The 52,915-nt window shown below is 55.0% G+C and carries 45 protein-coding genes and 4 pseudogenes; 35 read left to right on the top strand and 14 right to left on the bottom strand.

Translation table 11 applies throughout. From position 1 onward, the window contains the following. Positions 1-177 precede the first annotated feature (177 nt). The 9 genes and pseudogenes from C451_RS04630 to C451_RS04670 all read left to right on the top strand — a co-directional run bounded on the left by C451_RS04630 (position 178) and on the right by C451_RS04670 (position 9,950). The gene (locus C451_RS04630; RefSeq protein WP_049912931.1) at positions 178-1,395 is read left to right on the top strand and encodes an ABC transporter substrate-binding protein; all 1,218 of its coding nucleotides are present in this window, start codon (positions 178-180) and stop codon (positions 1,393-1,395) included. An 8-nt stretch (positions 1,396-1,403) separates the two neighbouring features. Further along, complete coding sequence (locus C451_RS04635) at positions 1,404-2,156, top strand: NAD(P)/FAD-dependent oxidoreductase (protein ID WP_007738249.1); 753 nt, start codon at positions 1,404-1,406, stop codon at positions 2,154-2,156. A gap of 108 nt (positions 2,157-2,264) precedes the next feature. Beyond that, positions 2,265-3,197: a DUF7551 domain-containing protein gene (locus tag C451_RS04640; protein WP_007738250.1), complete on the top strand. Its 933-nt coding sequence runs from the start codon at positions 2,265-2,267 to the stop codon at positions 3,195-3,197. Beyond that, the gene (locus tag C451_RS04645) at positions 3,194-4,009 is read left to right on the top strand and encodes a DUF7260 family protein (RefSeq protein WP_007738251.1); all 816 of its coding nucleotides are present in this window, start codon (positions 3,194-3,196) and stop codon (positions 4,007-4,009) included. The genes C451_RS04640 and C451_RS04645 overlap by 4 nt, the downstream gene beginning before the upstream one ends. A gap of 306 nt (positions 4,010-4,315) precedes the next feature. Beyond that, on the top strand, positions 4,316-4,774 hold the full coding sequence (locus C451_RS04650; RefSeq protein WP_049912956.1) for a metal-dependent transcriptional regulator: 459 nt from the start codon (positions 4,316-4,318) through the stop codon (positions 4,772-4,774). A 195-nt stretch (positions 4,775-4,969) separates the two neighbouring features. Next, positions 4,970-6,166, top strand: a complete 1,197-nt coding sequence (locus C451_RS04655; protein WP_049912933.1) for an ArsB/NhaD family transporter — start codon at positions 4,970-4,972, stop codon at positions 6,164-6,166. 165 nt (positions 6,167-6,331) lie between these two features. After that, positions 6,332-7,636 (top strand): ABC transporter substrate-binding protein, encoded by a 1,305-nt coding sequence (locus C451_RS04660; protein WP_049912935.1) that lies wholly within the window; start codon positions 6,332-6,334, stop codon positions 7,634-7,636. 131 nt (positions 7,637-7,767) lie between these two features. After that, positions 7,768-8,097, top strand: a pseudogene (locus C451_RS21840) (TATA-box-binding protein); the annotation flags it as partial. 290 nt (positions 8,098-8,387) lie between these two features. Beyond that, entirely contained in the window at positions 8,388-9,950 is a 1,563-nt protein-coding gene (locus tag C451_RS04670) for a 2-oxo acid dehydrogenase subunit E2 (protein ID WP_007738257.1), read from the top strand. A 39-nt stretch (positions 9,951-9,989) separates the two neighbouring features. On the opposite strand, the gene C451_RS04675 is transcribed toward C451_RS04670, so the two are convergent. The 4 genes from C451_RS04675 to C451_RS04690 all read right to left on the bottom strand — a co-directional run bounded on the left by C451_RS04675 (position 9,990) and on the right by C451_RS04690 (position 13,648). After that, on the bottom strand, positions 9,990-10,499 hold the full coding sequence (locus tag C451_RS04675; RefSeq protein ID WP_007738259.1) for a VOC family protein: 510 nt from the start codon (positions 10,497-10,499) through the stop codon (positions 9,990-9,992). A gap of 84 nt (positions 10,500-10,583) precedes the next feature. Continuing rightward, on the bottom strand, positions 10,584-11,585 hold the full coding sequence (locus tag C451_RS20870; protein ID WP_007738266.1) for an NAD(+)/NADH kinase: 1,002 nt from the start codon (positions 11,583-11,585) through the stop codon (positions 10,584-10,586). 12 nt (positions 11,586-11,597) lie between these two features. Next, a complete protein-coding gene (locus tag C451_RS04685) occupies positions 11,598-12,599 on the bottom strand; it encodes an alpha-ketoacid dehydrogenase subunit beta (RefSeq protein ID WP_007738268.1) in 1,002 nt (333 codons plus the stop codon). Then, positions 12,599-13,648 carry a thiamine pyrophosphate-dependent dehydrogenase E1 component subunit alpha gene (locus C451_RS04690; protein ID WP_049912940.1) on the bottom strand — a complete coding sequence of 350 codons (1,050 nt, stop codon included), beginning with the start codon at positions 13,646-13,648 and terminating at the stop codon, positions 12,599-12,601. Before C451_RS04690 ends, C451_RS04685 begins: the two co-directional genes overlap by 1 nt. A gap of 251 nt (positions 13,649-13,899) precedes the next feature. Between C451_RS04690 and C451_RS04695 the strand changes: the two are divergent. The 7 genes and pseudogenes from C451_RS04695 (at position 13,900) to C451_RS21845 (ending at position 18,896) form a co-directional block, all read left to right on the top strand. Next, positions 13,900-14,765: pseudogene (locus C451_RS04695) on the top strand (IS1595 family transposase). After that, complete coding sequence (locus C451_RS04700; RefSeq protein ID WP_049912941.1) at positions 14,738-15,487, top strand: SDR family oxidoreductase; 750 nt, start codon at positions 14,738-14,740, stop codon at positions 15,485-15,487. Before C451_RS04695 ends, C451_RS04700 begins: the two are co-directional and overlap by 28 nt. Before the next feature lie 420 nt (positions 15,488-15,907). Beyond that, positions 15,908-16,093, top strand: a complete 186-nt coding sequence (locus tag C451_RS24335; RefSeq protein WP_007738273.1) for a toxin-antitoxin system TumE family protein — start codon at positions 15,908-15,910, stop codon at positions 16,091-16,093. Further along, the gene (locus tag C451_RS04705; protein WP_007738274.1) at positions 16,077-16,556 is read left to right on the top strand and encodes an HVO_A0114 family putative DNA-binding protein; all 480 of its coding nucleotides are present in this window, start codon (positions 16,077-16,079) and stop codon (positions 16,554-16,556) included. The genes C451_RS24335 and C451_RS04705 overlap by 17 nt, the downstream gene beginning before the upstream one ends. 460 nt (positions 16,557-17,016) lie before the next feature. Continuing rightward, a complete protein-coding gene (locus C451_RS04710; RefSeq protein ID WP_007738275.1) occupies positions 17,017-17,547 on the top strand; it encodes a hypothetical protein in 531 nt (176 codons plus the stop codon). A 99-nt stretch (positions 17,548-17,646) separates the two neighbouring features. Continuing rightward, positions 17,647-18,207: a signal peptidase I gene (locus C451_RS04715; RefSeq protein WP_007738276.1), complete on the top strand. Its 561-nt coding sequence runs from the start codon at positions 17,647-17,649 to the stop codon at positions 18,205-18,207. Next, complete coding sequence (locus tag C451_RS21845; protein ID WP_152420411.1) at positions 18,207-18,896, top strand: hypothetical protein; 690 nt, start codon at positions 18,207-18,209, stop codon at positions 18,894-18,896. Before C451_RS04715 ends, C451_RS21845 begins: the two co-directional genes overlap by 1 nt. Positions 18,897-19,024: 128 nt before the next feature. Here C451_RS21845 and C451_RS04725 read toward each other — a convergent pair whose 3' ends face one another. From C451_RS04725 to C451_RS04735, 3 genes are all read right to left on the bottom strand, one after another. Further along, entirely contained in the window at positions 19,025-20,713 is a 1,689-nt protein-coding gene (locus tag C451_RS04725) for a helix-turn-helix domain-containing protein (RefSeq protein ID WP_007738280.1), read from the bottom strand. A 64-nt stretch (positions 20,714-20,777) separates the two neighbouring features. Further along, positions 20,778-27,860, bottom strand: coding sequence for a CARDB domain-containing protein (locus C451_RS04730; protein ID WP_007738281.1), 7,083 nt, complete (start codon positions 27,858-27,860; stop codon positions 20,778-20,780). A gap of 482 nt (positions 27,861-28,342) precedes the next feature. Then, on the bottom strand, positions 28,343-30,235 hold the full coding sequence (locus C451_RS04735; protein WP_080503494.1) for a histidine kinase N-terminal 7TM domain-containing protein: 1,893 nt from the start codon (positions 30,233-30,235) through the stop codon (positions 28,343-28,345). A gap of 931 nt (positions 30,236-31,166) precedes the next feature. Here C451_RS04735 and C451_RS04740 point away from each other — a divergent pair. Then, positions 31,167-31,475 (top strand): hypothetical protein, encoded by a 309-nt coding sequence (locus tag C451_RS04740; RefSeq protein WP_241431188.1) that lies wholly within the window; start codon positions 31,167-31,169, stop codon positions 31,473-31,475. Positions 31,476-31,591: 116 nt separating this feature from the next. Here C451_RS04740 and C451_RS04745 read toward each other — a convergent pair whose 3' ends face one another. Continuing rightward, positions 31,592-31,897, bottom strand: a complete 306-nt coding sequence (locus C451_RS04745) for a hypothetical protein (protein WP_007738292.1) — start codon at positions 31,895-31,897, stop codon at positions 31,592-31,594. 160 nt (positions 31,898-32,057) lie between these two features. Between C451_RS04745 and C451_RS04750 the strand changes: the two genes are divergently transcribed. After that, complete coding sequence (locus C451_RS04750; RefSeq protein WP_007738294.1) at positions 32,058-32,339, top strand: helix-turn-helix transcriptional regulator; 282 nt, start codon at positions 32,058-32,060, stop codon at positions 32,337-32,339. A 79-nt stretch (positions 32,340-32,418) separates the two neighbouring features. On the opposite strand, the gene C451_RS22530 is transcribed toward C451_RS04750, so the two are convergent. Continuing rightward, complete coding sequence (locus C451_RS22530; protein WP_161605839.1) at positions 32,419-32,571, bottom strand: hypothetical protein; 153 nt, start codon at positions 32,569-32,571, stop codon at positions 32,419-32,421. Positions 32,572-32,815: 244 nt separating this feature from the next. On the opposite strand from C451_RS22530, the gene C451_RS04755 reads away from it, so the two are divergent. After that, positions 32,816-33,742: a hypothetical protein gene (locus tag C451_RS04755; RefSeq protein WP_007738297.1), complete on the top strand. Its 927-nt coding sequence runs from the start codon at positions 32,816-32,818 to the stop codon at positions 33,740-33,742. Then, positions 33,743-34,072: pseudogene (locus C451_RS24565) on the top strand (RPA family protein); the annotation flags it as partial. A gap of 1,572 nt (positions 34,073-35,644) precedes the next feature. Here the strand turns inward: C451_RS24565 and C451_RS04770 are convergent. Further along, positions 35,645-35,863 carry a hypothetical protein gene (locus C451_RS04770; protein ID WP_007738301.1) on the bottom strand — a complete coding sequence of 73 codons (219 nt, stop codon included), beginning with the start codon at positions 35,861-35,863 and terminating at the stop codon, positions 35,645-35,647. A 173-nt stretch (positions 35,864-36,036) separates the two neighbouring features. On the opposite strand from C451_RS04770, the gene C451_RS22535 reads away from it, so the two are divergent. The 9 genes from C451_RS22535 (at position 36,037) to C451_RS04810 (ending at position 42,455) form a co-directional block, all read left to right on the top strand. Further along, positions 36,037-36,207, top strand: coding sequence for a hypothetical protein (locus C451_RS22535; protein ID WP_161605840.1), 171 nt, complete (start codon positions 36,037-36,039; stop codon positions 36,205-36,207). A 114-nt stretch (positions 36,208-36,321) separates the two neighbouring features. Beyond that, on the top strand, positions 36,322-37,197 hold the full coding sequence (locus C451_RS04775) for a ParA family protein (RefSeq protein ID WP_007738303.1): 876 nt from the start codon (positions 36,322-36,324) through the stop codon (positions 37,195-37,197). Continuing rightward, positions 37,194-37,601, top strand: a complete 408-nt coding sequence (locus tag C451_RS04780; protein ID WP_007738305.1) for a hypothetical protein — start codon at positions 37,194-37,196, stop codon at positions 37,599-37,601. The genes C451_RS04775 and C451_RS04780 overlap by 4 nt, the downstream gene beginning before the upstream one ends. A gap of 83 nt (positions 37,602-37,684) precedes the next feature. Continuing rightward, positions 37,685-38,401 carry a ParB/RepB/Spo0J family partition protein gene (locus tag C451_RS04785; protein WP_007738307.1) on the top strand — a complete coding sequence of 239 codons (717 nt, stop codon included), beginning with the start codon at positions 37,685-37,687 and terminating at the stop codon, positions 38,399-38,401. A gap of 337 nt (positions 38,402-38,738) precedes the next feature. Continuing rightward, on the top strand, positions 38,739-39,584 hold the full coding sequence (locus tag C451_RS04790) for a transcriptional regulator TbsP domain-containing protein (RefSeq protein WP_007738308.1): 846 nt from the start codon (positions 38,739-38,741) through the stop codon (positions 39,582-39,584). A 78-nt stretch (positions 39,585-39,662) separates the two neighbouring features. Continuing rightward, complete coding sequence (locus C451_RS04795; protein ID WP_007738309.1) at positions 39,663-39,986, top strand: pro-sigmaK processing inhibitor BofA family protein; 324 nt, start codon at positions 39,663-39,665, stop codon at positions 39,984-39,986. A gap of 98 nt (positions 39,987-40,084) precedes the next feature. After that, complete coding sequence (locus C451_RS04800; RefSeq protein ID WP_007738310.1) at positions 40,085-40,252, top strand: hypothetical protein; 168 nt, start codon at positions 40,085-40,087, stop codon at positions 40,250-40,252. Between the two features lie 99 nt (positions 40,253-40,351). Continuing rightward, entirely contained in the window at positions 40,352-40,642 is a 291-nt protein-coding gene (locus C451_RS04805) for a PadR family transcriptional regulator (protein WP_049912959.1), read from the top strand. Between the two features lie 112 nt (positions 40,643-40,754). Continuing rightward, the gene (locus tag C451_RS04810) at positions 40,755-42,455 is read left to right on the top strand and encodes a COG1470 family protein (RefSeq protein ID WP_007738312.1); all 1,701 of its coding nucleotides are present in this window, start codon (positions 40,755-40,757) and stop codon (positions 42,453-42,455) included. 24 nt (positions 42,456-42,479) lie between these two features. On the opposite strand, the gene C451_RS04815 is transcribed toward C451_RS04810, so the two are convergent. Then, a complete protein-coding gene (locus C451_RS04815; RefSeq protein ID WP_007738313.1) occupies positions 42,480-43,031 on the bottom strand; it encodes a metal-dependent hydrolase in 552 nt (183 codons plus the stop codon). Between the two features lie 106 nt (positions 43,032-43,137). Between C451_RS04815 and C451_RS23635 the strand changes: the two genes are divergently transcribed. Beyond that, positions 43,138-43,629 carry a hypothetical protein gene (locus C451_RS23635; RefSeq protein ID WP_241431189.1) on the top strand — a complete coding sequence of 164 codons (492 nt, stop codon included), beginning with the start codon at positions 43,138-43,140 and terminating at the stop codon, positions 43,627-43,629. A 311-nt stretch (positions 43,630-43,940) separates the two neighbouring features. Further along, on the top strand, positions 43,941-44,945 hold the full coding sequence (locus C451_RS04825) for a transcription initiation factor IIB (protein ID WP_049912949.1): 1,005 nt from the start codon (positions 43,941-43,943) through the stop codon (positions 44,943-44,945). Between the two features lie 146 nt (positions 44,946-45,091). On the opposite strand, the gene C451_RS04830 is transcribed toward C451_RS04825, so the two are convergent. Then, entirely contained in the window at positions 45,092-46,390 is a 1,299-nt protein-coding gene (locus C451_RS04830) for an IS4 family transposase (RefSeq protein ID WP_007738329.1), read from the bottom strand. A gap of 304 nt (positions 46,391-46,694) precedes the next feature. Here C451_RS04830 and C451_RS04835 point away from each other — a divergent pair, with 304 nt between their 5' ends. From C451_RS04835 to C451_RS21860, 3 genes and pseudogenes are all read left to right on the top strand, one after another. Beyond that, positions 46,695-46,877 carry a hypothetical protein gene (locus C451_RS04835; protein WP_007738331.1) on the top strand — a complete coding sequence of 61 codons (183 nt, stop codon included), beginning with the start codon at positions 46,695-46,697 and terminating at the stop codon, positions 46,875-46,877. 12 nt (positions 46,878-46,889) lie between these two features. Further along, positions 46,890-47,889 (top strand): annotated as a pseudogene (locus C451_RS23640) (transposase). A 1,122-nt stretch (positions 47,890-49,011) separates the two neighbouring features. Next, entirely contained in the window at positions 49,012-49,332 is a 321-nt protein-coding gene (locus C451_RS21860; protein WP_152420414.1) for a hypothetical protein, read from the top strand. Between the two features lie 295 nt (positions 49,333-49,627). Here the strand turns inward: C451_RS21860 and C451_RS04850 are convergent, their stop codons facing one another. Together C451_RS04850 and C451_RS04855 are read right to left on the bottom strand one after the other, a co-directional pair. Beyond that, positions 49,628-50,626 (bottom strand): IS110 family transposase, encoded by a 999-nt coding sequence (locus C451_RS04850; RefSeq protein WP_049912954.1) that lies wholly within the window; start codon positions 50,624-50,626, stop codon positions 49,628-49,630. Between the two features lie 1,007 nt (positions 50,627-51,633). Beyond that, entirely contained in the window at positions 51,634-51,939 is a 306-nt protein-coding gene (locus C451_RS04855) for a DUF3784 domain-containing protein (RefSeq protein WP_007738341.1), read from the bottom strand. A gap of 251 nt (positions 51,940-52,190) precedes the next feature. On the opposite strand from C451_RS04855, the gene C451_RS04860 reads away from it, so the two are divergent. Continuing rightward, positions 52,191-52,625, top strand: coding sequence for a DUF3267 domain-containing protein (locus C451_RS04860; RefSeq protein WP_241431190.1), 435 nt, complete (start codon positions 52,191-52,193; stop codon positions 52,623-52,625). Positions 52,626-52,915: the final 290 nt, after the last annotated feature.

Genomic DNA, 52,915 nt, shown 5'->3' on the forward strand with positions numbered 1-52,915 from the left:
AGGAACTTCAGCGGGTCGTCCGAAACAACGAGATGATCTCACCCGATCAGGCAGTTCCTGAAGTTGCGTCGGGGTAAACACATACTCGACCGCGTCTCAAATCTTCATTTATTTGTCCAATAGTTTTGGTTGGCCTAAAATAAGAACATTTTTATGTTTTAGGTGTGCCTAAACGATATGGCGCGAAGACGACAACTACTCGCATCAAGCGCAAGCCTCCTGGCCGTTGGTCTCGGCGGATGTCTAGGGAGCGGTAGTAGTAATAGTACCAGCGACAACGAAAGCACCGAGGCGAATCGGATGAACAGCACCGGCGGAAATTCGGGAGCCAAAACGGCCGGAGGGACGACAGCGACGGGTTCAGGGTCGTACTCGGTCAGGGTCAAACCCAACCCATCGCAGACGTTCGAGTCGGTGCCGGAGACGTACGCGATCATCCCGAGCGCGTGGCTCGACATCGGGATGGCGCTCGGGAAACAGCCCGCGGCCGCCGCGAGCTTCAAGCGCGCCCCGTTGAAATACTACGACCAGCTCCCAAACGTTGCCTTCGACAAGGAGTCGGTCACCCTGCTCGCGGGCGATGCGGAATCGAGCTACGACAAAGAGAACTTCTATACCGCCAACGTCGACGTCCACATCATCGATCCGCGGCTCCTGAAGTCCTACGCGAACTGGAAGGATGCGGACATCGAGGAGATTGCCAAAAACGTCGGGCCGTTCGCCGGGTCGACCATTCGGTTTGCGATGGATGGCACCGATCCGTTCTACGACCTCTACGGCGCGTTCGAGAAAGCCGCGAAAATCTTCCAGCGCCAGCGGCAGTTCCGCGAGTGGCAGTCGTTCTACGACGAGTTTCACAGTCGGATCACGTCGAAACTCCCGCCGAAGGCAGAACGGCCGTCAGTCGCGGCAATCTGGCGCGGCATCAACCCCGATTCGGGCGAGTTCCGCATCTCGGCGGTGTATAAAAAGCAGAACAACACCCGGAGCTTCCGCACGCTTGGTCTCAAGGATGCTTTCGGGAAGCAAACCCCGGATGCGGCAGTGGGTTATGAGGAACTCCTCGATGTCGATCCCGACTATATCGGCGGCGTCGGTTTGCTCACATCGATGAACCACGACGAGTTCACCTCACAGGTTGTCGAGCCGCTCGAAGCAAACGCCAACGGACAGAGTCTGAACGCCGTCAAAAATGGGAACGTCGTCCGCACCGGCGGTCAGTATATGGGACCGATCGTCGACCTGTTTTCGACGGAGGCGCTGGCGAAGCAGGTCTTTCCCGACCAATTCGGCGAATGGCCCGGATCGATCGGCGACATCCCGAAAAACGAGCGGCTATTCGACCGCAAACGCCTCTCAGAGATAATCAACAGCAACGGAAACGATTCGACGTGACCACCACCATGACGAACGACCAAGAAGAGATAGGTGACGAGTACGACGTAATCATCGTTGGTGCGGGCGTGGCTGGCCTCTCGGCGAGTATCTACATCGCTCGGAATGATCTCAAAACGCTTGTTATCGACGCTGGCGACTCGATCATGCGACGGAACGCTCATCTCGAAAATTACCCGGGCTTTCCCGCTGGCATTAACGCCCGCCTACTGTTGGAGATGATGCACGACCAGGCGGATCGCGCTGGCTGTAACTGGCGTCGGACGGAGGCAACAGCCATCGCGTCAATGTCTGATGGGTTCGTCGTCGAAACAGCAGCCGAGGGCCGCTACCACACCGAATATGTGATCGCTGCGACGAAGAACACCACAGACTACCTCACGAACGTTGATGGTGTTGGAACCATCGACCGCGGGAAGGCGTATATCGATACGGACGAGCGTGGGCGAACCGGCGTCGAGGGGCTCTACGCCGCCGGACGGCTCGCAGAAAAGCCGCATCAAGCCATTGTGAGCGCCGGTCACGGCGCTGAGGTCGCTGTCACGCTTCTTGAAGACGATGACCGGCCGTTCTACCACGACTGGGTTACACCCGACGGGTACTTCACTGACCGCGGACGGGGCCTGCCGCCCGGCTGTGAGGAAATCGGTGAGCAAGAGCGCCACAATCGGGAGAACGAGTCGCGGGAAACGATGCGAGGGTACGTCGCCGAACCACACCCGGACGAGCAACGAACACATCCGAGCCTACGAGACGACTAGCTCCATGTCCCCCGATCCACCATCTCTCATGATAGAAACCACTGCACAGCCAGAGAGACGACGACGGATACCAGTTGGCGGGTCGGTGGAAATCCCCAATAAATGACTATGATTGGGACTACGCTCGGTGATATTCGCGACCATATCGAAGCACTCGCCAACGAGGAGGGCGACTATTCCCTCATCTGTGGTCGCTACGGTGAACGACCTATCCCGGCCGCAGGTCTTCGCTTCGAGAGCCGTCCGACCGCACGTGCGGCTGCCCAAGCGACCGAGCAGTATCGAGCCGCCCTGCGCCGGTACGACCCACGGCTTCCCCAATACGACGTGATCGCCCAGCAAGCAAAGCAGCCACACGGTGTGACAGAACTGGATCAACATTCTTCAGATACTAACGTAGACCACCAGAGCCTCCCTGACCTGGATCCCGCAACGGAGCGGCAGCATCCCGAACAACGTGAACTCGTCGAGTTCTGTCATCGTGTTGCAGCCACAGTTTTCGAGGCACTCTCCAAGCAGGAATACGAGGCGCTCGAAACCGTGGTCATGGACTCATACTTCGACCTCGCCGAGACCGTGACCGATCCCAACGACCTCTGCCTGTGTCTGCTCGAAAGCATGGCGACGGAGCTTGCGACGCGTCTCGATCCTGCCGAGCAAGCTAACGTGCTCTCGTGTGCGTCGACGCTACTCACCCCGCTTGCGTCGGTCGAGAAGCCGGTGAGCACGACGTTCACCCGACTCCAACAACTGGGTTTTGTAGGGGCATATACCCAGGAACCATGGTCGCTCGGTCTCGACGACGGCACGCGGTCGGTCGTCATCCACCTTTCCGAATACGCGCTCTCGCCCCAGTGTGGTCGACTGCCCGTGCTGCCGATCGTCCTCGACCTCTATCGTCGAGATCCCGACTGGCTGCCGTCGGTGGTTCGCGTGGTCGATGGTGGCGACGGGTGGCGAGTCACACTCGTGCTCGCACGCGAGGCCGACCCCGAGGGACTAACGAGCGTCCCGATCCAGCCGGAGAAAGCATACCCATGACTGTCGAAACACACGTCCAGCAGGCACTCGATCGTGTGTGCGAAGAGCAGGGAGCCATCGAAGAGAAACAACGGGCGTACAAGCGCTTCGTCAACGGTGTTGAGAAGATTCCAGTCAAAACGCCCTCGATCAACCAGCCGACCACCCAGCGAGGTGGGCTCCAGACAACGACCGGCCCTATCGCCACGATATCTTCGACATCTTCGGATGGGTCCAAGGGTCAAACGCAGATTCGAGGGCTGTTCGCTGAGACAGTGCGCCCGCGCAGCACCGCGGACGTCGAAGACTCAGAGACCCTGCTCGAAACGATCGGGGCCGAACTCTCCGATCAGATCGCGATGGCCCTCACACCGCAGAACACTACCACGGGATTTACCAACGGACTCAAGCAAGGCGTGCTGTCCGAGGCAGCACAACGTCGCCAGGAACTTCGCGCGATGAAGCGTGCGCTCGACCGCGAAGAGGCGTCGCTCGTCGAGGCGAAGGACACCATTGACGAGGTGCTGGAGTGGATCACTGAGGCGAGCGAGACGGCGCTTACCGAGTTCGAGTTCGCGGCACTTCGGGCACGACACGAACGGTTGGGGGAGTTCCGTGACCAGTGTGAGACGGCCGCTCAGGAGCGGCAATCGCTGCTTCACGCGACCACCAGTGCCGACGCGCAGGCTGGCATCGCTCACCATGAACTCATGCGGTGTCTCTACGTCGCGTTCCCGGTGACGTATCCCGTTCTCTTGACGGTCGTCCGAGTCGAACAGGTCTGTGATGAGTGCCAGCGCGCGATCCGAGGGCATCTGATTCGCCGGGTGTGAAAGTGATGAAGCGAGAGACACCGATACGAAAAAGGGACCACGACGAACGTGGGTCCAGGCGTGGGCGGCCGTGTACCGCCGCCTGTTCGGTCCCGGTGACGCTGCCAACGACGACGGTGAGGAGGACCCAAATGAGCGTAAACATGAGAACGAGGCCGATACCGATGAGAATCATGCGTAGAGGTCAGTTTTATGCCGGGACAGATCCGATGAGAGGTATGTGCGGTGTCTCCGTGGTGTTTCGACCGTTTCAGAGACCTCTTAGACGGCGTGTAACGGTCTGCACTCACTGGAGGGATGGCTGAGATGAATAGAGCCGACCAGTATCTCAAGACAATTTACGTGCTCGAAGAGATGAGCGACGCGCCCGCCTCGACAGGAGACATCGCTGATCGACTTGAGGTGAGTCCTGCGAGTGCAAACGAGATGATCGGCAAACTCGCCGACCGGGGCCTCGTCGAGCACGAAAAGTATGAAGGGACGGTCGTGACTGACAAGGGCGAACAGCGAGCGCGCACCGCCGTCGAGAGCTACTGCGTGGTCCAGCGCTTCTTGCACATGGTGCTGGAAGTCGACGATTACAAACGCGAAGCCCGCACGATCGAACCGGTTCTCGACCCGACAGTCGTCGAGCGCCTCGATACGCTGATCGACCGTCCAACAGAGTGCCCGGAGTGCTTCGACGGGGCTATCGACCAGTGTGACTGTCTTGACCTTCCGGAGACAGCGAACGCATCCGAGAGCGTTCCGTCACCCACCGAATGATCACCCAACAGGTGAGTCCATGTCGACAGCAGTAATGTGCGAGTGGGTTCGGCACGGCACGGTCGAGATGCGTCCAGAGAGCGACGATTGTACAGTAGTTCTCTGGCGAGATCGCGGGCAACAAACTGTTGGGAGTGAGAACCCCGCCGGTCTGAATCCGGAATCGATCCACACTCACAGTGTGATCGGGTGAGTATGCCGTCGGAACCGCTGGTGACAGCGATTGTTCTCGGAACCTTCGGACTACTGTTCGTCCGTAAAATCGGACTGTACCCGCTTTCACGTTCGATCACCGCCGCGGTCGGTGCAGTCGTGGTGATCCTCATCGGAGCGATCTCGCCATCGAAGGCGCTCGCAAGTATCGACGCAGGGACGATTCTCCTGCTGTTTGGGATGCTCGCCCACGTCGAAGCGTTGGCCCAAAGCGGGTTCTACGGCTGGGCAGCCACACAGCTCGTCCAACGGACGGGAACCCCGCGACGACTCACCCTCGGCGCGCTCGGGCTTTCAGCAGCGATGAGTGCTGTCGCTCTCAACGATGCGACAGTGATTTTGCTGACACCAGTCCTGATTCAGGCGGTTCGGGGAGCGGACCTCGATCCAGTCCCGCCGCTGGTGGCAGTCGTCCTCGGTGCGAATATCGGCAGCCTCGCAACACCGCTCGGGAACCCACAGAATGCGTATATCCTGAGCCACAGCCCGCTGACGACTGTCAAGTTCGTGCGTGTGCTTGCGCCGGTGGCTGTTCTTGGGCTCGGGATTGCCGGTGTGATGATGTTCCCGCTGACTGATGGCCGTTCGTTCAGTATCGAGCTCTCCGCACCTGATCTTGACCGGGCGTGGGCGGTATCGAGTGGTGGATTTCTTCTGCTCACGGTCGTGTTGCTCGCGGCGCTACCTGGTGTGAACCCGGGCGTGATTGCTGCCTCGATAGGCGTTCTCCATATCGCATGGGTACAGCTATTCCGACGGGTGCCGGGAAACGAGATCCTTGGGCATATCGACTGGGACATCATCGTGTTGTTCGTCGGGATCTTCGTGCTCGTAGGCGGGCTTGAGGGAACAGTGCTGGTCCGAACACTCGAAACATTTACACAGGGATGGCCGCTCGCGGGAGCGACGTTCGTGCTTTCGAATCTCATGAGTAATGTCCCGGCGGTCGTCCTACTTTCGACGGCGATCACTGACCAGCAGGGTTGGTACATACTCGCCGCAGTGAGTACGCTCGCAGGGAATGCAACGCCGATCGCAAGTGCGGCGACATTGATCGTCCTCGATCAGACCTCACGGAATGGGGTGACTATCTCGGTACGCCGGCTCATCCGAATTGGGCTGCCGGTTGCAGTGGTCACGAGTGTGGCAGCGGTCATCGTGATTCAGTATCTGATGTGAATTGTGGTGTTGTATGTTGCGTTCGCCGTTCAATTGTGGTCATCATCTTTGGAACGGGCCAGATCGAGCTGACGCCAAGTGAGTACGCAACGATCGATGATACATCTCTCTCTTCGCATGATGGGAGACCGAAACGGACTTAACGTTTTAGGCGGGCCTAATATCATGGCAAACGATTCCAGGGCGGACGGAGCGATGTCGCGGCGGAACTGGTTGCGGTCCGGCGCAGTCGTGCTCGGGAGTGGACTGCTTGCCGGTTGTAGTGGTGGGTCTGCTGGCAGTGGCGGCAACTCAACGGATAGTGGGTCGGGAATGGACACTGCTGGTTCCACTGAGTCGACGGCCACTTCGGAACCAACCGGAGAGACGACCGAGACAGAGGGATCTGCGACTGCGATGGGTTCGTCGTATACTGTGACGATGTCGCCCGTGGGCGAAGTCCAATTTGACAGTGTTCCGAAGAATGTGATGGTCTACAGCATGTTATACTCCGACATGGCGGTCGCGTACGGCCACGGTGACGCCGTGAACTCCCTCGGATTCAGGTCGGACGCCGCCGCAACGCTCGACGCTCTCTATTCCAGACTCGACGGTGTTTCGTTCGACCGGAGTGGCCTCACCCAACTCAACTCCGGGAATTCGAGTGGAGGAGGGGGAATCCAGGTCGACAAGGAGGTGTTCTATAACCTCGATTCGGACCTCCATCTCGTTGATCCCGCGTTGATGGTCTCGTTCGATGGCTGGAAAATGGCCGATATCAAGGAGATCCGGGAGAACATCGCGCCGTGGTTCGGCAACCTCTTCAGCCGAAACAACGAACAGCCACCGAGACCCTATCGCGGCAACTACCAGTACTACACACTCTGGGAGCTCTCGGGGAAGGTCGCTAAAGTGTTCCAGAATCAACAGCGCTTCCAACAGCTCTCGAGGATCCACGACGACCTCGTCTCACGGATCCAATCTAATCTTCCACCCAAAAACGAACGACCAACGGTAGGGTCGGTGCTGTTCATCGAGGAATCGTTCTATCCCTCAAAGATCAATACTTCTGGCTTTGGGAACGCCCACATCCGTCCGCTTAACGCATCCGATGCGTTCACTCAGGACGATGTGACGTACGAAACAACCTACAGCATGGAACGGATGCTCGAGATCGATCCCGACGTCATCCTCCACCGTTACGGCATCACGACCTACGACGTGAACAACGTCCGACAGACACTGGAAGACGACCCCGTGGGAAGTCAGCTTTCCGCCGTCCAGAACGACCGTGTATATGCCGGGGCGTACCCAGTGCAGGGACCGCTGATGAACCTCTTCCAGTTGGAGATGACCGCGAAGCAGCTCTACCCCAACCAGTTCGGGGAGTGGCCCGATTTCACCAGCAGCGATCCCTATCCGGAGATTCCGCAGGATCAACAGCTGTTCGACCGTCAAAAGGTGGCCGATATTGTTACCGGAAACAGTTAATCAGGCCGTCAATAACCCGGACCGACCTGAAGTCAGGCAGGTGGATTGCTCATGCACGGCTTGGCTCGAAATCCACACCGATAGTCTAAATTTTGCAGACATCTGTGCATGACGAATCTATCTAGCCGACCTCTGTTGAAATTGTCTTTGAGACACTCTCGGACCTTGGAATCGAGGTGAGCGACAATCCGAACATCGAAGTGCAGAACATCGTGACGAGTGGCGATCTCGGTGAGGCTCTGAACCTGAATGCGATTGCGATTGGACTTGGTCTCGAAGACGTCGAATACGAACCAGAGCAGTTCCCCGGACTCGTCTACCGGCTTGACGAACCCGATGTCGTCGCGTTGCTCTTTAGCTCGGGCAAGACAGTAATCACGGGCGGTAAGGAACCTGAAGACGCGGAAGCGGCGACAGAAGTGATTATCTCCAAACTTACGGACCTCGGTCTCCTTCGCTAATACTACTTCGGCGGTTGCCACTGAACAAGTAGCATGATCTCCCCAAATCCGCTGCAGTCGTGCGCTTTTGCGGGTGTAAGCGGTAGTGGCTTCGATCAGGGACAAGAAAATACGCAGGGAGATACTCCGACTTTGACCACGTCGAAACTCCCCGAGATCCGGGTCTGTGGCCGATACGGTACCGGCGTGAATCAGCCCGAAACGCCAGCTATCCCCACCGCCGAAGCAGTACTAATCATATAGAATTTCCATCATTGATATTTTAGTAGTTTGTAGTCTCATTGCATGGTATGGGATACGTTGTCAAGATGCCGAAACTAGGATTGGAGATGGAAGAAGGGATTATCTTGGATTGGTACATAGAAGAGGACAACACGGTTGAGGAAGGTGAAGCGATTGCTGAGATTGAATCTGAGAAGACTGTTGCTGAGATTGATGCCCGTGAAGGAGGTGTTCTCCGCTTACTTGAGGTTGAAGAGGGCGCGACTGTTCCACCAGGTACACCTATTGGTATCATTGCGGATGCGGGCGAGGATATTGCCGATCTTGAGGCTGAATTCGAGAGTGAAGGCTCGTCAGAGCCAACCGAGTCTCAAGCAACCGCAGATGAGACGACCGAAGAATCGCCAGAGTCGGCTAAAGGACAAACAGATACAATCGGTGGAGAGAGTACCAATATAAAGGCTTCACCAAGAGCAGAACGCCGTGCTGAGGAACTCGGTATTGATTTGACTGTAGTGAACGGGTCGGGACCTCAGGGAGCGATTACTGCGGATGATGTTGAGGCCGCCTCAGATACACAAGCAGAAAGCGAACAGGTAAGAGCTTCTCCCCGGGCAGAGCAGCGTGCCGACGAGCTTGGTGTTGACCTTACCGAAGTAAGTGGTTCAGGCCCGCAAGGAGCGATTACTGCTGACGATGTCGAGGCTGTAGATGAGGAAGTACAAGCAGAACAGACAAGCGAACGTATCTTTGCTGCCCCACGTGTTCGACAACTCGCCCGCGAGCATGGTCTTGACATAAACACCCTCTCTGGATCGGGTGCGAACGGACGTATTACCGAATCAGACGTTCGGATGGCGGCTGACGAAAGTGATATCACAGTAGCGAGTAGCGAAGCTTCCGGGACATCAGCTGAAACTCAACCAACTCCAACAGGCCGCACCATCCGTGAAGAGAAGTCGTTCGACGGAATGCGTCGCACTATCTCGAACCGGCTTAGTCAGAGCTATCAAAATGCCGTTCACGTCACGGAACACCGTGAGGTTGATGCCGAAGCACTTCTCGAAGCCGTCGAAGCTGCTGCAGATGCAGTTGAAAGTGACATCTCTATGCCTGATCTATTGTTGCTTGCTGTCTCTGCCAGCCTCGCTGAACATCCTGATTTTAACGCTACTTTCGAAGATGATTTGCATCGTCTCTATGAGGAGCATAATGTCTGCATTGCCGTCGATGTTGAAGCAGGATTAATCACTCCGGTATTACGGCAAGTCAACGACAAATCGATTGAGAGAATCGCAACTGAGCGTCGAGAACTCACCGAGAAAGCTCTTTCAGGTGAGTATACGATGGACGATCTCCAAGGAGGAACATTCACTGTGACGAATCTCGGACTGTTAGGTGTCGAATCGTTCGATCCGATAATCAATCCTCCACAGGTCGCCATCCTTGGTGTCAACGCGATACAGCAGCGCCCGGTTCCTGATGGGAATGGAGTAGCCTTTAGAAGCCAATTGCCGCTCGATCTTTCATTCGATCATCGAGTTGTTGACGGAGCAGACGCAGCACGATTTCTCGAAACCCTCACAGAATATATTAAAAATCCATTGCCGTTACTTTTCAATTCTATGTGAACAATATCGAGTAGTCAGGGATGACACTCATCCGTTGAACTATCTCGAATAGGTTTCATCCGGTTCGGGCATCGATTCCAGATTTGTCGCGGTCTCGAATATCACCCCATTCAATTGCTCTTGGGTGTCGAGATACCAATACGGCGTATCTACAAACGTTCCACTTTGGAGTACTTCCATTCCTCCATCCTCAAACTGCTGAACTGTTTTCTCGGTATCTTCGAATGCGAAGCACGCAATGTGATGAAGGCCTTCACCATGCTCCTCTAAGTGTTCTGTATAGATACTCTTGCCGTCCGTGGGTTCGATCAACTCAATCATCGTCCCGGCGAGATCAGCAAGCGCGAGTATCATAGTATAATCGTGATCTTCCCCACGATAGGTTGTCTCCGGGAGCTTTGGTGGTTCAAATTGGTAAATCTCCCACGGATCAATCCCTAAAACCGAACCAAAGCGCTCCATTCCGTCCTCTAGATCTTCGACTACAAACTCAACTTGGGTGATCTCCGGAATTTCGACACTTACATTTGATATGGTATCATTAGCCATAGATGCTAAGCAGCGTCATTCCGCTCATATCTTTGCCCCAATTATTCACATCAGTGGTATTGAAAACATTCTATAGTGACTAAGTCAGCAACATTCTGAACCATCTTTGAGAACACCTGCCCGTGCTGCACACTCGAACACTGCCTCGTAGGAGATGAGTCGTGGACCGTCGGACACCGAATGAAACTCAACAGTTTCGTTAGTAACTTCAAGTTCACGTTCACCATCAGCACCAAGCACACCATCGTCGACTTCAACGACCATTGATTCTCCATCCGATAGGCGGTGATATTCCTTGACACCAACTCTGGTCGTCATGCCGGGAGCGACAATCGCTCTCACTGTCTGGTCAGATGCGTCCTCATCAACAAGCCGCAATGCAATTGCGCCTGGCTCATTAGGTGCAAGCGAATCGAGAGCACCTGCAACACTACTGAGACCGATCGCCGATGGATTCGCTCGGGAGACGATTCCACCTAGCATCTCGTCGGGGTCAAGCAATGCACGGGTTCCAATAAACGAACGATCTGAGAGTTCGACTGCTGCTATCCCCATTACGGACTCACCCGACTCAGTCCGTGCTTTGACCATTTCATGCCGATAAGTGGTTTCCCTGTCATCGACAGCACCACTCGCAACGAGCGCTGCTGCGGCTCCGGCAACAGTTCCATCGACTGCCGAGGGAACGACATTGTTCGTTCCGGTTGACACTGAAAGGAGCGGAAGGGTATCGCATCCAAGCGCTGCGTCACGAGTCGTGCCATCTCCTCCGAGAATGACGAGTGCATCGGCTTTTGCCTGAAAACGTTCGGCTGCCCGTCGAGTGTCTGCTGCTTCTCCAGCAAGAGACATATCGAGCAACTTTACAGAAACGTCATCAGGAGCATCCTCAACAACATTCGCCGCGATTCCCGATGTATCGGGCATCAGTGTGACGTCCGGCGTATCAGCAGACACGGTAACACCGGAGAGAACGCATTCGGCAACACGGCGCTTCGCGTAGTTGTCAACGATACTTGCACCACCAGTTAATCGGCGGATGTCACGTCCAGCAGCCGGGTTGATTATGACTCCAATGTGGGACACGGACCGCCGACCTCAGGCGATCCGCTCGATGGCGTTGCGAACGTCGTCTGCGTCCGGGAGAACTTCACTTTCGAGCGATGGGCCGAATGGGATGTGGGTATCCGGCACGCCAACACGCTGAATCGGCGCATCGAGACTGTAGAAAGCGTTTTCAACGGCTCGCGACACTACTTCGGCTTGCGCACCATACGAGAGAGGGCTTTCCCCAGCGACAACCATCCGTCCCGTTTTATCAAGGCTTTCGACGATAGTGTCCGTATCGAGCGGGTAGAGTGAACGGAGGTCGATCACCTCGACATCAATATCGCCATCGAGTTCGTCCGCAACTGTCAATGATTCACCTACGAGACGCTGTGTCGCCACAACAGTAACATCATCACCCTCTCGCTCAACATTCGCCTCGCCGAGTGGGATGGTAAAGTCCTCATCTACCGGGACCTCGCCTGACTGTTCGTAGATCATCTTGTTCTCGAAGAAGAACACCGGATCATCAGAACGAATTGCCGACCGCAACAGTCCTTTCGCAGCTTCAGGAGTACCAGGAGCGACAGCCATTAGCCCTGGGAAGTGAGCGATCATCGTGTGAACAGTTCCGGAGTGCTGACTTGCTGCACCCATACCACCACCCTCAGTAGCACGCACGGTGACTGGCATTTCGATTTTACCGCCGAACATATACCGCATTTTCGCCATCTGGTTCATCGTCTGTTCCATTGCAACACCGATGAAATCGGAAAACATGAGTTCAGCCACGGGTCGTGAACCAGTCGCTGCTGCACCCGTTGCGGCACCGATGATTCCCGCTTCCGAGATCGGCGTATCACGCACGCGCTCGGGACCGAAATCATGGTAAAGATCGCCAGTGACGTCAAGAACGCCTTCCATTACGCCGATATCTTCACCAATCAGGAAAACATCGTCATCGCGGTTCAGCTCTTCACGCATCGTTTCCCTGATGGCTTCGCGAATCGTCATCGTCTCAGTTTCTTGGCTTTCGAGTTCTGCGCTCGCCATCAGAATTCACCCCCTCTGGTACCGCCATCAGCGCGGGCATTCGCCTGTTCTACAAAGAGGTCGATGTCCGGTACTCTCTGAGAGAACATATCTTCGTAGGCCTCGTCGGGTGTGGGATCGTCCGCATTTTTCGCGTACTCGATGGCGTCCTCGATTTCCATCTCGATATCTTCTCGCATCTCTCCTAATTCCTCTTCAGAGAGTTCATCGCGTTCGATGAGACGCTCGGAAAAAGTATCGATGGGATCGCGCTTTCGCCAGTCTTCGACTTCCTCTTCGTCCCGATAAAGCTCCTGATCCCCCTCAAAATGACCGTGGAATCGGTAAGTCTCGGCTTCGATAAGTGTTGGCCCCTCGCCATTACGAGCGCGTTTGCGCGCTTCGGTGACAGCTTCATTCACTGCCGTGATGTCCATACCATCAACGTTGATTCCTGGAATATCGTATGCGGCAGCTGTGTCGCTGAGGTTTTTGGCGTTGTGCTGATCACTGACTGCCGTTCCTTCTCCGTACTGGTTATTCTCTATGAGAAATACAACTGGCAAATCCCATGTCGATGCGAGATTTACCGCCTCGTGAACCTGCCCCTGTGCGACGGCACCATCTCCTAAAAAGGACAGAGCAATTCGATCCTCGCCTTTTTGCGATATACTGAGCGCCGCACCGGTCCCAAGCGGTGGACCTGCGCCGACGATTCCGTTTGCGCCAAGCATTTCAGAATCTACATCAGCAATATGCATCGACCCACCTTTGCCATTGCAATATCCGTCTCGCTTTCCATAAATCTCAGACATCATGAGCTTCGGATCAAGTCCTTTGGCGATACAGTGACCATGTCCCCGATGTGTGCTAGTAATGTAGTCGTCCTCTTCCAAAGCAGCGCATGCTCCTACTCCGACGGCTTCCTCGCCAACGTAAAGATGAACGAATCCGGGTATTTCGCCGTCTGCAAACCGTTCACCTGCTCTTGTATCGAATTCACGGATCGTGAGCATTCGTCGTAGAGATTCTATTCGACCTTCTTCTGTGTCGATATCGATCGATGGCATTTGCAGGTCGATGAACGTAATGGAAGATAATAGTTGTTGTGGGGAGATACCGATTGTCATAGTGTGAAAATGACAGATAACTATATAAGCATGCGATAGACAATCAAACACATGGGAGACCTGCTAAGCGGTAAAACGGCAGTCGTCACTGGGGCAGCAAGCGGCAATGGGCGTGCAACTTCGTTCGCTCTTGTGTAGCGTAGCGGAACCGAGTCACGGAGATTACGGCATCCCGCCGACAGCAGTCGTACATGACCAATGAACGCGCTGCTCTCGGCGGAATGCTTGAGCAACTCGTTGACCTCGGAGCAATAGAGTTTCGGTCGGAGCCGCTCGACGCCATCGTCGAGCGGCGACTCAAAGCCATCTGGACCACCCGTATCTGCCCGAACTGTGACGCCGACGCCCTCCACGCTCTCGATAGTTCGGCCCGTATCTGGTGTGGCCGCTGTGACTGGAAAACCACCTACACCCGCGGCACACCCTTCTATGACTCGGAACTCGCCCCCGGCGNGACGTGGAAACCGCGTTCGCTCGCGGTTTCCCGACTGTTTGGGAACGCATCGAGCACACGATTGCTGGGCCGACACAGGTGGACGAAACGCAGCGGGTGTGCTCGGGGTTCAAAGGCCAGAACCCACCGCGGGACGGACTGTCCCGCGGCGGGTCCCCCGGACCCGGACGGGCGCGATGGACAGGAGAGCAGGGCGATGAGATGACGCTCGTCGCGGCCTGCCGCGACGTGCTCCAGGTGATCTCAGCCGAAGAGGGGTCGAAATACGACGAGAACCTCGGGCCAGTGATTGAGGAAGCAGGCGATCTCTCCCAGCCGCTGGGAGAGATCTGGACCGACGAGCTTCCCGCGTATCAGCAAATGGAATACGAGCATCGAACCGTTGTCCACGACGATGAATACGTCTCGGACGACGGTGTCCACACGAATCAGGTCGAGTGCCTCTGGTCGTTAGTGCAGCCGTGGCTGGCGAAATTCCGCGGCCTGTCCAAGCAGGGCTTGGAGCAGGCCGCTCGCACCTTCGGGCTTCTTCGCTCCCTGAATCTTGTTCAAGCACCCATCCACAGCCTTGTCGATTGCGTCGCCGTCAACGTATTCCGCTAATCTACACAAGAGCGACTTCGTTACTGTATGCTGAAGAAGGCGCTGACATCATCATCGCAGATATTCAGCAAGAACCTCGTGGTGGTGGTGATCCGACCCACGAACGGATCGAATCGGAAACCGATGCAAGCGCGACATTCGTCGAATGTAATGTCACAGATTATGAAGATATGAAAAACGCTGTTGCCGCCGCTGATGAATTCGGTGGGGTTGATGTCATGGTAAACAATGCGGGCGTCTTCCGAGCTGAGGAATTTCTTGCAGAAGATGATGAAATTTTCGATATGATGATGAATGTCAATGTCCGTGGGACCTACTATGGTTCTCGGGCAGCTGCCAACGCCATGGTTGATGAAAATGGTGGGAGTATAGTGAATTTATCAAGTGCCGCTGGTCTTGACGGCTCAGCTGAGTTCATCAGCTATTGTGCATCGAAGGGAGCAGTTCGGCTGATGACATACTCTCTGGGGTCACTACTTGGTCCCGAAAATATTCGAGTAAATGCCATTCATCCAGGATTAATTGAAACCTCTATGACCACCGAAGATGTTCCAATCTTCGGTACTGATGAGGAAGAAGGATTCATCGGACAGATTCCAACTGGTCGCGGCGGTACCGCTGAAGATGTAGCAAAGGCTGCGCTATTTCTGGCCTCAGATCTTGCAGACTACGTCAATGCTGAATCACTAGTATTGGATGGTGGTATGACGAATACTCAATAAAACAACAACTAGCATATAAATCAGAACTTCTATTTACAGAGTGTAAATAGACACCTGTCTGTTTATAGGGGTCCCTACCCACCAAAACCTATACGTATTGAAAAGATGCGAAATTCTGGCTTTTGGCACAGAGCCACAATCCTTTCCTCAATATATTAGCGAACTACCATCTATGATATAGTCAGATGCGATTTGTCTGTAGGAATCAAGACATTCCTTAAAACCGATGTATAGCCATAATGGGGCAACACAACATTTTCCTTCCCGAATGTATATGTGACTGCAAGCGGGATCAATGCCGAGAACGCCGCGCTTCCAAGACGATACCGAACTCGACGATGGAAGCCGTTACGAGATGATTGCGTGGGAGGTCCGATAAATAACGAGTACCCCGAAAGGATCAAATACGGCTTCCAATACATGACCGTCGATGGGACGACACTACTACGGTACGACAACTACACCGACGCTGAAACACCTGGTGAAAGTCGTCATCACCGCCATCACTACCGTGACGGTGTCGAAGACATCGAATTCACTAGCCTACGCAACCACATCCAACGATTCAAAGCCGAGGTAGATCAAATCCATGACGAACGAATCTGACCACGACGGCGACCATGACATTGAGTCGCTAGAGTTCCCCGGGCCGGAGGAAGTTCCATACCCACCGGTGCTCCGGCTCACATCTTTCCCTTCCGACGAGCATCACGAGGGGACACTCGACCGCGCCGAGCGCTGGGAAGCAGGCGAAACCGTTCCCCACGTCAAAAACTTCAGCGACCCCACTCGGCTGCGCAAACTCCTCACCGGCCGGCGAATCGAACTCATCCGTAGCATCATGGACAGCCAACCCGAGAGTATCAAGCAACTCGCTCAGCGTCTCGAACGTGGCACCAGACAAGTCCACGACGATGTGCATCTCCTCGAAGAATTCGGCATCATCCATCTCGAAGACGGCAAAGGCCGAGCACGCAAACCGACCATCCCCTATGAGCGTATCGAGATCGACGTTGGTATTGAGGCACCCACTGCTGACGATTCTGACCGTGCACTCGCATCAGGATGAACGTGCTCAGAGCCGAGTACAGCAGAATCTCCCATCTTCCGTGTCAAGTAGGTGACCCTCAGAGGAAGTAACGTTCGGAACGTCGCTCACTCATCAGGCAATCATCGAAGATCTGTCCTTCAATCTCGGTACTACTACAATTATGAGATCATCGATATCACACAGTATTTTCTCTGAATTCGTGCATCTCTTACCATGCTCATGTTAGATATTACCAGCCACAATTTTAAATAATTAGTGATGAGATTCACTACAACTCCGCTGTTGTTTATCGATATCGCTGGAAAGCCCCTCACTCAGTCCGTGGACGCCAGATGGTGGATTTCCAGCGGCAACAAGGTAACAACGCTAAACCAAAATAATGTCAGACGACAAACCTACACTTACTCGCCGACGGGTACTCGGTAGTATCACAACGATCGGTATTGCGGGCGCACTTGGTGCAACCACATGGGCCGAGATGAGTGATCAGGAAACCGGGACAGTTCAAGCCAAATCTGGAAGTATCGACCTAAAGGCGAATGGTAACGATGAGACCGTTACGCTCGATTTCGGCGACGATCTCTCCAATGGATTCAGCGAAACCCAATCCATGAACCTGACGAACGTTGGTTCTCTTCCCGGCCAGGCACTGAACTTCGCGGTTTCGAATTTCACCAGTAGAGAAGGCGAGAATTTCGAACCCGAAGAGAATACCGATGAGAGCGATGGCGGTGAGCTCGATGATGTTGCCGATCTCAGCATTAATCTCAGTGGCGGTGAAGCCTCATACACCGTCTACGAGGGAGCGGCCAGTGGCGTAACATCCCTGGATACAGACGTAAATCTCGAGCCGCCGCTCACTGATCAGACGTTCACGCTCAATGTCACATTGAGTATCCCAGAGGAAAACGTGAATGAGGCTATGGGCGATGAGTTCAATTTCGATCTCACCTCCACACTATACGACACAAACCAGTCTGGCGACGGTGGAAGCGGGGGCAGCGACTGATCCAAATCGATTGATAGTCACTGAACTTGATCGTCCTGTCTTCAGGAACAGTCTTGGGAATCAGATAACATGAGATCACGATTACCGAGCCGGAAAACGGTGTTCAGTATTGTAGCTGCAGCGCTCCTGATAGCGGTAGTGCTTCCTTTTGCTATATTTAACGTTCCACAGGCCATCGGTGCGGAACGAAGTTTTGTCGTTGGCTCCTCCAGCATGAATCCGATAATCGAAACCGGCGATGCAGTCCTCGTGAATGATATCTCACCCACAGCCATTGAGGAGGGTGATGTCATCACGTTTATCGATGGAGATCGAGCCACAATACAAGCAGGACAGGCTGGGAGTAATCTTGTCACGCACCGAGTCATTGATATCGAGCAAACCACACAAGGCCCTGCGTTCAAGACGAAAGGAGATGCGAACGAAGAAGCAGATCGCGGATACGTACCGGCCTCAGCGCTTGTCGGCCGGGTGATGGCCACCATCCCGTATATTGGGCACGTAATCGTCTTTGCGGGTACTCAATTGGGAGTGTTCGCGTTGGTCGCCATTCCACTAGGTCTACTCATACTGGGTGAACTGTATGACCTCGCACGCGCGGCACGAAACGAATGGAACGGAGCAGCCACAGCCTCTGAGGGAAGCCAGGGAGACAGATAATGCAACGGACGAGGATAGTACTTGCCGCGGTGTGTATGTTTGCTGCCGCGTTCGGTGGCGGTGCAGTCACATATTCTCAACTGACCGATACGGAAACAGTGACAGTCTCAGCCGCAGCTGGGGAGTTTGATCTCTGTAAAGCCGGCGACACCGTTACATACGAATTCTCGAAGGAATCCGATGAACTTGAGAACGTTAATGGGCCGGATATCGTCACTTTCAGCAATTATGACTATCGGAGAGGATTCTTCGGACCTGTAGCGGTCGACGCTGTAGACTTCGAAGCTACTGAACCAATCCGGGCGATCGAATACCACTTACGCTATGGCGGTATTGAAAAGGCTGAGTACCGGTTGCCTGTCACTCAGGGTCGACTTGATCCACCAAGATGGTTTAGTGGTCCTTTCGTTGCGGTTACTTTCACGTGCGCCAAAGACGACGGTGACGCCACGAATTCTGTATCCGCAGCGAACTCTATATCAGTAAACTCATCGAATGCCTCGCCTGCTGTAGTGGAGTCCTCGGAAGCTTCTGGTACTCTAACTGAAGCATCCACACCTGTAGCCGAAAATGGAACAAAAACGTCCACGATCACTCCATCAGCTACGACGAAGGCAACCCCGGTAATAGAGACAACCGAAAACACGAGCGGCATGTCAACAACGACAACCGAAACGCAACACCCATGACATTAACACTGACCACAACGGATCACCCAAACACGAACTCAATAGAGATACCAATCACGAATTGAACTGAGGCTACGGTAATACCTATTACAATTTCATCCAATCCAACTTGTGTAGTGATGGAATTGCTATTTTACCTCATTCGTTCCTTCTAGGATCTTCCGCTGTGCGGCACGGAGATGTTGTGTGAATGTTGACCGAGAAATATCCAACATCGTAGCAATCTCCTCAGCATTCTTTCCCCGTGGTCGTTCGAAGTAGCCTAACTGAAACGCTAGCTTAAGGACTTGCTGTTGGCGATCGGTTAGCGGTGTATGGTCGTTACCCCTTTCGGAGGCCTCCTCTGACGGATTCGTCTGAACCATTGTCATCGAAACGTTCCTGTAACCGTCTCCGAGTCCAGTTTCGATCCGTTTGGCGGACGTGTTCTCACCAAGATGAATCAGTATGTTTGCCTGACCGTCCACAATTGACGTGCGTTCGAAGTGAGCACCATGCTCGGCAACGGTCAGTTCTGGAATTGGTTTCTCAATAATAACACCACACCGAAGCGGGTCGTTAGTTTTATAGACATCAATCGACCGAATCGCATCAACGGTTGACACCGCGTCGAGAAGCTCTTCCTTCGAACTATCTGAAGTGCTCACGACACATAGCACTTCAGTCTCGTTTCGTGGAATCACGGTCGTCATTTCCAGTGTCGTTGAGTCAGAGAGTGCTCGCGAGAGCGCTACAAGTGGGATCTCCCGATCGCCGATCGTGAATTCGACGTGGGCCGTATCGGATGTGAGCAGCGTCTCCCGCCAGTTGGTCGCCTGCAATGCATAGCCAATCGTATCGGCATATTCGCTGATGAACGCGATCTCGCGCTCGTCGACTTGTCTGGAGTCGGTAGCGTAGACAGCGAGCACGCCAAAGCGGATTTGATCGTGTTCGATCGGTACCGCGCCGATGGAGTGAAACCCGTGCTTGGAGGCGAGGCGTTCCCACTGCGCTCGGTCATTCTCGGAGTCAATGTTCCCATCGTTCGTCCGGTTGGATACAGCCTCCAATCCGGCCGCATCCGGTGTATCTGTAGCAGACGCGTCCTCATACGAAGAGACGAGTACTGACGTGTTCTCATCGAACGAAACGAGCGCTGGCTCCGAGCTCCCGCTGATTTCCGTGTCGCCATCCAAAACTTGCGTAACGTACCCGGTTTCTCCCGCGCTCGCAAGCGGAACGATCGCTCCCTCGCTGTCGTGAACACCGATCCACGAACACGCATACTGGCGCTCGTCGACGAGGTGTCGACAGATATCGCCGGCGAGCTCCTCGCGTGTGACGCTTGTAGTGATCATCTCCAACAGTGCCTCCTTGCTTCGGCGCTCGTGGGCGAGTGCACGCTCGGTACGTACGGAGTCGACTACGGACTCGATGCGACGGCCCAAGAGTGCTGACCGCTCTCTCAGCGTGGATTTTCTCACGTACTCGGTGACGTCGTTGCTGATCGCTTCGCTGGCGGTTGCTTCGCTTCCTCGTCCGGTCACGAGAATAAACGGTAGCTCGGGGTGGGATTCTCTGACCTCGGGAAGTAACTCCAGAGCGGTGCCATCGCCGAGTTGGTAGTCGCAGACCAGACAGTCCGGTGTCGTTGAGGCAAGGGACTGACGCGTTTCGGTGAGGCTATGGGCAGTTTCGACGTCAAGTCGGTCGCTTTGGCGTTCGAGAACCCGTCGCTGTGTGCGTGCCCACGTCTCATCGTCATCGATCAGTAGGACCTGTATGTCACCAGTACCATTCGAGCGCTCGTTGGTTGGAGTCGATTCAGGGCACATGAATTAGCTGATTGTGTAATTGCCGAAAGAGCGTCTCGGCGAATGAGGGTTCCAGGCCGGCTGCTTATGAAGCAGCCGTCGTGTTTTCAGTTCCGCTAGGCGTCTCGTTGGCCGTGGGTGATGTCTCGTCTGTCATATTCGACGAGGCTTCGACCGTCGTGTTTACCATCGGCATCGTTGATTCAGCTGACGCTTCAGTCGGCGTTTCAGCGGCTTCTGCGGCTGTTTCGGTCTTCGTCACCGTTGGCGTTTCGGTTGTTGTGTCCACTGTTTCAGTGGGATCGTCAGCCGCTGTCTCGGTCTCAGTCTCGGTTTCGGTGGTCGCAGTCTTCGTACTCGTTTCTGTGGTCGGGGTTTCCGTCGCAGTCGTTGTCTTCGACGTGTTTTCACTCGACGACTCAGTCATCTCGGGCGGTACCGTCGTCTCGTTTGTTGTGTCTTGCCTCGCAGTGTTCGATGTTGACGATGAGTCATCGACTGACGCTGCATTGATTGACGTCGAGGTACTCCCGGGTGTGATAGTGATCGTTCCTGTTTGCGTTTCGCTCCCAACAGTCACCGTGTAGTCGAGCTCTGACCCTGCTTGGAACGGACTCGTATCGACCGTGAACGAGAGGGTTCTGGACTCTCCTGCGTCGAGTGTGACGCTCGTGTCACGGTTAATTCCTTCTTCGACTTGGTTGACCACGATGTCCTGGAATCCACTAACGAAGTTGTTGAGGTCACCCGAATCAGTGAATAGGTTGACCCAGTGTCCATTTCGAACTTCTTCGGACAGAGTCTCCATGCCGAGGTCGGGTTGATCGACTCCGCTTTTCCCGGGCGAGACAGCGATGAAGGACGCTCCTGCGTCATCGATCTGGTTCGTTATCTCTGTCTTGGTGGGATCGCCACTATGGCGGTCTGTATCCTCGTCGGTCACATCGATGAGGAACGTGTTGGCGTTCGCACGCGAGTCCAAGTTGAGAGCCTGCTGGATCGCCGCGTAGTTGCGTTCCTGGCTGCCACTGGATCTGAGGCCGTTGAGTGCGTTAATCGCGTCTTGGCTATTACTCGTGTACTTCTGATCGGTGTTCACGTACCCATACCCGCCGTAGCTGACGACCGCGTAGCGGGCATCGATGTTCTGAGCGCTGAGATCATCGGCAAAGCCATTGAGCTGGTTCGCAATCTGGTCGATATACGGCTCTGTGCTTGCTGAGGTATCGACCAAGAACACGATATCGACTGCGCGGGTACTGTTCCCGGAAGCATTGAGCGTCGCGGTTGCTCCACAGTCATTTGCCAGTCCAGTGTTGGTGATGTCGGCCGTGATCTTCGCCTGTTGACCCTGGGCGACGCTGTCCGGTGCCGAGGCATTACTCATCTGCACACTACACTGTGGAGTAGTCGACTGAGTCGTCACGCTGTCTTGATCGTCCTCTTTGCCATCGTCATTCCCCGGAGTCGAGTCGGGATCAAACGTGCTACTCGACGTGACCTGCGCAGTATTGGTCTGGCTTCCTGCGCTGTCGACCGTGGCGTTGATCGTGAGCGTCTTTGTTCCACCCTCTTCAACGTCTCCAACCGACCAGACGCCAGTTCCATCGTCGTAGCTGCCCTGACTCGCATCCGCCCCCACGAACGTAACGCCATTCGGAAGCGTGTCGCCGACCGCCACGTTCGAGGTGGCGTTCGGGCCGTCGTTCGTGAGTTCGAGCGTGTAGGCGATACCCGCTCCAGTCTGGGGTGCGCTTTCATTGACCGTCTTGTTGAGCGAAAGGTCCGCAGCTGTCGGCGTCGGAGTGACTGAATCGTTGTTGTTCGGGTCGTTCGGGTCGGGCTGATCGCCGGTCACCTCGACCGCGTTGGTCGTGTCCGTAGCGTTGTCGATCGTTGCAGTCAGCGTGAGTGTGGCTGTTTCACCACTGTCGAGCGTTCCAACGTCGTAGACGTTGGTTCCTTCGTCGTAGCTGCCCTGTGAAACCGTTGCGCTCTGGAACGAGAGGCCATCACCAAGCGACTCGTCGACCGAGACGTTCGTCGCGGTGGTCGGCCCGTTGTTAGTCACGTCGACGGTGAACGTCACGTCGTCGCCGACCGTTGGCTCACTGTCGTCGACTGTTTTCGTCACCGCAAGGTCAGCCGCCTGCCCGCTGACCGTCGTGTTGGCCTGATCGTCTTCGTTCGAGACGTTGTTACCCGGAGTGGAGTCGGGATCGAACTGATCGCTGGCGGTTACCTCTGCCGTATTCATGACGTCTTCCGTATTTTCGACGGTTGTGGTGAGTGTGAGCGTCGTCTGCTCACCGGTTGCAAGTTCGTTCACCGTCCAGACACCGGAATCGTAACTTCCCGTGTTCGGATCTGCACTCACGAGACTGAGACCATCAGGGAGCGCATCCGTGACTTCCACGCCCGTCGCCGTGTTTGGTCCGTCGTTCGAGAGCGTGAGCGTGTACTCAACGTTACTCCCGAGCGCTGGTGCAGACTCGTTAACGGACTTGGTGAGGTTCAGATCAGCCACCTGGGGCGAGGGGTCCACGGTCTCGTTGTTATTGGGATCGTTCGGGTCGAACGGATCACCGGTTACGTTCACCGCGTTCGTCGTGTTGTCTGCACTCTCGATCGTTGCCGTCAGCGTCAGGGTTGCGGTCTCATCGTTTTCAAGCGTGCCGACGTTGTAGACACCAGCAGCTGCATCGTACTCACCTTTCGTGGTGTCGGCTTCGACGAAGCTCAGACCCTCACCGAGGGCTTCGTTGACAGAGACATTCGTCGCGGTGTCCGGTCCTTCGTTGGTCACGTCGACCGTAAACGTGACGTCGTCACCAACGGTCGCGTTGGAGTCGTCAACCGTTTTGTTGATACTCAGGTCCGAGACTGTTGGCGAAGGATCCACGGTGTCGTTGTTGTTCGGCTCGTTCGGGTCAGGCGTCTCACTCGTGACTTCGACTGCGTTCGTGGTGTTGTTCGGGCTCTCGATCGTTGCTGTGAGCGTCAGTGTGGCGGTGTCGCCGTTTGCAAGCGAACCCACGCTGTAGACGCCCGTGTCCGCGTTGTATTCGCCCTGAGTCGCTGAAGCGTCCACGAAGCTGAGGCCGCTATCGAGCGTCTCGTAGGCACTCACGTTCGTTGCAGTGTCGGGACCGTTGTTCGTTACGTCGATCGTGAATGTCACGTCATCACCGACGGTCGCGTTCACGTCTTCAACGGTCTTGTTCACCGCAAGATCGGCCGACTGGCCATTGACGGTCGCGTTGTCTTGATCGTCTTCGCTTGGTTCGTTGTTGTCGGGTGTGGAGTTAGGGTCGAACTGATCGCTGGAGTTGACCTCTGCCGTGTTGACCACGTTGTCGGTGGTGTTGACCGTCGCGACGATACTGAGCGTGGCTTCATCGTCGCCGGCCACTTCACTAACTGTCCAGAGACCGCTTGCCGAGTCGTAACTACCTTGGCTCGCGTCCGAACTCACGAACTCCAGTCCGTCGGGAAGCGTTTCTGTGACGTTTACGTTAGTGGCATTGTTTGGTCCATCGTTCGAGAGCGTCACTGTGTACTCGACGTTGTTCCCGAGTGCTGGCGCGGATTCGTTGACAGACTTGCTGAGGCTCAGGTTAGCTACTTGGGGCGAGGGGGTCGCCGAATCCTCGTTGTTGGACTCGTCGGGATCGAACGTATCGCTCGTCCCCGTAGCGACGTTCTCTAGAGTAGACGCGTCGGTACTGTCGATCGTCGCCGTCAGCGTGAGCGTTGCCGTCTCACCGTTCTCTAAATCACCGACGTTGTAGGTACCGCTCGACTGGTCGTACTCACCCTGCGTCGCCGAAGCATCTTGGAAGGTGAGCCCGGCCGGGAGCGTGTCGTCGACGACAACGTTTCTGGCTGTGTCCGGGCCAGTGTTCGTCACGTCGACGGAGAACGTCACGTTGTCGCCGACCGTTGCGTCACTATCGTCGACCGATTTCGACACCGCGAGGTCGGCCGACTGGCCGTTGACCGTCGAATTGTCTTGATCGTTCTCACCGGACTCGTTGTTGTTCGGTGTGGAGTTCGGATCGAACGTGTCGCTGGAGTTGACCTCCGCGATGTTCGTCACATCGGTCGTGCTCTGGATTGTTGCCGTGATGGTGAGCGTGGATCGTTCGCCGCTCGCAAGCTCACCCACAGTCCAGAGACCACTGTCGGTATCGTAGCTGCCTTGGCTTGCGGTCGTACTGATGCCAGAAAGGCCGTCCGGAAGTGAGTCCGTAACGGTCACGTTCGAGGTCGCGTTCGGGCCGTCGTTCGCGAGCGTGAGTGTGTATTCGACGGTATCGCCGACGTTCGGCGAGGTTTCGTTCACGCTTTTCGTCAACGAGAGATCCGCAACCGACGGCGAGGGGTCCACCGAATCGTTGTTCGGTGGGTTCGGGTCCGGTGTGTCACTTGTGACTTCAGCCGCGTTCGCCGTGTCGTCGGCGCTTTCAATCGTTGCAGTCAGCGTGAGTGTGGCTGTTTCACCACTGCCGAGCGTTCCAACGTCGTAGGTGTTGGTCTCGTTGTCGTAGCTACCCTGCGAAACCGTTGCGCTCTGGAATTCAAGACCAGTCCCGTGCTTCTCATCGACCGCAACGTTCGTGGCCGCGTCGGGACCGTTGTTGGTCACCTCGACGGTGAAGTCAACAGTATCCCCAACGGTGACATTGGTCTCGTTGACGGTTTTCGACACTGTGAGATCGGCCGACTGGCCGTTGATCGTGGTGCTCCCCCGGTCGTCTTCGTCGGGGTTGTCGTTACTGGGTGTGGAGTCGGGATCGAACGTATCGCTGGAGTTGACCTCCGCGACGTTCGTTACGTCGTCCGTACTCTCAACCGTCGCGACAACGGAGAGCGTGGCCTCGCTGTCATTGGCGATACTATTGACGGTCCAGAGGCCCGTTCCATTGTTGTACTCGCCCTGGCTCGCATCCGAACTCACGAAGCTCATACCGTCCGGCAGTGCGTCCGTGACGGTCACATTCGAGGTAGCGTTTGGCCCGTCGTTCGAAAGCGTGAGCGTGTACTCGACGTTAGCACCGACGTCCGGTGTGGATTTGTTGACGTTCTTCGTCAGCGAGAGATCCGCAACAGCCGGCGTCGGGTTCGCCGAGTCGTTATTGTTCGGGTCGGTCGGATCGGGCTGATCGCCCGTCACCTCGACCGCGTTCGTGGTGTTGTCCGTGCTATTGATCCGTGCAGTAAGCGCCAGAGTCGCCGTCTCGTTGCTATCGAGTGTCCCAACAGCGTAGACGCCGGTATTTGCATCGTAGCCGCCCTGCGTTACCGACGCGTTCTGGAACTCGAATCCGTTACCAAGCGACTCGTTGACCGAGACGTTCGTTGCCGCATCGGGTCCGTTGTTCGTCACCTCGACGGTGAATTCGACAGTATCACCGACGGTGACGTTGCTATCATTGACCGTTTTCGTGACCGAAAGATCCGACGACTGGCCATCGATCGTGGTGCTCCCTCGGTCATCCTCATCAGGATCGTCGTTGTTCGGCGTCGAGTCAGGATCGAACGTATCGCTGGAGTTGACCTCCGCGATGTTCGTTACGTCGTCCGAGCTCTCGACCGTTGCGACGATGGTAAGCGTGGCTTCCCCGCTGTCGGAGAGGCTATCAACAGTCCAGAGGCCCGTTCCATTGTTGTACTCGCCCTGACTTGCGTCCGAGTTTACGTAGCTGAGGCCATCCGGGAGCGTGTCTGTAACGCTCACGTTCAAGGTCGCGTTCGGGCCGTCGTTCGAGAGAATGAGCGTGTACTTGACATTGTCACCGACGTTCGGTGCGGATTCGTTGACGTTTTTCGTCAGCGAGAGATCCCCAACCGATGGTGTCGGGTGCGCCGAATCGTTGTTGTTCGGCGGGTTCGGGTCAGGCTGGTCACTCGTTACCTTGACCGCGTTAGTCGTATTGTCGCTGTTCTTGATCGTTGCAGTGATCTCCAGGGTGGCTGTCTCGCCGTTTGCGAGCGTGTCAACGTTGTACACGCCGGTCACAGGATCATAGATACCCTGTGAAACCTCGCCGCTCTGGTATTCGAGACCACTGCCGAGCATCTCGTCGACGGAGACGTTGCTCGCTGCATCCGGCCCGTTGTTTGTCACGTCGATGGTGAACGTCACGTTCTCGCCGACGGTCGCGTTCGCGTCATCGACCGTCTTCCTCACACCGAGATCTGCTGATGTTGTCTCAGTCGGCGGTGTCGTCGTTGTCGTTGGTGGTGCGTCGGTCGTTCCTGGATTCGTCGTCTCTGCCGTAATCGTCCCAGAAGTGGTCTCTGCCGTAGTGGTGTCAGAGGTTGCTGTTTCGGGCGTTCCGGGAGCGGCTTCGGTCGTTTCAGGAGTGGTGTCAGAGGTCGCTGTCTCGGACGTTCCAGCCGGGGTGGATGACTGGGGTGTGCCGGGTGATTCTGGGATATCCGTCTCAGTGGATGAGTCAGGCTGGTCCGGTGCAGTGTCGGTCTCACACGGGACGACCTTCGAGTCCGGGAGATCGACACTCAGCGTGTACGATCCACCGGGTTCGAACGTCTGCGTGTCCGCGTCGACGAACTCCTGTTGGTGCTCGGTCGCGCGCGTCCAGATTCGCTGCGGTTTCGTGTAACTCGCCAGTGTGAGCTTGACTGGAGCACTGTCCTCGCTGATCGAGAACGATACCTTTGCGGTTCCGTCCTCGACGTGGATCGACTTGCTGTCGACAGCGTTGCGGAGGCTCTCATTCGTCGTGAACTCACCGTTCGACGAACGCCGAATGTCGCTTTTCTCCGAGTTACTATGTGCGAAGCGGATGAGCTCGTCTGGCGTATACGTTCCCTTGGGACCCTGTAATTCTTCGATCGGCTCACCAGCGACGAAGTCAATCTGGTAGTATGTCGGCTCCACGCCACACTGAGCTTGCGGAGACGCAGTCTCAGAGTCAGTCGAGGAGTCAGAATCAGCATTTGCCTGTGGGTGGTCGAGATGCTGCTCGATCCAGTTGGCGATGTACGTGGCGTTTGATCGACCATCCGTCGCAATCGCGATCGTGTTGGCCTCGACGTTAATATTGCTCACGTTGATCGATTTCTCGTCATACAGTCCGTCGAGAGCATGGCCGAGATCTGCCCGATCCCGCTGGGGATCGGATGCAACGTCGAGATACACTTTACCATCAGATGACTGATTGAGAACAGCAACGTCATCGCCCGTCGAATTCGAATTGGATTGGCTGTTCGATCCGATATCACTGCCATCCAAATACAGCAGTACGCCTGCTCCAGTGCTAACAACTACTACTCCTACAATCAAAACAACCGCGAGACGCTGGACCTTCATTACAGGCAGTCCCTCACATCAATATCACAGAAAGTCTGAGTCCTATTGGCGCTATAATAATCTGTCAATAGCTTACCGTTACTGCTTCGATTACTCTCCACTCTCTTCGACAGCCGATTGCTGACACCGCGACTCATTAGAACAATCCATGAAACGTACACCATATCAAACCAATACCAGCATGCAGGGGCATTGAGATAGATTGGGTATATATGATGTCCTGATAATATCCACTGAAGTCGTCGTACAGACGTTGTCTGTAGAATATTCCATCCAACTATCGGCCGTTTCGCTCTACGAGGATGGTCCGATCATCCTTCATCCGTCAGAATCTCGAATCGTGCACCACCGCTTGCCGACTCTGTGAGCGAGAGGGACCAGCCATGTGCTTCGACGATCGCGCGGACGATCCCGAGTCCATATCCCGAACCCGAGCTAGTACTCACACCGAATTCAAGAACATCATCACGGCGTTCGTTTGGAATTCCTTGGCCATCGTCTTCGATAAAAAAGCCCCGCGTCGTATTTCCAGCAGAATCATCCGTATTAATGCTCCCGACAGTGACAGTTGAGACGATTGTTTCTCGTTGTCCACCGTTAGCGATAGGGCGAGAATCCTCCTCCGCTCCGGGCTTGTCTCGTCCCTTTGGGTCGACTTGATCAGTATCGGGGGTGGATTCAGTTGGAGGAGGATCCCTCTGATCGCGAACCAACTGCCCAGAACCGTGTTCGATCGCGTTTTGAAAGAGATTCTCGAAGACGAATTTGAGCCGCCGCGCGTCGGTGTCCAGTGAACAAGTGCCGGTTACTGAGAAAGACACCCCATCGGTCTCAACCATTTCCCATGCTGAGCGGGCGAGTTGTTCCAGATCGTGAGTCGACGTCGACTCGACATCCGTGCTTTCGCGAGCGAGCTTAGGAATCGCTTCGGAAAACTCCCACAATCGCTCATGAACCGCATCTAAATCCGACAGCGACTGGCGGAGCTCTGGATTATCCTCATAATCAGAATCAGCTTCGATCAGATTGAGTAGGCTTTCTGCCGTTGAAAGAGGCGTCTGGAAATCGTGTGCGATCACGTCCGCGAGCCGCTCAAGCTGCTCGTTTTTCAGTTCGAGCTGGCTGGTTTTCTCCGTCAGTTCCGTATTCCGCCTCGCAAGCTTCTCTTGTTGTTGCTTCTGGTGTGTGATGTCGGTGAGCATGAGCACTGTACCTTGTGACCCTCTCATGAGTCGAGGATCGACATCGTATCGATGGCCGACATACTGCTGGCAACTTCCGTCGTGTCGCACTTCACGACCAAACGCGGAGGTGAGATCCGGGTGGAGGTCGCCATTGTCGATCAAATCTGCCGGAAGTACGTCGATGAGATGCTGGTTTTCCACCGCTGTTTTGTTTTCCCTCAACAGTTCACATGCAGCCTGATTGAGTTCGATGATCCTATCGCTTGGATCGCAAACGAAGACTGGCTCGTCGAGCGTCTGAAAGATACGCTCGTGTGCAATCGGGGCGATCCCCTCAATCTCGGTATGGTGAACGACGATACCGAGTGGAATGCTAACTACTGCAAACGTGATCGGTGTGGCAGCACCATTCGGGATCGGACCGATCCCCAGCAGATAGAGCGTCGTGGTAATCATGGGCACCAACACGCAGACAACGATCGTGATCGATTGCCGACGGTACAGCCGCTCGGCGGCGAATGCAGCTGCAATGAGTAGTGCGATACCAGTCGTCAGAAGACAGTATAAATAGCCGACAGTAATGACGTATCCTATTCCGGGCGTCGTCATGAGTGACGGGCCAATTACACCCGGACTAAGCGAGATCGATGAATAGTAGATAGAGTGATACTGGGCGCTGAAAATAAACGGAACGCTGAGAAGCGGAATCACGGAAAGCAGCGCGAGTCGCCGACGAGTAAGCCATTCACGATGCCCTGTGTATCGAAGAGTAAAGACAAACCATGCAAGCGGAGCCATCAAAACGCCAATATAGGATAGCTGAGTGAACAAGAGCATCGATCCGAAGTTTTGTGCGAGCATGCGTCCACCATTCGAAGCAGCCCACACTGCAAGAGATAACGCGAAAACACCAAACATGAACGCCGATTCCTGACGATCATGATATGTCAGTAGTGCTATCCCAACAGCACTGCCGACACCTGCGGCGAAAGTGTACGCAGGAAGAACCCATTGGTCCATATATCTGAGACAGTTTTTATTGTGCTAACACAAATTAGTTGTCATAGTGATTGGTCGGTTTCGAATGGCCGTTCTACCAATCTCATACAAACAAACATCGATAGTATACGATCCAAGAAGCAATGAATTCACAGATTCGTTGCCCTCCATCCTCTCTTCGTACCGACGCTCGGAAATTGACGTGTAAGTTCGTGCTTTGAGAGCTCAATACACAGAATAAAATCTAATGTATGGGCCGCTTCTCGCTCTGATCGATAGTAGTCACGTGATTTGAAATGGCGAACGCAATTCTCAAGAAAGTTTTACGCGCAAATCGTCCCAACAGTCATGACACAACTGTTTCTCGGTAGAGAATCGTCTGACGTTGGTTTCGTCTTCCATGAATTGTGTCGAGCGTGTTGTATCCTCAACCTCAAGCACGACCTGATACCGAGGACGCTCAGTCGAAACAGGCGCATCACAGATCGGACACGAGTCCATATGAATACACGAAGTGCGTCCAATATCAATCCTACACCAGCATAGGGGCGTGTAGTTGAACTATATAATATAAAAATATTAATACAATGGGAGATTATGTATAGACTAGAATAGCCTACCTGTAACTACCGCCCATCATTTCCTCTGCTTCTGGTTCTTGATTGCACCCATTTAGCTATATGAAAATGAGGAGCCGGCCCAGGCTGCAATAACCCGTATGCTTCATTGAGGGGTTCCTGCCATGGACGTCGATAATTCGAACAGTCGCAGCGCGAGAGTGCGTCTCCGATTGCTGTATCACATATCGATAGAATATATGACAATAGCCAGTACACAACCTGTTGACGGTCAGAGTGACCCGCATCCACGAACCAACATGTCGTCGGGTGTGGCCCTAGCCCGCCGAGGTGAGAACGGGAATATTATGTGTCTCTCTTGTGACCAGTGACACATGCCGCTTGATGAGACGGACTGGGAGCAGTTAGGACCAAGCAAGTCACAGATAGCGATCATGCGTGATTTCCTCGAAGACAACGCACCGCAGGCGTACACGCTAGAAGAAATCGCCGACGAGACCGAAGTCGTCATGGTCTCAAGCAGCGGAGGACAGATCCCTATAAGCAGTCCCGAGCAGGGTCTCGCACAGGCAATCGGGCGAGTCTACCTCGAACTGTTGGCCGAGCCGCTAGTCGAAGATGCCAACATCGAACGCCGCGCTGACAGTAGCGGTGTCGAGTACTATCGCTACAGCGTCGAGTAAGACGGTTGCGTTGGCCATCCCGCGCAGACGATCGTTTCGGGACGCTGCTGGACACTGCGTGAGAAGACGTTCTCTGTGCCAATATCGCGTATATCTGATTGCCCTGCTGACCCGGGCTACTGGCTCACCTCGCCTGTCGTGTCGAGTTTCATCTCAGCGAGTTTGGTGCTCACCGCGTCGATCCGTCCGTCGAGTTCGTCAACAAATTCACTCGTCTGGTCGGTCGTGGTCGCCCCTTGGCTGGACGGCTCGATCAGGTTCTCCTCTTCAAGCACACGCAATGAGTAACGGATTTTGTGATGGGGGTACCCAGTTTCGTTCGACATTTTCACGATGCCGATCGGTTCGTTCTCGATCACCATCCTCAGCACCTGCAGATGCCGTTCCAGCATATCGACCTCTTTCTCCAATCGATCTATCATGGTGTCTGTTATCTCATCTCGCATAAAGTAAATCTTGTTATCGAAGAACGAGGCGAAGAAGAGCATCACCAGTAGAATCGATGGATATGTGCTCTATTCCCGAGGAATAGTCGGTTCGAAGACCGGTATGTTTTCCTGTAGGAATAACCAATGTCAGGACATGTACGACCTGACCGGATTCCAGCGCGACATACTGTACGCGATTGCAGGACAGGACGAGCCGAAAGGGCTCGCAATCAAGGATGAACTCGAAGGCTACTACGAAAGCGAGATCCACCACGGCCGACTCTACCCGAATCTCGACGAACTGGTTGAGAAAGGACTCGTCGAGAAGGGCGAGCGCGATAAGCGGACCAACTACTACAATCTCACCCAGCGTGGCCGTCGTGAGATCGATGCGCGCCGTGAGTGGGAAGACCAGTACGTCGCTGCCGAGGCTTAGGCCGGCTGTCTGACACTGTTTTAGGGAGATGAATCACTGCCCGCCGTCTGCCGGTGGTTTGGTCGCGTCAATCGAGTGGTTATTGTCGGCGATCCTCACACCTGCACTCTTTGCAGAGAATCCGCCTGTCAGAGAGAGTGCCGACGCGCAGTATGTCGGGCTTGTCCTCGCCGCAGTTCTCGCACGCGCCCCAGCCACTACCGAGGTCGAGAGCGTCGTCCGCATCGGTCATGGTTGGTGATTGAGCGTATCGTCATTCTTGGTGGAGTCGCTTTCGGTGGTTTCTGGACCGCCAGTGCTGAATCACTCCAACATGATTCGTGACATCCTCAGTTCAGAGTCACGGTGCAAGTTCCTACTCGCCACCTCAACCAGCGATTTAGTTCCACTTTCACATCCCTTTCCGGGCTTTTTTGCTTGAGAATGGCGAACAGCCAGTGTCTCCCATCGAACACACGCGGAGGCAGGAAAAGACCATGCCAGATGTGCAATCACACGCCGAAGACATTCACGAGCAGTTCGTCGACCAGATGGACATCACTGTCGAGGAGGTCGAAGAGCGCCTCGACACGCTCGTCAACGAGTATCAAGTGCCCATCGATGAAGCGCGCCGCAGCGTCACCAGCAGCTACTACGATGAAGCCGATGCCGATCCGGAATCAGTGGGTGGCGCAAACGAACAGCGCGAGATCAGCAGTATCAACACAGCCGAAGAATGGATCGACATCACTGCGAAGGTCGTCGAACTCTGGGAGCCACGGAGCGATTCCATCGCGCAGGTCGGCCTCGTGGGTGATGAAACCGGTCGGATCAAGTTCACCTCGTGGGCGAAATCCGACCTGCCCACACTCGAAGAAGGGTCGGTATACCAGCTCGGGAACGTCGTCACCGACGAGTATCAGGGACAGTTCTCGGTAAAACTCAACCGGACCACCACCATCGAAGAGCTCGACGAAGAGATCGAGGTCGGCGACAACACCACGGAGGTCGAGGGTGCTCTCGTAGACATCCAGAGCGGGAGTGGGCTAATCAAACGCTGCCCCCACGAGGACTGCACGCGCGTGCTCCAGAACGGCCGCTGTTCCGAGCACGGCGAAGTCGAAGGCGAGTTCGACCTACGGATCAAGGGTGTCCTCGACAACGGTAACGTGGTCCACGAGGTGATTTTCAACGAAGAGATGACCGAGGAACTGACAGGGATCACACTTGCAGAGGCGAAAGAGCGTGCGATGGATGCGCTGGATACGACAGTCGTCGCCGATGATATCAGTGACGACGTTCTCGGGCAGTATTACCGGATCAGCGGGCCTGAACTCGGTCGGTACGTGCTGGCTGACGAGTTCGAACAGCTTGGCGCACGAACGGATTCCGAGGAAGTGCTGATCACAGCGAGGTCGCTGTAGATGAGCACAAACTCAGACGCGAGCGAGTCGACGGGACGGGAGGTCGCCAAGCGACTGTTCGCCCGGGAGTTCAACGACGCATCGTACACGTTCAAAGAGTCCGAGGATGAACTCGCGCCGAACTACACGCTGCTCCCAACGGGTGATCGTGTCAATCGGCTGTTTTTCGCGGGCACGCTGACTGAGACAAACGATGTCGGGTCGGATTCGGAATACTGGCAGGGGCGCGTGGTCGATCCAACGGGGACGTTCTACGTCTACGCGGGCCAGTATCAACCGGAAGCGGCGAGCGCGCTGCGGCAGATCGAGACGCCCACCTATGTGNTTCTACGTCTACGCGGGCCAGTATCAACCGGAAGCGGCGAGCGCGCTGCGGCAGATCGAGACGCCCACCTATGTGGCGGTCGTCGGAAAACCCCGAAGCTACGAAACCGACGACGGCGACACGAACGTCGCCGTGCGGCCGGAGTCGATCACCCAAGTTGATGAACCGACCCGCGACCGCTGGGTGGTCGAGACCGCTGATCAGACCATCGAACGCCTCCAATCGTTCGACGAGGAAATCAACGATTACGCGCAGATGGCACGCGACGAGTACGGTGAGCGGCTCAGCCCGTATCGTGAGGCGGCTATCGAAGCGCTGGAAAGTCTCGATGCCACCGATGCTTCGGCGGCTGCCACCACAAGCGAAGCAGCGTCTGACACTGCGAGTGGCGACTCGGTTACTGGTGATACCGAACAGGCCGACGAAGATGCTCACTCTCCCGGTGAGACTGGTGAGAGTGTCGGGAGCGATGAAAGCGTCGAGAGCGAGGAGACGAGTTCTGATGAACTCTCAGGNAGGACCCGTCCGAGGATACTGGACTCGGCGAATACGAATGAGACAGTGTCGCCGCCTGCTGGCCAGCGCGAGTGTCGTACGGAAGGAGTTGATACGTCCCGTATGACCGGGCCGCGGCGAATTCCGCCGTTCGCCGAAGACGCTCTTGCGGTGCTCCAGGAGACGGTCGGTGATGACGACGAGGGGCTGTTGAACGACGAGGCGACCGCTGTGCTGGTCGCAGACGAGCGGTTTGCGGAAGCCGACGCCGAATACGCGCTCGACGTGTTGCAGAGTCGGGGCTATATCTACTACGTCGACGAGCGGGTTTACATTACCCCAACTGACGACTGACCAGCGGACAACGATAGNGACGAGCGGTTTGCGGAAGCCGACGCCGAATACGCGCTCGACGTGTTGCAGAGTCGGGGCTATATCTACTACGTCGACGAGCGGGTTTACATTACCCCAACTGACGACTGACCAGCGGACAACGATAGCAGATATGACTCTACGTCGCTGCATGATTCGGCTGGATGAGAGATCATCCGCCGACAGAGAATCCCTGTTTCAGTCCTTGAACTGAGGTGATGGACTTACTTGCTGGTAGGCCTGACTCGGGATATGGATATTCCTGAGCTTCCAGCGTCGGTGAGAGTGCAGCTGACCGACGGCGACACGCTCCGTGGACGCTCCTCGAAGAGCAGTCGGATGGGTGGCTGCTCGACGAAGAGAGCGGCCGCTTGATCCACGTGTACTCGGAGGAGGTCGATCAGATCACCCCGCGTGATGAGTCGGAATAGCGTCCCAGCGGTGGGGAAGCAATTGAGATTGTACTTTCATCTCGATTGCAGGGCAAGTCGGCCGCGGCCACTGCTCCGCCGACCGAGGCGCGTATCTGTTCGGACAGAGAGCCGACTATCGTCGCCCTCGTGTGGGAGGCATCGATCCTCGCTTGGGAGGGGTCGGCTCCCTCCTGGCTCCTGCTACCCGATGCGTAGCCGGACACATTGCGTTCCGAATGGAACCCCGTGTCCACCGGTGGTTTCTCTCTGTCGGTAGTCTTGTAAGGGCCAGTTGGCCTAGGGTGTGCGGTCATGCGAGAACACGTTGCCGAGGGGTGACATCTGCACGCGATGTTTGTACGTGTCCGAAAACGTGTGGGTGCGGAATTCAACAATCCAGTCATTGTTTTCCCGTCTTGCGTCCAATATCTCGCCAAGCTCACCGATACATTCGTCGTCAGTATAGTCCCTCGCTATCTCAACCGCTGTGTCCGTGTCCGTTATCTCGTCTCCCATAGTGACAACTTGGGTCTCTACGACAATAGATGTCCAGCGAACTGCTTGATACGACAAAGAGAGCCACTGATAGTCGTCCACACCACCGCTTCCGTTGCTTCCACAGCCCAGCGGATGCATCACTGTTCTGCCCAACCAGAAAGTTGAGTTCGGGTAAGAGCGAACAGAAGGATATGCCAACGGGTGAAACGAGCCTGCTCATGCGCTGCGTCCAGTGTGGCGAGTTGTACCCGGGATCGCCCACTGACGACGGTGAGCTTATCCCGGATGGCGCGGCGAGCGGTGGACGATGTCATCAGTGCGGTGGCGACGCGTTTGAGCAGGTGACGCTTCCATCCGAGTGATTATTAGCACTTGTTTCGAGGGTTCGGTCACACCGAATTTCATGTGTAGACTGCTGAGAAACGGTGTTCATCCCATAGATTTATGCATATGACTTTCCATATATGGATCATCGTATGGATTCCACTATGCGCGCGGCAGCGTTCCTCGATAAAGGGGGAGTCGGAAAGACCACCACCGTCGCCCACGTCGGGGTTGCGCTCGCTGATGAGGGGTATCGGGTATGCTTGCTCGACCTCGCTGGCAAGCAGGGTGATCTCACCAAACACTTCGGCCTCTGGCAGCAGGCCAAAGAGAGCGATGACTGGCCAAACATCACGACCGTCTTCCAAGACGAGTGGGACACGATAGCCGAGCAATTGCCGGATGCGGTGGACCAACTCATTATGCCGACTGGGGAGGGTCCCGACCTGATTCCGGCCCACGAAGGTCTCGATGGTCTCGAAAGCCTGCTTGGGAGTATCGACGATCCGAGTGAGCGCTACGCTCGGCTGGATCACTTTCTGACGGAGTACCTTGACGAGCGCTACGACGTGCTCTTACTCGACCTTCCGGGAAGTACGTCGAACATCGCGTACAACGGATTGTGGGCCGCCCGGCACGTCATCACACCTGTCCGCGCGGGGCCGTTCGAGCAGGAACAGATGGCTCAGTTGGAAGCTGATCTTGACGAGATACGTGCCGGCCAAGAGATCGACATCACTCTCGCGCTGGTGCTCATCAACGAATACGACGAGCGCCAGACGATTGATCGCGAACTATTCGAGCAGTTGAATGACGACTACGGCGGGGTGCTGGCACCGGAACAGATACCGAGTTCGCAGGACATTACGAACGCCCAGCAAGAGGGTCAGACGATTTTCCAGCTAGAACAACCGTCGCAGACCGCACAGCGCGCGCTCGCGGCCTATCGGGAAAACGCGCGTACACTCATCGACCGCGCACCCGCGCTGGCAAAGGCCGAGACCGAACCGGAGGCGGGTCAACTATGAGCGAAGACAGCGGCGACGTTGACCTCGAATCACTCCGCGAACAGACCGAAACCGGGAATCGCCTTCAAGAAGACGCAGCGAACGCGAACACCGAGGACGCCGATGCGTTCAAACAGACACTCATCGCAGCACTCGCGGAACGGCAGGAAGCGGGGAGCCAGCGAACGGTATCGTTCTGGGACGGCGAACTCGCGGGGTTGCTCGATGCACTCGAATCCGATCCCGACCGATTGCGCGCGGTCGGTGTGGAACTGCAAGAGGCGCTCGGACGCGACCCCGACCCCGAGGCGATTGACCGCAGTGAAGTCGTCCAACTTGCCACACGCCTTGGGTTTCAAGAGGCTGACCCTGACCTCGTTGAATCGTGGCGCGAGGCGGTCGGAGACGCTGCCAAACAGTTATAGGGATCCATATATGGATAGCAATATAGGACATTATATGCGCAGAGATACGGAATACAGCCGACAGCAACAGGAGAGTCGATAGTATGGGCAATCCGTTCTACGACGATGTTGACGATACGTTCCGCGGTGTGCGCGTCCGCGTTCACACGGACGAGCACATCTACGAGGGATGGTGCGGGCGCTGGCACTACAACGAACATGGAGTTCTCGTGTACGATGCCGAACGCGACGACGGTGAGCAGGTCGGTGCGCTCACAGTCTCCAACCCGGAGACAGTCGAACGCCTCCCACCAACGGACCCTATCGAGGAGGTCCGCGTTACGGACATCGCCCCGTCACCGTACACCGAACGGTCGATGGACGACGCCGACCACGAGAAGTTCGTGAAGCTCACGCGCGAGCGCGGACATCTACTCACGTATCCAACCGTGCGCCGGGTGGCGGACGACAAGCAGTGCGACCACAATCGTGCCTACGAGGTAGTAGCGGGCCATCGGCGATTCGAGACCGCCCGGCGTGCAGACCTCGACACGATTGCAGTGCGGGTGGCGGACCTCGACGCATGGGAGGCAGTCAAGCGGTTCGTGGACGATCACGTGGCGATTCAGGGCGGTGACGAGCGGCACATGTACGGTCAAGAGGAAATCGATGGGATGCTCGCACAGTTGCGAGATGACTGGGCTGACGACCGCCTCCGTGAGATGGGGGTACTCGCGCCGTATCTCGAAGAGAAACTGGCTTCAACACGTCGGGAAGGGATACGGCAGGGCTATCTCACCGACGGCAGAGGAAGCAAATAGCATTTCTACGGAACCTTATGTAGGGTTGAATCCATATCTATGGCTGTTTTGTACATAAGGCATATTCAGGATTAAGTGGTTGCTACACGAACGATCGGCTGTAATGGCATCCAAGGACACCAGCAGTACCAAAACCGGACAGTCGACTGACCGGCAGCGTGCAGGCCCATCCAATCGCCTGAGTCCCCGTACCGAGAATACGCCTGCCGATCCAGAGCGATATTGGTACTTGGACGCACTTAGCCAGCGCTAGCTGTATTTCTTTATCGGATGACACCATATTTCTCTCGTAAGGAAAACAAATATATAGCTGAGTTTCCGAAGTTAAAATTGACCCATGACACTTCTTGGCTCTCCGACAGCCGCCGCCAGCTACCGCACTCTCCTTTCGGACATTGACTCCTCGAGCAACATCTTCGTTGGCGGGTTGAGAGAACAGTCGACGGAAGCGTTCATCAACGCACTCGATATGTTTGATGACCCACCAGCAGTTCGCTTTCTCACGAACGGTAGTGTCCTGAAATGGATGCGCCGAGATTTCCATGTAGCCAGTCTGGCAGCTGATCTCACCGCCTCAGATACACTTGTACTGCGCGATACTGAAGACGACATCGAGAATACCCTACTAGTAACGGACGATTCAGCCATCCCACTCATAGCCGGCGACGGGCAAACGGTTACGCCAGAAACCGACTCTGAGTACGTTGAAGCGATCCAACAGCACTGTAGTAATGCATGGGAAAAGCATACTGAGTTCAACCTTCGCACTCCTCCACGATCGCGAGTGTATGAAACACTCGCCGAACAACTCAGCGATGATATGCAAAGCGACTATCAGACAATGCTTGAAGAAATCGGTTCAACTCGCAGTGGACGAGGTGAGACCCAAGATGGCGATAATCTTCTCAACGAAGTAGGATTGGCCCTCCTCTCAGGAGCGCGTCAAACGGAGCTTCTCTATGACCTCTCAAATTGGGGTGATCGAATAAGCCTCGCAAGTCGAGCGACCTTCTCACGACTGAAAAGCAAGCTCGAGGAGCATGATTTCCTTGAAACCGAGAAAGTCCCGATTGAAGTTGGTCGCCCACGACAACGTCTGCTACTGGCCGAACGACTACACAAGTTCGACGCCGACGAACTCCCCTATGCCGTTCGCGACGAACTCGAAAACTCATCAGATTAACATCCTCCCGATAGCAGGATTTCAACCCACCAATTCACGTTCATAACATTTTCATTTCGACGAGAAAAAGCAGCAGGCATGGTCACAACACCGGAGCTCGGAATTCTTCTGCTTGCAGTTATCGGATTACTCTTCGCACGCCGACTACTAAGTTCGATCAAAGCACTCGCAATAAATGCTGTCGGTGGCGTTCTCGCGCTTTTCGTCGCCAGTTGGTTCGGGTTTGGAGTATCACTCACACCAGTCACGCTCATTGTGACTGCTCTCGCCGGCATTCCTGGTGCAATCCTTGTCGTTTTGCTATCTTATGGTGGAGCTGGATTGCCGGCTGGGGAAGCCGGCCAATTTCTGATCGAACAGGGAAGGTATCTTTTCGACCAAGCCCTCCGCGTGATCCAGTAGCTCTCATCGGTATTTTCTCCACTTAGCAAAAAGAAATTCATCACGAGAGGGCTTCTACAGCCATCGGTTATAAGTGGGATGCGTTATTGGAAGCAGTGATGGCAGACCTACTCGTCAAATCAGCGGTAAAGGACAGTCTCAGCCCGATGAATGTCTCGTCAGATTTCTACGACGCCCTCGACGAGGAGATCCAGGAGGTGCTTGAAGACGCTGCTCAGCGTGCAGAGGACAACGATCGCAAGACCGTCCAGCCTCGCGACCTCTAAGCCGTTCTTCGAATAATTCGTCTTCGCACCGAATAGTGAAAAGTAGCGGAAAGTCGGAAAATTCATTATGCTGGTAGATAGACTCATCAACTGCCCATGATGGATGATCTAACCTCATTCCAGCGGGATCTATTGTACGTGATCACCAGCCTAGAAGATGAACAGCCACCACATGGCCTTTTGATTAAAGAGGAACTTGAGCAAGACTACTCCGGGAATATCAACCACGGACGGCTGTATCCAAACCTGGAAAGTCTCATTGAGATGGGGCTCGTCGAAAAGGGTGAGATCGACAACCGGACAAACTCATACACAATCAGCGAGCGTGGCCGTCGCGAACTCCAAGCTCGCCGTGACTGGGAAAACAGCCACGTCGACATCTTAGCCTAATCTTTTCGCCAAGAGAGATCAACAGAATATGGCAGGAGAATTTTCTGCTATGTTCAGATGAAATACCACACACTTTTATTCCTCTTAGTAGTCGTGAAGGATGTATCAACCTATGGAGCGCCGAATGTTTCTCAGAGCAGGTGGCCTCGGCGCTGCAGCCCTCTTTGCGGGCTGTAGCAGCAACAGCGGAGACAACAACAGCTCCGGTAGCGGAAACAATTCAACCGAAGCGGGTGCCAACGAACCCGAAACCACACAGAGTGGTCCCGCACAGTTCTCGAACGTCACAGTTCAGGGACCGACAAACGTCACGGCTGGTGAGGAGTTCTCGATCCCAGTCTCAGTTGCGAACACAGGTGGTGAAAACGGTACCTACAGCGACACTCTGACTGTCGCCGAAGGCTCCGAGTCGTTCAACAAGTCAGTCACGATCGAGGGCGTCCAGCCTGGTGCGACTGCCAACACAAGCGTCGGCCCGCTCAACATCTCCAGCGTCGACAACTACACGCTCGCAGTCAAGGGTACGAATACAACCCACCAAATTCAGGTCAACCCGGTTGAAAAGCAGCCCGGCAAGAGCCTCACAGTCAACAACCTGAAGCTGAGCGTCGACAGCATCCGCCTGACGCCATCGATGTTCTATACGATCGATATGGGTGGCTTCAACTCTAATAAGACTGGAACCGGGCTCATCTCAGCAGGCAGCAAGAAGGTCCTCTGTGCGATTCGTATCTCGCTCGAAAACGTCGGTACCAATCAGGCTACTTTCTCCATTGGTGGCGGAAACAAAGGTCTGTACGCAAGCAATTCCAGTCCAACGGCAACGCTCATGCTGCCGAAAGGCTCCTTCTATACGGATCTGCCTGATGGCGGGAACCTCAACCGCATAGAGGGGCTCAACGGCAACCCGATGATGAACGCACAGCTGAACTCCGGCGAAAGCAAGAGTGGCTGGCTGCTCGCTCAACTGCCACGATCGGCTGCCACCGGAACGGTCGAGATCGGTTATCAGGCCGATTCGAAGAATACCCCACCGGAGACCATCTGGCCGTTCCCACCGAAAAACGGCCAGCAGCGCTCACTGCCGGAGTTCAAGCTCAATGCAATCCGCGCACCGGGATCAGTCCAGCTCGGTAAAGGAGGATCCTACGAAATCAGTGTGACCAATATCGGCAGTGCTCCCGGCACCTACCGCGGTATCACTCAGTTCAAGGGACCGGACGACAACGAATGGACCAGCTACAACAAGCAGAAAGCGAAGATCAAACCGGGCAAGAGTAACACGTTCAAGCAGAAGCTCGGTTATCCCTCGGATCCGCAACTCGGTGAAGTGAAGTTGCGTATCCGGCCGTTCGACAAAACAACTAGCGTCACTTTCGAGACAGCGAAACTGAACTTCGGCAAGACCTACAGTGCACCAGTTGGTCGTGAGATCACGATCAGCGACGTTCAGACAGCTAGTTCCTACACACGGGCCAGTAGTGACGAGCCTGAGACACCCGAACAAGGCCAGCAGTACCTCTTTGCGCGCGTTGATGTGAATACCGTCGAGCAGGATGCTGGCGTGGTCTACCGTCATGATCTCGTGCTCATGAGCGATGGTTCCTCATACGATCCCTCGTCCGACTACGCCGACAAGTTCAGCGGTCCAGTCCAGGCCAACCATTTCCCCCGCTCAGTTTCAGGTTCCAAAGGTACCTCGAAGAGTGGCTATATCTTCTACAAGGTGCCATCAGGCGTTACGCCAAGCAATGCTACGATTACTTGGTCGCCTGACAAGGAATCACCGTGGGTACAGTGGCAGCAGGGTTAAGAGAGCTCTTCGCTCAGAAGTTTTCTACACGTACTGAAGTAGATCGGTACCGAGGACGAACGAAGCAACGATCGCGATTGCACCGAGTGCATTGAACAGACCATTGGCAATCATGTTATCCGCATAGATGAGTCCAAGGCAATGTTTGTGGCTCCAGAGCGGTGCCCACGGCTGAATACCCATCTTCGTGAGCCAGTCGCCCAACAGGTGTGAGACGATCACCAGCGCACCAGTCACACCGAAAAACCATCCGACTGCGACCGCCAGCGGCTGACCGAACAGTGTCTGACTGCTGATCCACTCATTAAGCATCGTCTGACCGGCCCCCTGCACCAGCATAAAGGCACCACCGCCGAGGAGACCACCAACCAGCAGCGTGAACCAGACCGTATGGGTGGCACCGCGATGGGAAACGATCGGTAACCACTGGTCGGCATCCGGTAGCATGCAGAGGCTCGAAGTCACCACTCCTCCGGCTACGACGAGCGGTAGCGAGGCGATATCTTTTGAGAGTGCCCAGAACACAATTGGCGAGTAGCACAACAGAGCAAGCCCCCAGTGTCCACTTCGATGCATTCGATTTCTATCTCCTTGTTTCGACCTTTATTCTACTGCACCAAAGATGTTTCTGAGATGTGTTTCGGACACTCCGAAAGGCAAACGGAGTAGAGACAACTACGATTTGTTTGCGGGGAGAGAACTGGCTCGCTTCGGTGTTGTGTCGGTTCTGGCCCAGCCGATGGGGCACCAGCGAGCACACAGCTGCCGCACTCTCGCCGTGGTCCTGCCGGCACGAGGGAGCTTTTCTCTCCCCGTGCCGGTCTGTGCCTACAACCCGAAAAGCCAGCAATACTACAATCTTCCACACCGACTATCCAATATGAAACACTGGACGCAATCGGACGAATCTTCAGCTGATAGTGCTGCGAAAGCGGCTGAGACGTTCGCAGAATTTTTCGTCGTTGAAAATAACGACGGAAGCATTCTTCGCGGGGATCTCTACCTCGCTTACTCGCGCTGGGCGGTCGAGCATGACCACGAAACCGTTCCCGAGCGGCAATTTCTCGAAATCGTCACCGAGCAGGTCGACTACCGAACAACTGCGACTACGAAAGATTTGGAGTGGGTTCAGCAGTTCGATGGTCTCGGCCTCTCGCTCGTCGATGCCTTCTGAGCGATTACGATACCCTTTCAGCGTACGACTACAGACTTCATTTCCCCTGCCGCTGGGTTTAGACAACCTACAACCGAATCATTTATTGTACATGAATATCGATCAATTGCCGGAGGATGGGATTGATGCCACGCAACGAATTCCTCACCTCCTATCGACCGTAGAACCCTCGTTTTCGTCGGTGAGCACCTTCAGAAACCCTCTTTACATATCGATAGTGGGGTGATCGCCACTCACGACCATTTTTCTTCCTGAAAGGGGTGAGAAGGCTTCCGGCAGTCCCCGAAACTGCCGCCCTCCTCGTGATATCCATGCCACGTACCAACCCCGAACGGTTCCGTACCGAGAGCGTTGAATCATCTAAAACCAGTTCCGAGACAGAAGCCGAAACTGACTCAAAAAATGCGGTCGAGCACGAAACGTGCCCCGAGTGTGGCGGGCCACTTCGTTCTGACGCCAGTCATGGCGAGACCGCCTGCGCTGAGTGTGGGCTCGTCGTCGACGAAGACGAGATCGATCACGGTGCCGAGTGGTCTGCTTTCTCCGCCAAAGAGCGTGAGCAGAAATCTCGCGTCGGTGCGCCAACAACGGAGATGATGCATGACAAAGGACTCAGCACCAATATTGGCTGGGCTGACAGAGACGCCTACGGCAATTCCCTATCGAACCGGAAGAAGCGACAGATGAATCGGTTGCGGACCTGGAACGAGCGATTCCGCACCGAGGATGCACGTGATCGCAACCTCAAACACGCACTTGGAGAGATCAGCCGGATGGCAAGTGCACTCGGCGTGCCCGAGTCAGTTCGCGAGACAGCTGGTGTCATCTATCGACGGGCACTCGAAGAAAATCTCTTGCCCGGTCGATCAGTCGAAGGGGTTGCCTCTGCAGCGCTCTATGCCGCTACGCGCCAAGCCAGTATCCCCCGCTCTCTCGACGAGATCGGCAATGTCTCGCGCGTCGAAACGGTAGCGATCATGCGGACCTACCGCTACGTTAGTCGCGAACTGAATCTCACCATTCCGCCATCGGATCCGACAGACTACGTTCCGCGATTTGCTTCCAAGTTGGGTGCTCCTGAAGAGGTAGAGCGGGCAGCCCGTGACATCCTCGAAGAGGCAATCGATGCTGGATATCCGAGTGGGAAAAGTCCGGTTGGTCTCGCCGCTGCGGCACTGTATGCCGGGAGTCTCATCACGAACAACAACCTCACTCAGAAGGAAATCGGCGAAGCCGCGAATATTTCCAAGGTAACGATACGAAATCGATATCGAGATCTCCTCGAAATCAGCGGAGCACATACTCCACCGAAATGACTGGGATTTGCCGCCAATTTTCATAACTTTCGCATCACAGCTCGTTGTCTTGTTGAAACCACCGTGCAAGATACAGGGCGCGTATCTTGCACATCGCTCGCGATCAATAGCGAGATCTAATGTGTGAAATCAGCATCGGTGTTCGGTTAAGTATTAGACGGCCTCGTGAAGGCTTCAGCCACGCGTTCGTTCAGTAAGAGGCGTGATTTCTCTGGTTGACGGGCATCACGATACATCAACTCCGTCAAGTTCGGTGGCGGATACCCGAGCGATTGGGCCAGATCTTCGAGGATGAGCTGGGCGACAGACCGGAAGGTCTTCGCCCAGCGCTCACGGGGGAACACCGTCTCTGGGAACAGCTCCTGAAACACACCGAGCAAGGCTCTGCTGACTGTCAGCGTCAGCAGAGCCGCCACCACAAGGAGCTCAACGATCGCTGGATCGCTCGTCTGGAACTTCTCCAGCCCGTACAGCGATTTCAACTCCCGGAACAGCAACTCTACCTCCCACCGCAACCCGTACAGCGCCGCGACCTGCCGAGGAGTGAACGCATCCGGCAGGTTCGTGACGTACAGGTGGTAGTCGTCGGTGTCCTCGTTGCGGACACCGACGACGCGAAATTCTATCGTGTCGGTCGATTGCTTTCCCGCGTATCTCCGTCGTTTGAACTCGATCTCCACGGTCACGTCGATAATCTCCCGTGTGAGATCGCCCAGAACGTCTTGGAGACGACGTCTTGATAAGGAAATGGCGCGTCCGCGCCATTTCCGTCGCTTCCCGACAATCAGCGGGTTTGCGTTCGATTTCAGCCGTGTCAGAAAGAAGCCGCTGTTCTCCTCGATCAACGCGAACCGGCGGAAACTGTAGAACCCGAGATCGAACAGCAACAACCGGCCACGCAGCCAGCTCCCGGTGCGGAGCTGGCTGCTTTCGTGTGTACATTCGTCGGTGAGCCGGAACTGTTCGAGTGTCTGAGTCGTGGCGTTATGAACGAGATGCAGCTTCGCGCCAGACTGATCTGAGTGAGTCGCTGGAAACTCGCTCAGGAGCCGATGCAACCTGAAAACGGTTGCATCGGCGATCAATACCTCACGAAACAACTCGAACTGTGGAGCGATCGTGTGGGGAACCGCGACCTCCTCGAGAGCGTGCTCGAGGAGGTCGCTCAACAATGCAGCGAGTGCTGGTGTGAACCGATCGTAGAAGCTGGAGCGAGCAACAGTCTGGTTGGTGGCGGCGGAGTAGGCGCGCTGAAACCCGGCGATAGTGCGGGCTTCGCCGTCGACGGCGAAGCCCACGATAAGCGTCCAGACGAGCATCGTAATGTCGATCGTCCGTTCGCGCTGGACGACATCGCGCTCGCGCGCGATGTCTTCGATAAGCGCTGCTGGAAAGAGAGAAGTTAGCCGCCGTCGAATGAGGTCCGGGGAGAGTTCGGATAGCACAATCTCTCCCCATGCGGCCTACAACGATAACTTCGCCAATAGGGCGCAGTCTCTCGGTTTCTCAGCTTAACCGAACACGGATGGTGAAATCAGGATAGCTCTCTTCTCGACGCGCAACCAAGTATTGCGTGTGAGATAGTTTCCACAAGAATCTCGATCGTACTCATCCCGCCAGCCCTTGAGCTTCCTCGGGCCGTGAGGCAGCGCGGTGAAGTGAGTGCGGTCAGTCACCACTAGAGCAGGCCGTTCGCATGGCTGTCGGTCGGTCCTGGCTCATATATGGATCGAGCATCGTAGGTGAACTATGGTTGACTGGAGCGCGCCCGCTTCTGAGGCGAGCAACAAACGTCTGCTCTACGAAATCGCTTTAGGATTCCTCATTATGATCAGTCCGGCCCTACAAATGGCTGAAAATCGAGATGTCTCGTTGGTATGGTTTGGTATCGGGATGGCGGTGGCGCAGAAGTCCTCACAAGGAATGCGGTAGGATGGACTTGATGTGTCTACGACCAAGTCCGTCCTACCGGGTAACGCGACGGTCGAACAGGTCTTCAAAGCATTGGAGACCGAGACAGCAGCACTTTTCGAACATCTTGACTTCTCGTTTCTCGTTGACTATTCCGTGTTCGCCCCCGATCCGAGGGGGCGAACACGGGTTCACCAGCCACCGGAACTTCTGAAAGGGTTCCTTCACTGCTTCTACCACGATATCTACGGACCGCGTCCAATGGCCCAAGAACTCCACAACGAGGACGTCTGGCGACAGTGTGGATTCACGCGTCCGCCGGGACGGCGGACGCTTGAGCGGTTCATCACTGATTTCGCTTTCGTTGCTGAGGACGTGTTCATCACGCTGGTTCACGAGCTTGCCGAGCAGGTACCGCTCGGCAAGCTCTATCGAATCGATGGCACCGACATCCCTGTCGACCAGCAGGATGATGAGGCTGAGTGGAACTACGATCATGCTGAAGATGACTTCTACTACGGGTACGGCTGCTGTCTGGTGACTGCNGGAACTACGATCATGCTGAAGATGACTTCTACTACGGGTACGGCTGCTGTCTGGTGACTGCTGCTGATAATATTCCGGTTGCAGCCACGTTTACACCCGCGAAGAAGGTCGATCAGGAGACGGCGATGCGCGTCACCAGTGACGCGCTCGCCGTCAAGAAACCGATCTGGACGCTAGGTGATGCGGAATTCGATATGCTCGACTGGCACGACCGCCTGCTGGAGCAGGGGGTCGTGCCGGTTGTCCCGTATAACCAACGCAACGCTACTGATCCGCTCGATATCGAATATCGTGTTGAGGATACGATTGCGGTTACTGAAGAGCGGTTGGATGAGGCCTATCGGAAGCGGTCACGGATCGAGACAGCGATTGGTGTCTGTAAGGATCTCGGCCTCGGGACCCCGCGGGTCCGAGGCCGNGGCTCGCGGTTGCACTCACAAATCACGAACGGGATAATGACATCGCTAGTCCAACCATCACCCTATGAGAACCATTCTGCGCCACCGCCTATCGGGATGTTAGGAATACTGTTCGCCCATGCAGGTTCGCGGACCTCGATAGGACACAGAGTCGATAACTGGTTTTCAAGGATCGGTGTTGGCGGACGGATTATCGCCATCAGCGTAGCCGCACTCACTACCTTGGGCACTATATGGACGTTCACACCACCGATCGTCCCCCTTGCAAGTTTTGTCGTTGGAAACACAATTATTCTCACTGCAGTACCCGCTCTTCGGCTTCTAAGCCGGTTCAATAGTCGCAACCAACAGTACCCAGCCTGAAATCAGCCCTGTCAGTAGGCACTCCGCAATTTGCCACCGAATTACTATATAAGGAGCGTAGCCTGTTTACAGGGTGTATTGATCTACATGATGTTCCCAATTACCAGTCCAGAACTAACAGCTAAAGCCAGTAGAAGAGCCTGCTTTAGCGTCCGCTGCTCAGATAGTCCGACAAGTACGATACCGATAGCTGCAGAAGTGGCGAACGCGAGTATTCCAGTAACGAGCCACTTTGGGATCATGAATCTGATTGTTCTATTTTCGTAAATATAACTGTTCGGTGGAAGGGCTGCCTTGGTGGTGAGGCCAGAGGACTGATTTTCAAGGATGGTAGGATAAGCGTGAATCAAACCTGTCAAGAGGAGAGTGGCTATTGACAGAGTGGTGAGAGGGACAAGAAGGATACAGTTGGCCCGACGAACTGGGTGTTATGAGCACCAAGATGGGTCGTGTAGCCGGCGTCGTGGTAGGAATTCTGTTCGCCTCGGCCTTGTATTTAGACGGTGGTGCGGGATCTTCTACTGACAATTTTTGTCGGCGCTAGCTGGGCAATCGCTGTATGGCTCACGATTCGCAACCGTCGTACGTTGAAAGACGCAGGAGATGTCTGGAGCGTTTTGTTAGTGGTACTTACGGTCGGTGTTGCTTTTTTTGGGAATACACGCCGGACTGCCGATCCCAGAGAACCTGAGAATCGATCTTGGAATACTGGTTATGGGCACCGGCTTGGCGGCTGCTGGGGTTGGAATAGAAATAGCACAATCGAGTGAGAGTCATCAAAGTAACACAATTGTCACAGCTGACTGAGGGCCAACAAGCCCAATCCTATGACTGCAACGGTTCTCTGCTCCTATTCACGGCTCACGGGGGCCGTGAAGAGCCGTGGTGGGGATCGTGTTCATCTATGGGGAAACAATATATTCCTACCAAACAGAACTTCGAATATGCCCATCAACTCGCGGATCAGAGAACTCAGATATAAACCAGTAGCAGCAGGGATCGTGATGATAGCAGCAAGTAGCTACCAACTTTTCACAAGCACTGGTGGATTGTTCTTCTGGTTTTTGCTACTCTGTGGTATCGGCATGATCATTGAGGAGATCTTTCGGGCAAATAGGGATACATTGACAACTAAGTTCTCAACCTGATCCATCAACAAGTAGGAGGCAGCCACACAGTTTTAGGATATGTCATTCACCATTACGCTAAATCGTCTCCCTGTCACCTATGGAAATCCTGCTGGCTGAGTAAACCACCGCTATCGATATAGATTTTAGGGTGATTTGCTGCCGATACGGCTTGATGACGAGAACCACCGGAGGGCGTTGCGGTCTATCCTCATGCGGTCGGTGCTGTGTGGTGCTGTTTGTGGCCTTTGGAAAGTTACCAGCCGCTCACCGACCGTATATGCCCGCTCAGTGAGGGACGCCGCTCAGGCGTCCCTCACGCACTCACACCTGGTGGATCATACACCTCCTTCCGGTCGAGCATGTGAAATATCGAGACTAACAGTTTCCGGGCCGTTGCGACGATTGCTTCCTTTCCGCTCTTTCGGTTCTTTAGCCGCTGATAGAACCGACTCAGGTACTCGTCTTCGCTTCTGTGAACTGCTACGCGCGAACACTGGACGAGAATCCACCGCAACTTCTCCGACCCCTTCTTCGAGATTCCACCTTCGAACCGCGAGTCGCCAGACTCGCGGATCACTGGGTTCAGTCCGGCGTAACTCACTACCTGTTTGTCTTCGTCAAACCGATCGATCTCACCGACCTCGGCGTGGATCAGCAGTGCTGAGTAGTAGCTCACTCCTGGGATCGTCATCAAGAGCTGCGTCTCTTCGCGAGACGCAGCTCGATCTTCAATCGCAACCTCAAGACGTTCGATCTGATCGGTGAACGTCCCGATCATTTCGAGATACGTCTCAAGCAGTGTGTCCCATGGGGCTGGGAGAGTGAGTTCCTCAAGGAACTCACGACCACTCACGCTCAACGGCTTCACTTTCTGCGTGATGCCGTGTTCGGTGAGCAGGCTGTGGATCTTGTTCGCGTAGTCTTTGCGGTTCTCGACTAGCTTGTGTCGGCCGCGCACGAGTGCGCGGCACTCCCTGATCTCTTCGGACGGAACGTAGCTCTCTGGAACAGATCCTAATCGAACCAGTCGAGCGAGCTCCTTCGCATCAACGCGATCAGTCTTCGTATCCGCGTTAGCGATGAGATTCAGCTCCGATGGGTTGGCAACGACCACATCCAGATACTCCGAGAGAGTATCATGGATGTGGTAGTAATTGCCAGTTGCTTCGATCGCAGCTTCCGACCCAGCGTACTCTTGGGCGATCTCGTCGAGGTTCGCGTTCTCGACGCGAACCTCTCGGTCAATCTCACCGTTTTCGTCCATTACAGCGACTTGAGCGTACTGTTTGTGGATGTCTATTCCAAGGTACATTTGTTATCACTCCGGGACGCCGGTGCGTGAGGCAGAGAATCACCTATACGGGCTTTCCCGGGTGCCGCGCCGCGCGGCACCCGGGCTGTAGCGCCCAGTTCTCGGGTTCCTTCGCACTCGGACCAGTCAATAGCACGCGCTTTGAAGCGCTGACAGGGGATGGTCGGTCTCTTGCGTCCCATACTTGCCTCACACTCTCATGGGATAGCAGGATTTCCATCGAGTCAATAGCCACTCCTTTCGTTGCGGGATAGCACTCGAATATAGTCGGCGCGGCACATCTCTGTGATCTCACAGAGTCAGCCCGCAAATGGATTTATTCTCGACGATAGAGCTGATACATACTCATCCCCGCTACCAGCAGAAATGCTACGAGGGCAACGATAGACCAGTGATTATCTCTGCCCTGAATTATACCGATACCTGTTGCTCCCGCAGCGATCAGCATTGCTCCAGTAGTTAGTAACAACCTGCGACGAGATTCATTGTATTGCTGACCCATACACTCTCTTAGAATCGGCAATTGAAATGAATAACTGGTCTATCGCCCTGTGATCGGCCACTTGGTTTCTGACAGATTATCCGTAATACTTCACTATTTAACATAGACCACCCCCGTCAACAAGGGGTACTGAATCTAGTAACCGGAAGCCCCACTCACGAGTAGTATTAGCCCTATAGCCAGTACGAAGAAACCACCAGTTGCGGGCCACCCTGATATCGTGTAAAGAGTAGCACCTGTAGACATCAGCGCCCCACCACCGATCATCATCTTCAGCTCACGAATAGACCGGTCATCCATCATAACTCGAAATACGACCATAGTTGATAATCGCATCGAAGAATTTGATGGAGACAGCATCGGGCAAGAGAATCAGGTTCTGACTGACGACAGGTTTCACTCGAAATTAGATGTGTTGCTGCGCCGATCACACCGGTGTGCCCCCTGTCAGTAACCAACTGTCTACTGACAGGGGTTAGATGCTTTGTAGTCCTTCTTTGAATTTCTAGGCTGTATAGCGGTTCGCTCCGACGACCATCACGCCTGCTGACCCGACGACGAATACGCCGAAGACGTACCAGAGTATTCCATCTCCAATATCTTGGTAATCTAATATTCCTGTCATAATTGTCACTGCACCAACGACTATAGCCAGCGTTCCGATGAAATTTCCAAGTCCTGCTTCGTTGACTACTTCATCAGGATCATACCCAGCAACTAGTTGCACCATTCCACGGTACTTGATTAGATATCCGATAATTGCAATAAACAAACCGCTTACAGCAATAAGCAGAAACCGTTCGAGTGCCATGCTATGTATTCCATTTGGTGTGTGAATAAGACTAGTGACTACTGACAGAGACCTCACCGAAATCCATTTCTCCGCGTCGTTCGACATTGAGAGACGTGTCGTCCCGTCCCGATCTATCAGGCTACCACCAACCGTACCGTTTCGAGTATCCAGCTCTGTGGTTGCAGGTTGGGGGTGCCGTTCTATTCGTTCTCGCACTTGGTGGGTTTCTCACTCTCGCGGCGGGGCTCCGAGGCGGTGAGGTTGCTATCGTGTTTGATTCATCTGAATTCCTTGTGTTCGTGCTTGCTCTTCTTGTGACTATTATTGTCCATGAGGCGATCCACGGGGCGGTCGCGCGGCTGCTCGGTTATCACGTTACGTATGGTGTCGCGTGGTCGGTTCTAGGCGTGTACACGGCTTCGTTCGGGCAACTTATCTCGCGTCGGGATAATGTGCTCGTCGCAGGTGCCCCGCTGGTCGCTCTTACTGGGGTTGGAGTGGTGATTCTCCCGTTCGTAGACGAGACGCTTCTGGCCGCCGTGCTCGTGGGACTCGTCGCCAACACAGCGAGTGCAGTCGGTGACCTATATGTACTCTATCGACTTGTCCGGATGCCTCGTGGGTCGATGCTGTACGATGTGAGCATTGAGGAGATGTTGGTCTATGAGCCATCATCAGCTAGCGCAGTCGGTCACGCCGAATAGGGCCGACACATGGGTGCAGATTTGAAGGTCACAGGGGTGGCCTCCCATCACATGATCGACACTCACGGACGCTCGCTGCCGGCAGCCTCCCCCTGCGGTGCTGGCAGAATAAGAATCACGAAGATCGATAAGAGAGCAAGAGATAGCGATAGAGATCAGGTGCGAGATACAACCTCTGACGGCACAGGAGAAAGGGGTGTTTCGCCGGGAACACCCCGACCGAGATCGTATGCTCATCACCGGCAGTGATCTCGAGTTCAACCCAAATGCATCCCTCTCTCCGTTATATC

It is taken from the genome of Halococcus thailandensis JCM 13552 (genome assembly GCF_000336715.1).
In the GTDB taxonomy this organism is placed as follows: domain Archaea; phylum Halobacteriota; class Halobacteria; order Halobacteriales; family Halococcaceae; genus Halococcus; species Halococcus thailandensis.

Bases quoted from the DNA above. Each gene is read 5' to 3' on its own strand.
- C451_RS04630 (WP_049912931.1), top strand. From the start codon at position 178: ATGGCGCGAAGACGACAACTACTCGCATCAAGCGCAAGCCTCCTGGCC.
- C451_RS04635 (WP_007738249.1), top strand. From the start codon at position 1,404: ATGACGAACGACCAAGAAGAGATAGGTGACGAGTACGACGTAATCATC.
- C451_RS04640 (WP_007738250.1), top strand. From the start codon at position 2,265: ATGATTGGGACTACGCTCGGTGATATTCGCGACCATATCGAAGCACTC.
- C451_RS04645 (WP_007738251.1), top strand. From the start codon at position 3,194: ATGACTGTCGAAACACACGTCCAGCAGGCACTCGATCGTGTGTGCGAA.
- C451_RS04650 (WP_049912956.1), top strand. From the start codon at position 4,316: ATGAATAGAGCCGACCAGTATCTCAAGACAATTTACGTGCTCGAAGAG.
- C451_RS04655 (WP_049912933.1), top strand. From the start codon at position 4,970: ATGCCGTCGGAACCGCTGGTGACAGCGATTGTTCTCGGAACCTTCGGA.
- C451_RS04660 (WP_049912935.1), top strand. From the start codon at position 6,332: ATGGCAAACGATTCCAGGGCGGACGGAGCGATGTCGCGGCGGAACTGG.
- C451_RS04670 (WP_007738257.1), top strand. From the start codon at position 8,388: ATGGGATACGTTGTCAAGATGCCGAAACTAGGATTGGAGATGGAAGAA.
- C451_RS04675 (WP_007738259.1), bottom strand. From the start codon at position 10,499: ATGGCTAATGATACCATATCAAATGTAAGTGTCGAAATTCCGGAGATC.
- C451_RS04685 (WP_007738268.1), bottom strand. From the start codon at position 12,599: ATGGCGAGCGCAGAACTCGAAAGCCAAGAAACTGAGACGATGACGATT.
- C451_RS04690 (WP_049912940.1), bottom strand. From the start codon at position 13,648: ATGCCATCGATCGATATCGACACAGAAGAAGGTCGAATAGAATCTCTA.
- C451_RS24335 (WP_007738273.1), top strand. From the start codon at position 15,908: ATGACCGTCGATGGGACGACACTACTACGGTACGACAACTACACCGAC.
- C451_RS04705 (WP_007738274.1), top strand. From the start codon at position 16,077: ATGACGAACGAATCTGACCACGACGGCGACCATGACATTGAGTCGCTA.
- C451_RS04710 (WP_007738275.1), top strand. From the start codon at position 17,017: ATGAGTGATCAGGAAACCGGGACAGTTCAAGCCAAATCTGGAAGTATC.
- C451_RS21845 (WP_152420411.1), top strand. From the start codon at position 18,207: ATGCAACGGACGAGGATAGTACTTGCCGCGGTGTGTATGTTTGCTGCC.
- C451_RS04725 (WP_007738280.1), bottom strand. From the start codon at position 20,713: ATGTGCCCTGAATCGACTCCAACCAACGAGCGCTCGAATGGTACTGGT.
- C451_RS04735 (WP_080503494.1), bottom strand. From the start codon at position 30,235: ATGGACCAATGGGTTCTTCCTGCGTACACTTTCGCCGCAGGTGTCGGC.
- C451_RS04740 (WP_241431188.1), top strand. From the start codon at position 31,167: ATGCCGCTTGATGAGACGGACTGGGAGCAGTTAGGACCAAGCAAGTCA.
- C451_RS04745 (WP_007738292.1), bottom strand. From the start codon at position 31,897: ATGATAGATCGATTGGAGAAAGAGGTCGATATGCTGGAACGGCATCTG.
- C451_RS04750 (WP_007738294.1), top strand. From the start codon at position 32,058: ATGTACGACCTGACCGGATTCCAGCGCGACATACTGTACGCGATTGCA.
- C451_RS22530 (WP_161605839.1), bottom strand. From the start codon at position 32,571: ATGACCGATGCGGACGACGCTCTCGACCTCGGTAGTGGCTGGGGCGCG.
- C451_RS04755 (WP_007738297.1), top strand. From the start codon at position 32,816: ATGCCAGATGTGCAATCACACGCCGAAGACATTCACGAGCAGTTCGTC.
- C451_RS04770 (WP_007738301.1), bottom strand. From the start codon at position 35,863: ATGGGAGACGAGATAACGGACACGGACACAGCGGTTGAGATAGCGAGG.
- C451_RS22535 (WP_161605840.1), top strand. From the start codon at position 36,037: ATGCCAACGGGTGAAACGAGCCTGCTCATGCGCTGCGTCCAGTGTGGC.
- C451_RS04775 (WP_007738303.1), top strand. From the start codon at position 36,322: ATGGATTCCACTATGCGCGCGGCAGCGTTCCTCGATAAAGGGGGAGTC.
- C451_RS04780 (WP_007738305.1), top strand. From the start codon at position 37,194: ATGAGCGAAGACAGCGGCGACGTTGACCTCGAATCACTCCGCGAACAG.
- C451_RS04785 (WP_007738307.1), top strand. From the start codon at position 37,685: ATGGGCAATCCGTTCTACGACGATGTTGACGATACGTTCCGCGGTGTG.
- C451_RS04790 (WP_007738308.1), top strand. From the start codon at position 38,739: ATGACACTTCTTGGCTCTCCGACAGCCGCCGCCAGCTACCGCACTCTC.
- C451_RS04795 (WP_007738309.1), top strand. From the start codon at position 39,663: ATGGTCACAACACCGGAGCTCGGAATTCTTCTGCTTGCAGTTATCGGA.
- C451_RS04800 (WP_007738310.1), top strand. From the start codon at position 40,085: ATGGCAGACCTACTCGTCAAATCAGCGGTAAAGGACAGTCTCAGCCCG.
- C451_RS04805 (WP_049912959.1), top strand. From the start codon at position 40,352: ATGGATGATCTAACCTCATTCCAGCGGGATCTATTGTACGTGATCACC.
- C451_RS04810 (WP_007738312.1), top strand. From the start codon at position 40,755: ATGGAGCGCCGAATGTTTCTCAGAGCAGGTGGCCTCGGCGCTGCAGCC.
- C451_RS04815 (WP_007738313.1), bottom strand. From the start codon at position 43,031: ATGCATCGAAGTGGACACTGGGGGCTTGCTCTGTTGTGCTACTCGCCA.
- C451_RS04825 (WP_049912949.1), top strand. From the start codon at position 43,941: ATGCCACGTACCAACCCCGAACGGTTCCGTACCGAGAGCGTTGAATCA.
- C451_RS04835 (WP_007738331.1), top strand. From the start codon at position 46,695: ATGGTTGACTGGAGCGCGCCCGCTTCTGAGGCGAGCAACAAACGTCTG.
- C451_RS21860 (WP_152420414.1), top strand. From the start codon at position 49,012: ATGACTGCAACGGTTCTCTGCTCCTATTCACGGCTCACGGGGGCCGTG.
- C451_RS04850 (WP_049912954.1), bottom strand. From the start codon at position 50,626: ATGTACCTTGGAATAGACATCCACAAACAGTACGCTCAAGTCGCTGTA.
- C451_RS04855 (WP_007738341.1), bottom strand. From the start codon at position 51,939: ATGGCACTCGAACGGTTTCTGCTTATTGCTGTAAGCGGTTTGTTTATT.